At 72.9% G+C, this 57671-nt stretch carries 52 protein-coding genes (2 of these 52 running past the window's edge); 13 read left to right on the top strand and 39 right to left on the bottom strand.

From position 1 onward, the window contains the following. From trpA to hisI, 9 genes are all read right to left on the bottom strand, one after another. A protein-coding gene (trpA, locus tag OYE22_RS26585; RefSeq protein WP_277322751.1) for a tryptophan synthase subunit alpha crosses the window boundary here: on the bottom strand, positions 1 to 62 show its beginning. The gene continues 754 nt to the left of window position 1, outside the view; only the first 62 of its 816 coding nucleotides appear in the window; its start codon is at positions 60 to 62; its stop codon lies off the left edge, out of view. After that, the gene (trpB, locus tag OYE22_RS26580) at positions 59 to 1330 is read right to left on the bottom strand and encodes a tryptophan synthase subunit beta (RefSeq protein WP_277322749.1); all 1272 of its coding nucleotides are present in this window, start codon (positions 1328 to 1330) and stop codon (positions 59 to 61) included. The genes trpA and trpB overlap by 4 nt, the downstream gene beginning before the upstream one ends. Positions 1331 to 1847: 517 nt before the next feature. After that, on the bottom strand, positions 1848 to 2657 hold the full coding sequence (gene trpC / locus OYE22_RS26575) for an indole-3-glycerol phosphate synthase TrpC (protein ID WP_277322748.1): 810 nt from the start codon (positions 2655 to 2657) through the stop codon (positions 1848 to 1850). Between the two features lie 160 nt (positions 2658 to 2817). Continuing rightward, on the bottom strand, positions 2818 to 3315 hold the full coding sequence (locus OYE22_RS26570) for a DUF2752 domain-containing protein (RefSeq protein ID WP_277322747.1): 498 nt from the start codon (positions 3313 to 3315) through the stop codon (positions 2818 to 2820). Between the two features lie 104 nt (positions 3316 to 3419). Next, the gene (locus OYE22_RS26565; protein WP_277322746.1) at positions 3420 to 4172 is read right to left on the bottom strand and encodes a type 1 glutamine amidotransferase; all 753 of its coding nucleotides are present in this window, start codon (positions 4170 to 4172) and stop codon (positions 3420 to 3422) included. Between the two features lie 192 nt (positions 4173 to 4364). After that, a complete protein-coding gene (locus OYE22_RS26560; RefSeq protein ID WP_176161110.1) occupies positions 4365 to 4598 on the bottom strand; it encodes an HGxxPAAW family protein in 234 nt (77 codons plus the stop codon). A 304-nt stretch (positions 4599 to 4902) separates the two neighbouring features. Continuing rightward, a complete protein-coding gene (locus OYE22_RS26555) occupies positions 4903 to 5580 on the bottom strand; it encodes a TIGR02234 family membrane protein (protein ID WP_277322745.1) in 678 nt (225 codons plus the stop codon). Positions 5581 to 5696: 116 nt separating this feature from the next. Next, positions 5697 to 7280, bottom strand: coding sequence for an anthranilate synthase component I (locus OYE22_RS26550; protein ID WP_277322744.1), 1584 nt, complete (start codon positions 7278 to 7280; stop codon positions 5697 to 5699). Between the two features lie 207 nt (positions 7281 to 7487). Next, a complete protein-coding gene (gene hisI / locus OYE22_RS26545; RefSeq protein ID WP_277322743.1) occupies positions 7488 to 7889 on the bottom strand; it encodes a phosphoribosyl-AMP cyclohydrolase in 402 nt (133 codons plus the stop codon). A gap of 531 nt (positions 7890 to 8420) precedes the next feature. On the opposite strand from hisI, the gene OYE22_RS26540 reads away from it, so the two are divergent. Together OYE22_RS26540 and OYE22_RS26535 are read left to right on the top strand one after the other, a co-directional pair. Continuing rightward, positions 8421 to 9161: a hypothetical protein gene (locus OYE22_RS26540; protein ID WP_277322742.1), complete on the top strand. Its 741-nt coding sequence runs from the start codon at positions 8421 to 8423 to the stop codon at positions 9159 to 9161. Positions 9162 to 9300: 139 nt separating this feature from the next. After that, positions 9301 to 9933, top strand: a complete 633-nt coding sequence (locus OYE22_RS26535; RefSeq protein WP_277322741.1) for a TIGR03085 family metal-binding protein — start codon at positions 9301 to 9303, stop codon at positions 9931 to 9933. A gap of 368 nt (positions 9934 to 10301) precedes the next feature. Here the strand turns inward: OYE22_RS26535 and hisF are convergent, their stop codons facing one another. The 8 genes from hisF to hisD form a co-directional block, all read right to left on the bottom strand. Beyond that, positions 10302 to 11072, bottom strand: a complete 771-nt coding sequence (hisF, locus tag OYE22_RS26530; RefSeq protein ID WP_277322740.1) for an imidazole glycerol phosphate synthase subunit HisF — start codon at positions 11070 to 11072, stop codon at positions 10302 to 10304. Further along, entirely contained in the window at positions 11069 to 11572 is a 504-nt protein-coding gene (locus tag OYE22_RS26525; RefSeq protein ID WP_277322739.1) for a RidA family protein, read from the bottom strand. The genes hisF and OYE22_RS26525 overlap by 4 nt, the downstream gene beginning before the upstream one ends. Next, a complete protein-coding gene (gene priA, locus OYE22_RS26520; protein ID WP_277322738.1) occupies positions 11569 to 12294 on the bottom strand; it encodes a bifunctional 1-(5-phosphoribosyl)-5-((5-phosphoribosylamino)methylideneamino)imidazole-4-carboxamide isomerase/phosphoribosylanthranilate isomerase PriA in 726 nt (241 codons plus the stop codon). The genes OYE22_RS26525 and priA overlap by 4 nt, the downstream gene beginning before the upstream one ends. Before the next feature lie 85 nt (positions 12295 to 12379). Beyond that, the gene (hisH, locus tag OYE22_RS26515; RefSeq protein ID WP_277322737.1) at positions 12380 to 13024 is read right to left on the bottom strand and encodes an imidazole glycerol phosphate synthase subunit HisH; all 645 of its coding nucleotides are present in this window, start codon (positions 13022 to 13024) and stop codon (positions 12380 to 12382) included. Beyond that, on the bottom strand, positions 13024 to 13188 hold the full coding sequence (locus tag OYE22_RS26510; protein ID WP_277322736.1) for a hypothetical protein: 165 nt from the start codon (positions 13186 to 13188) through the stop codon (positions 13024 to 13026). The genes hisH and OYE22_RS26510 overlap by 1 nt, the downstream gene beginning before the upstream one ends. Positions 13189 to 13258: 70 nt before the next feature. Beyond that, complete coding sequence (gene hisB / locus OYE22_RS26505) at positions 13259 to 13852, bottom strand: imidazoleglycerol-phosphate dehydratase HisB (RefSeq protein ID WP_277322735.1); 594 nt, start codon at positions 13850 to 13852, stop codon at positions 13259 to 13261. After that, the gene (locus OYE22_RS26500) at positions 13852 to 14994 is read right to left on the bottom strand and encodes a histidinol-phosphate transaminase (protein WP_277322734.1); all 1143 of its coding nucleotides are present in this window, start codon (positions 14992 to 14994) and stop codon (positions 13852 to 13854) included. Before OYE22_RS26500 ends, hisB begins: the two co-directional genes overlap by 1 nt. After that, positions 14991 to 16319: a histidinol dehydrogenase gene (hisD, locus tag OYE22_RS26495; protein WP_277322733.1), complete on the bottom strand. Its 1329-nt coding sequence runs from the start codon at positions 16317 to 16319 to the stop codon at positions 14991 to 14993. The genes OYE22_RS26500 and hisD overlap by 4 nt, the downstream gene beginning before the upstream one ends. A gap of 153 nt (positions 16320 to 16472) precedes the next feature. On the opposite strand from hisD, the gene OYE22_RS26490 reads away from it, so the two are divergent. The 3 genes from OYE22_RS26490 to ybaK all read left to right on the top strand — a co-directional run bounded on the left by OYE22_RS26490 (position 16473) and on the right by ybaK (position 19567). Beyond that, positions 16473 to 18074 carry an oxidoreductase gene (locus tag OYE22_RS26490; protein ID WP_277322732.1) on the top strand — a complete coding sequence of 534 codons (1602 nt, stop codon included), beginning with the start codon at positions 16473 to 16475 and terminating at the stop codon, positions 18072 to 18074. 139 nt (positions 18075 to 18213) lie between these two features. Next, positions 18214 to 18954, top strand: coding sequence for an LON peptidase substrate-binding domain-containing protein (locus OYE22_RS26485; protein WP_277322731.1), 741 nt, complete (start codon positions 18214 to 18216; stop codon positions 18952 to 18954). A 76-nt stretch (positions 18955 to 19030) separates the two neighbouring features. Further along, positions 19031 to 19567, top strand: a complete 537-nt coding sequence (gene ybaK, locus OYE22_RS26480; protein WP_277322730.1) for a Cys-tRNA(Pro) deacylase — start codon at positions 19031 to 19033, stop codon at positions 19565 to 19567. A 254-nt stretch (positions 19568 to 19821) separates the two neighbouring features. Here ybaK and OYE22_RS26475 read toward each other — a convergent pair whose 3' ends face one another. From OYE22_RS26475 to OYE22_RS26460, 4 genes are all read right to left on the bottom strand, one after another. Next, positions 19822 to 20529 (bottom strand): hypothetical protein, encoded by a 708-nt coding sequence (locus OYE22_RS26475; RefSeq protein ID WP_277322729.1) that lies wholly within the window; start codon positions 20527 to 20529, stop codon positions 19822 to 19824. 60 nt (positions 20530 to 20589) lie between these two features. Beyond that, positions 20590 to 21426: an ABC transporter permease gene (locus tag OYE22_RS26470; RefSeq protein ID WP_277324333.1), complete on the bottom strand. Its 837-nt coding sequence runs from the start codon at positions 21424 to 21426 to the stop codon at positions 20590 to 20592. 514 nt (positions 21427 to 21940) lie between these two features. Further along, entirely contained in the window at positions 21941 to 22921 is a 981-nt protein-coding gene (locus tag OYE22_RS26465) for an ABC transporter ATP-binding protein (protein WP_277324332.1), read from the bottom strand. Between the two features lie 201 nt (positions 22922 to 23122). Continuing rightward, entirely contained in the window at positions 23123 to 24427 is a 1305-nt protein-coding gene (locus tag OYE22_RS26460; RefSeq protein ID WP_277322728.1) for an NYN domain-containing protein, read from the bottom strand. Positions 24428 to 24680: 253 nt separating this feature from the next. Here OYE22_RS26460 and OYE22_RS26455 point away from each other — a divergent pair, with 253 nt between their 5' ends. Beyond that, positions 24681 to 24854 carry a hypothetical protein gene (locus OYE22_RS26455; protein ID WP_277322727.1) on the top strand — a complete coding sequence of 58 codons (174 nt, stop codon included), beginning with the start codon at positions 24681 to 24683 and terminating at the stop codon, positions 24852 to 24854. A gap of 411 nt (positions 24855 to 25265) precedes the next feature. Here the strand turns inward: OYE22_RS26455 and dnaE are convergent, their stop codons facing one another. Further along, on the bottom strand, positions 25266 to 28808 hold the full coding sequence (gene dnaE / locus OYE22_RS26450) for a DNA polymerase III subunit alpha (protein WP_277322726.1): 3543 nt from the start codon (positions 28806 to 28808) through the stop codon (positions 25266 to 25268). 191 nt (positions 28809 to 28999) lie between these two features. On the opposite strand from dnaE, the gene OYE22_RS26445 reads away from it, so the two are divergent. From OYE22_RS26445 to OYE22_RS26425, 5 genes are all read left to right on the top strand, one after another. Beyond that, positions 29000 to 30325 carry a DUF2252 domain-containing protein gene (locus OYE22_RS26445; protein ID WP_277322725.1) on the top strand — a complete coding sequence of 442 codons (1326 nt, stop codon included), beginning with the start codon at positions 29000 to 29002 and terminating at the stop codon, positions 30323 to 30325. An 85-nt stretch (positions 30326 to 30410) separates the two neighbouring features. Then, positions 30411 to 31562 (top strand): thioredoxin domain-containing protein, encoded by a 1152-nt coding sequence (locus tag OYE22_RS26440; protein ID WP_277322724.1) that lies wholly within the window; start codon positions 30411 to 30413, stop codon positions 31560 to 31562. Positions 31563 to 31756: 194 nt separating this feature from the next. Further along, the gene (locus OYE22_RS26435) at positions 31757 to 32437 is read left to right on the top strand and encodes a hypothetical protein (RefSeq protein WP_277322723.1); all 681 of its coding nucleotides are present in this window, start codon (positions 31757 to 31759) and stop codon (positions 32435 to 32437) included. A 181-nt stretch (positions 32438 to 32618) separates the two neighbouring features. Further along, positions 32619 to 33467, top strand: a complete 849-nt coding sequence (locus OYE22_RS26430; RefSeq protein ID WP_277322722.1) for a thioredoxin domain-containing protein — start codon at positions 32619 to 32621, stop codon at positions 33465 to 33467. A gap of 165 nt (positions 33468 to 33632) precedes the next feature. Beyond that, positions 33633 to 35246, top strand: a complete 1614-nt coding sequence (locus OYE22_RS26425; RefSeq protein WP_277324331.1) for an alkaline phosphatase D family protein — start codon at positions 33633 to 33635, stop codon at positions 35244 to 35246. Positions 35247 to 35346: 100 nt separating this feature from the next. Here the strand turns inward: OYE22_RS26425 and OYE22_RS26420 are convergent, their stop codons facing one another. Beyond that, positions 35347 to 35940: a dienelactone hydrolase family protein gene (locus OYE22_RS26420; protein WP_277322721.1), complete on the bottom strand. Its 594-nt coding sequence runs from the start codon at positions 35938 to 35940 to the stop codon at positions 35347 to 35349. A gap of 92 nt (positions 35941 to 36032) precedes the next feature. On the opposite strand from OYE22_RS26420, the gene OYE22_RS26415 reads away from it, so the two are divergent. Beyond that, positions 36033 to 37136: a mechanosensitive ion channel domain-containing protein gene (locus OYE22_RS26415; RefSeq protein WP_277322720.1), complete on the top strand. Its 1104-nt coding sequence runs from the start codon at positions 36033 to 36035 to the stop codon at positions 37134 to 37136. Positions 37137 to 37232: 96 nt separating this feature from the next. Here the strand turns inward: OYE22_RS26415 and OYE22_RS26410 are convergent, their stop codons facing one another. From OYE22_RS26410 to OYE22_RS26395, 4 genes are all read right to left on the bottom strand, one after another. Then, positions 37233 to 38843, bottom strand: coding sequence for a Na+/H+ antiporter (locus OYE22_RS26410; protein ID WP_277322719.1), 1611 nt, complete (start codon positions 38841 to 38843; stop codon positions 37233 to 37235). 363 nt (positions 38844 to 39206) lie between these two features. Beyond that, positions 39207 to 40148: an RluA family pseudouridine synthase gene (locus OYE22_RS26405; RefSeq protein WP_277322718.1), complete on the bottom strand. Its 942-nt coding sequence runs from the start codon at positions 40146 to 40148 to the stop codon at positions 39207 to 39209. A gap of 217 nt (positions 40149 to 40365) precedes the next feature. Beyond that, complete coding sequence (gene lspA / locus OYE22_RS26400) at positions 40366 to 40962, bottom strand: signal peptidase II (protein ID WP_277322717.1); 597 nt, start codon at positions 40960 to 40962, stop codon at positions 40366 to 40368. A gap of 81 nt (positions 40963 to 41043) precedes the next feature. Continuing rightward, on the bottom strand, positions 41044 to 42201 hold the full coding sequence (locus OYE22_RS26395) for a TraR/DksA C4-type zinc finger protein (protein ID WP_277322716.1): 1158 nt from the start codon (positions 42199 to 42201) through the stop codon (positions 41044 to 41046). Between the two features lie 618 nt (positions 42202 to 42819). Between OYE22_RS26395 and ileS the strand changes: the two genes are divergently transcribed. Beyond that, positions 42820 to 45975: an isoleucine--tRNA ligase gene (gene ileS, locus OYE22_RS26390; protein ID WP_277322715.1), complete on the top strand. Its 3156-nt coding sequence runs from the start codon at positions 42820 to 42822 to the stop codon at positions 45973 to 45975. A 311-nt stretch (positions 45976 to 46286) separates the two neighbouring features. Here ileS and OYE22_RS26385 read toward each other — a convergent pair whose 3' ends face one another. The 12 genes from OYE22_RS26385 to murF all read right to left on the bottom strand — a co-directional run. Beyond that, positions 46287 to 47408, bottom strand: a complete 1122-nt coding sequence (locus OYE22_RS26385) for a DivIVA domain-containing protein (RefSeq protein ID WP_277322714.1) — start codon at positions 47406 to 47408, stop codon at positions 46287 to 46289. Between the two features lie 49 nt (positions 47409 to 47457). Further along, positions 47458 to 47742 carry a YggT family protein gene (locus OYE22_RS26380; protein WP_176161141.1) on the bottom strand — a complete coding sequence of 95 codons (285 nt, stop codon included), beginning with the start codon at positions 47740 to 47742 and terminating at the stop codon, positions 47458 to 47460. A 65-nt stretch (positions 47743 to 47807) separates the two neighbouring features. After that, a complete protein-coding gene (gene sepF / locus OYE22_RS26375; protein ID WP_277322713.1) occupies positions 47808 to 48419 on the bottom strand; it encodes a cell division protein SepF in 612 nt (203 codons plus the stop codon). Between the two features lie 124 nt (positions 48420 to 48543). Beyond that, positions 48544 to 49263 (bottom strand): YggS family pyridoxal phosphate-dependent enzyme, encoded by a 720-nt coding sequence (locus OYE22_RS26370; protein ID WP_277322712.1) that lies wholly within the window; start codon positions 49261 to 49263, stop codon positions 48544 to 48546. Then, positions 49260 to 50021, bottom strand: coding sequence for a peptidoglycan editing factor PgeF (gene pgeF / locus OYE22_RS26365; protein WP_277322711.1), 762 nt, complete (start codon positions 50019 to 50021; stop codon positions 49260 to 49262). Before pgeF ends, OYE22_RS26370 begins: the two co-directional genes overlap by 4 nt. A gap of 36 nt (positions 50022 to 50057) precedes the next feature. Beyond that, on the bottom strand, positions 50058 to 51329 hold the full coding sequence (gene ftsZ / locus OYE22_RS26360; protein WP_277322710.1) for a cell division protein FtsZ: 1272 nt from the start codon (positions 51327 to 51329) through the stop codon (positions 50058 to 50060). Positions 51330 to 51627: 298 nt separating this feature from the next. Further along, positions 51628 to 52428: an FtsQ-type POTRA domain-containing protein gene (locus OYE22_RS26355; RefSeq protein WP_277322709.1), complete on the bottom strand. Its 801-nt coding sequence runs from the start codon at positions 52426 to 52428 to the stop codon at positions 51628 to 51630. 28 nt (positions 52429 to 52456) lie between these two features. Continuing rightward, on the bottom strand, positions 52457 to 53551 hold the full coding sequence (gene murG, locus OYE22_RS26350; RefSeq protein ID WP_277322708.1) for an undecaprenyldiphospho-muramoylpentapeptide beta-N-acetylglucosaminyltransferase: 1095 nt from the start codon (positions 53549 to 53551) through the stop codon (positions 52457 to 52459). 6 nt (positions 53552 to 53557) lie between these two features. Continuing rightward, positions 53558 to 55045, bottom strand: coding sequence for a putative lipid II flippase FtsW (ftsW, locus tag OYE22_RS26345; RefSeq protein ID WP_277322707.1), 1488 nt, complete (start codon positions 55043 to 55045; stop codon positions 53558 to 53560). Positions 55046 to 55102: 57 nt separating this feature from the next. Beyond that, a complete protein-coding gene (gene murD, locus OYE22_RS26340; RefSeq protein WP_277322706.1) occupies positions 55103 to 56536 on the bottom strand; it encodes a UDP-N-acetylmuramoyl-L-alanine--D-glutamate ligase in 1434 nt (477 codons plus the stop codon). Next, positions 56533 to 57597: a phospho-N-acetylmuramoyl-pentapeptide-transferase gene (mraY, locus tag OYE22_RS26335; protein ID WP_176161149.1), complete on the bottom strand. Its 1065-nt coding sequence runs from the start codon at positions 57595 to 57597 to the stop codon at positions 56533 to 56535. Before mraY ends, murD begins: the two co-directional genes overlap by 4 nt. Continuing rightward, positions 57594 to 57671, bottom strand: partial view of a UDP-N-acetylmuramoyl-tripeptide--D-alanyl-D-alanine ligase gene (gene murF / locus OYE22_RS26330; protein ID WP_277322705.1) — the 3' end only. Its footprint extends 1359 nt past the window's final position; only the last 78 of its 1437 coding nucleotides appear in the window; the start codon falls outside the window, past its right edge — the gene reads right to left on this strand; its stop codon occupies positions 57594 to 57596. The genes mraY and murF overlap by 4 nt, the downstream gene beginning before the upstream one ends.

Here is a 57671-nt window from a genome sequence, read left to right as displayed (position 1 = left end):
GCACGGTTCTCGGCCTTGGCCCGCGCGAGCACGTCGCTCAGCAGGGTGATGTTGCCGCTCACTTGTCCCCCTCGTGCGTGGCCGCGTCGGACCGCTGGCCGGCCTGCTCGTCGTAGAGCCCGAAGTAGCGGGCCGCGGTGTCCATGTCCTTGTCGCCGCGCCCGGAGAGGTTGACCAACAGCAGCCCCTCGGGGCCGAGTTCACGGCCGAGGTCCAGCGCGCCGGCCAGCGCGTGGGCGCTCTCGATGGCGGGGATGATGCCCTCGGTCTGCGACAGCAGCCGCAGCGCCTGCATGGCCGCCTCGTCGGTGGCGGAGCGGTACTCGGCCCGCCCGGCGTCCTTGAGGTAGGCGTGCTCGGGGCCCACGCCCGGGTAGTCGAGCCCGGCGGAGATCGAGTACGGCTCGGTGATCTGCCCGTCGTCGTCCTGCAGGACGTAGGAGCGGGAGCCGTGCAGGATGCCGGGGTCGCCGACGCTCAGCGTGGCGGCGTGCTCGCCGCTGTCGATGCCGTGCCCCGCGGGCTCCACGCCCACCAGGCGCACGCCCTCGTCGGGGAGGAACGCGTGGAAGAGGCCGATCGCGTTGGAGCCGCCGCCGACGCAGGCCACGACGGCGTCCGGTAGCCGCCCGGTGCGCTCCAGGAGCTGGCGCCTGGCCTCGACGCCGATGACCCGGTGGAAGTCGCGGACCAGCGCCGGGAAGGGGTGCGGCCCGGCGACGGTGCCGAACAGGTAGTGCGTGCGGTCCACGTTGGCCACCCAGTCGCGGAACGCCTCGTTGATGGCGTCCTTGAGAGTGCGGCTGCCGGACTTCACCGCGACGACGTCGGCCCCGAGCATCCGCATCCGGGCCACGTTCAGCGCCTGGCGCTCGGTGTCGACCTCGCCCATGTAGATGGTGCACTCAAGGCCGAAGAGGGCACACGCGGTGGCGGTGGCCACGCCGTGCTGGCCGGCGCCGGTCTCGGCGATGACCCGGGTCTTGCCCATGCGCCTGGTGAGCAGCGCCTGCCCCAGCACGTTGTTGATCTTGTGCGAGCCGGTGTGGTTGAGGTCCTCCCGCTTGAGGAAGACCCGCGCCCCACCCGCGTGCTCGGCGAACCGGGGCACCTCGGTCAGGGCGCTGGGCCGCCCCGTGTAGTTGACCATCAGCTCGCCCAGTTCGGCGGCGAAGGCGGGGTCGGCCTTGGCCTTCTCGTACTCGGCGGCGACCTCGTCCACGGCGGCGACCAGCGCCTCGGGGATGAACGTGCCGCCGTACGCGCCGAAGTAGCCGTCGGCGCTGGGGATCTGACCCTCGGGGTCGGGGATGAAGAACTCGGAAGTCATTCGGTGTGCTCCTCGAACGGGGCTGGCACCCCGCGGATGTCACGCCCCGGCCGGCACGGCACGCGGGGCGGCCCGCCCACACCGCGGGATCGCGGGAGGACGGCGCGCCACGCGCCGGGCGGCGGGGCGGTGAGATATGGGGACACGAAACGTCACAGGGGGCCGCACGCCGGCGCTGTGGCGCGCGGGAGGGCGCGTCGGGGCGTACGGCCTGCCGGCGCCACGCCGACCGGTCGCGCCAACCGCGCGACACGGCCCACGGGCCCGCCGCCCGGGGCCGGTGGCCGCCGAGAGGCTGGGCGTGGGTGGTGGGTGCGTGTGGTGGCGGGGCGCGGTGCGGCTCAGCGGCCGGTGCGCGCCCCCGGCCATCGACGGCCGTTGACCTGGCCCGGTTCGCTGCCGATGTGGTAGCGCACCCGACGGCCCCGCACCCGGCGAGCGGGCGCCCGGCAGCCGCGGTGCCAGGGAGGCAACGCGCGGCGGTCGGGCTCGGCGGGGGCGGCGGACACGGCGGGGATCAGCTCCGGCCGTGCCGCAGCGCGGGGTGGGCGCCCGCGGCCACCAGGTCGGCCACGGCGGTCTTCGGGTCGCGGCCGGTGACCAGCGACTCGCCGACGAGCACGGCGTCCGCGCCCTCGTTCGCGTAGGCGATCAGGTCGTGCGGCCCGCGCACGCCCGACTCGGCGATCTTCACGATGTGCGAGGGGATCTCGGGGGCGATCCGGGCGAAGTTGCCCCGGTCCACCTCAAGCGTCTTCAGGTCCCGCGCGTTGACACCGATGATCTTCGCGCCGGCGTCCACGGCCCGCTCGACCTCGTCCTCGTCGTGCACCTCCACGAGCGGGGTGAGCCCGATCGACTGGGCGCGCTCGATCAGCGAGACCAGCGCCTCCTGGTCGAGGGCGGCGACGATCAGCAGGACGACGTCGGCGCCGTACGCCCGCGCCTCCCACAACTGGTACGAGGTGACGATGAAGTCCTTGCGCAGCACGGGGATGTCCACCCGGGCCCGCACGGCCTCCAGGTCGGCCAGCGAGCCGCCGAAGCGCCGCTGCTCGGTCAGCACGCTGATCAGCGCCGCGCCGCCCGCCTCGTAGTCGGCGGCGAGGCCGGCCGGGTCCGCGATGGCGGCGAGCGCGCCCTTGGAGGGGCTGGAGCGCTTCACCTCGCAGATGACCTTGACGCTGTCGCCCTTGAGCGCGGCCACGCCGTCCTTGGCCTGCGGTGCCTTCGCGGCGCGCTCCTTGAGCTCGTCGAGGCTGACTCGCGCCTGCCGTTCGGCGAGGTCGGCACGGACTCCGTCGATGATCTCATCGAGCACACTCACGCGAGCGGCCCCCTTCCGATGGAGCTTGGTGGTCGGCGCCGGTGCGGCGGACGATCGCATCACCAGACATGGGCGATGGTATCTGCCGAGCGAGGGAGGTCGCGCATCCGGTTGACGACAGCGCCACCATCCGGACGCTCCGGCGGGCCCGGGACGGGCGTCAGGGGGCCAACGACGTCCCGAATGGCAGGTTGCGGACGAGAGTGAACGCGAGCACCGCGAGCCCCACCACCCACCCCAGGTACCGCACGCCACGGGGGCCTGCGGCCCCGCGCCCGTCCCCGCCGGGCGCGCGCCGGGCGCCGCGTCCCGGCCCGTCCGTCCGGTGCCGGGCCGCGCGGCGGACGAACCAGCAGGTCCACAGGGTGGCGAAGGCGACGTACCCGGCCACCGCGAGCGCGTTGGCGCCGAGCGCCGCCGCGAAGTCTCCGTGGGCGACGGAGTGGGCGCTGCGCAGGCCGCCGCAGCCCGGGCAGAGCACGCCGGTGTACTGGAGCATCGGGCAGGCGGGGTAGTGCCCCGGCTCGTACGGATCGACCGTGGCCACCCCCGCGAAGGCGGTCACCACGGCCGCCAGCACGGCAAGCGGGGCCAGCAGGCGGCGCGGCGGCGCACCACGGAGGCCGCGCTCGCTGACGGGGCGGAGCTGCTCGGACACGGTTCGAGTCTGTGCCCGGGCGGGCCCGCGCGCAGCCCCACCGACGCCGGCCGGGGCCGTACGGGGGCGTGGCGGTCCGCCGAAGGAGGGGCGCCCCGTCGAGGTCAGCCGGCGGCGCGGGCCTCGAACAGGCCGACCAGGTGCGCCAGGCTCCGCTCGGCCAGCGGGCGCAGGGCCGGCGCCACGGCGCGGGCGTCGCGGCGCAGCCGGTCCAGGGCGTCCGGGCCGAGGGCGGCCGCCGCCTCGACGGCGAAGGAGGGTTCGGCGAGCCAGTCGTCGAGCAGTTCGGGGGTGACCTCCAGGTGGAACTGGAGGCCCCAGGCAACCGGGCCGGCCCGGAACGCCTGGCACGGGGTGCTGTCGGTGCTGGCCAGGGGGCGGGCCTCCGGGCCCGGCTGGATGCGGTCGCCGTGCCAGTGCAGCACCGCGGGCGCCTGCGCCAGCGGGCCGACGACCGGGTCCGCGCGGTCCACGTCGCGCAGCGGAGCCCAGCCGATCTCGCTCTCCCGGCCGAGTTCGGCGCCGGCCCGTACGGGGATGCCCTGGGCGCGGGCCAGGAGCTGGGCGCCCAGGCACACGCCCAGCGTCGGTACGCCGGCGCGCAACGCGTCCACCAGCAGGTCCCGTTCCAGCTTCAGCGCCGGGTGGCTCGCCAGGTCATCGGCGTTCATGGGGCCGCCCATGACGACGAGCCCGGCCAGCTCCGCCACCGGGGGCAGGTCGTCCGCCGCGGCGCCGGGGGTCTCGATCAGGTTCCGTACGTCCACATCGAGGTCGCTCCCGCGCAGGGCGTCGAGGATCAGGCCGGGCTTCTCGACCTCGATGTGCTGGAGGATCAGGACGGTGCGCGCGGGCATGACGGGGTCTCCTGGAAGGCGCCGGAAACGTCGGAAACACTGCGAACACAGCGAACACAGCGAACACTGTGAACGCCGAGATCACCGGGATCGCCGGGAAAGGGGGCGTTCGGAACGGGTCGGGCCCGGGGCGGTGCCCCGGGCCCGTGGGTCGCACGCCGGCGCGCGGGGCGCGCGCGGGTGCGGACCCGGTTAGGACTGCGAGCCGTGCTGCACCACGTGCGGCTGCTTCCGCTTCGGCTGCCCCATGCCGGCGGCCGACATGCCCATGCCCACGATGCCGCCGAGCACGACCACACCGAGCCCCGCCCAGAAGCCCACCGGCTTGGCCATCACGGTGAACGCACCGGAGATGCAGAAGCCGATGAAGGCGATGGTGACGCCGGTCCAGGCGGCCGGGGTGTGTCCGTGACTGGTACCCGCCATGAGTTCTCCTCGTTCGTTGTGTCGCTCCCCCCGACCGCGCCGGGCGACCAGAGGCCGCCTGAGCGGGGTTGACGGGGAGATGCCCCCGGGATCGGGGCATGGGGCTCGTGCGTCCATTGTCGCTGACGCGTTGCCGCGAGATCAGTCTGGGGTGGGCCGAGTGGGAGGCCGGCGTACGGGCCGGGGCCCGCGGCCCCACTCACCCACGCGGCGGCCGGTGCCACGCGGGGTCGCCGGCGCCCGGCGCGACCGAGCGCCGCACCCCCGCCGGGCCGGGTGCGGGCCGGCGTTCGCGGTTACGGGCTCAGCTCTCGCGGCCGGTCGGGTCCTCGCCCCGGTCCAGGGCCTTCCACAGTTCCTCGGGCCGGTCGGGGTCGGGCGCGGGCCGGCCGCGGCGCGGGCGCGGGCGGTCGCCGCCGGCGCGCTCGTACCGGCCCGACATGGCGGGCCAGGCGCGACCGTAGCCCAGCGCGAGGAGGCCGGCGAGGAAGATCAACACGCCGCCGGCGAACGCCGCCCAGGGCCAGGGCGTGTAGGTGACGCCGTGGATGGCGGTGTCGGTGATGCCGGTGGTCTCGGCGGCCTTGGCCTCCAGGGCGGCGGTGTCGTCCAGGGCCAGCAGTGAACCGACGGCGGTGCCGACGCCGCACAGGGCGAGGATGCCGGCGACCGCGTACCGGCCGAGCCCGCGCACCGCGAACACCGCGACCAGGGCCGCGAGGCCGACGATCGCCAGCGCCCCGGGCAGGCCGGTGATGTCCTGCCCGTCGACCGTGCGGCGCAGGTCGCCCTGGGCGAAGGCGGCGTTCCCCTCGGCCCAGGTGCGGCCGGAGGCGAGGAGCACCAGGGCGGCGCCGAGCGCGGCGAACAGCAGCCCGGCGGCGAGGCTGAGCTTGGTGCGCCTGCCCGCGGCGGCACCGCGTCCGGCGCGCGCGGCGACCTCGGCTTGGCTACGGGGCTGGGGTACGGCGGCTGTACTCACGCCTACCACTATCCCTCACCGGGTGGTGCGGCAGGTCGCGCGGGGGGTGGCCGGCCCGTTCACCCCGGCCCGCGCCGCCGTGGCGGCCGCGCGGGCGGCGGGGGTGGCCGGCCCGTTCACGCCCGCCGCAGCCGGCCCGCCGTGCTGACGGCGCGCAGCACGGCCGCCGCCTTGTTGCGACACTCGGCGTTCTCGGCCGCCGGATCGGAGTCGGCGACCACGCCCGCGCCCGCCTGCACGTAGGCCCGGCCGTCGCGGAGCAGGGCCGTGCGGATGGCGATGGCGGTGTCCGAGTCGCCGGCGAAGTCGAGGTAGCCGACGCAGCCGCCGTACAGGCCGCGCCGGGTGGGTTCGAGTTCCTCGATGATCTGCATGGCCCGTGGCTTGGGCGCGCCGGAGAGGGTGCCGGCGGGGAAGCAGGCGGTGAGCACGTCGAAGGCGGTGCGGTCGGGCGCCAGGGTGCCGGTGACGGTGGAGACGATGTGCATGACGTGGCTGTAGCGCTCGATCGACATGAAGTCCACGACCTCCACGCTGCCCGGCTCGCACACCCGGCCCAGGTCGTTGCGCCCGAGGTCGACGAGCATCAGGTGCTCGGCCCGCTCCTTGGGGTCGGCCAGCAGTTCCTCGGCGAGCGCGGCGTCCTCCTGTGGCGTCGCCCCGCGCGGCCGGGTCCCGGCGATCGGGTGCAGCATCGCGTGCCCGTCCTCGACCTTGACCAGCGCCTCCGGGCTGGAGCCCACGACGTCGAAGGCCCCGGTGCCGTTCGCGTCGGGGAAGCGGAAGAGGTACATGTACGGGCTCGGGTTGGTGGCCCGCAGCACCCGGTACACGTCGAGCGCGCTGGCCTGGCAGGGCGTCTCGAACCGCTGCGAGGGCACCACCTGGAACGCCTCGCCGGCGTGGACGCGCTCCTTGATGTCGCGCACCACGTCCATGTACGCCTCGCCGCCCCACAGCGCGGTGAACTCCGGCAGTTCGGCGGCCGGCAGCACGGTGGGGCTGGTGGGCACCGAGCGGGCCAGGTCGGCGGTCATCGCGTCGAGCCGGGCGACCGCGTCGTCGTACGCCTCGTCGACGCCGGTGGCCAGGTCGTTGTGGTTGATCGCGTTGGCGATCAGGAGCACCGTGCCGTCCCAGTGGTCGAGCACGGCGAGGTCCGAGGTGAGCAGCATCGTCAGTTCGGGCAGGCGCAGGTCGTCCCGGCCGGTGTCGCCGATCTTCTCCAGCCGGCGCACGATGTCGTAGCCGAGGTAGCCGACCATGCCGCCGGTGAACGGCGGCAGGTGGGTGAGTCCGCCCAGGTCGCGTGGGGTGTGCAGGGCCTCCACGGTGGCGCGCAGGGCGGCCAGCGGGTCGCCGTCGGTGGGCACGCCTACCGGCGGGGCGCCGAGCCAGTGCGCCTGGCCGTCGCGCTCGGTGAGGGTGGCGGCGCTGCGCACGCCGATGAAGGAGTAGCGGGACCAGGAGCGGCCGTTCTCCGCGGACTCCAGGAGGAAGGTGCCGGGCCGGCCGACCCAGCCCGCCTCGTCGGGGGAGCCCGCCCTGGTGGCCTCGTCGGGGAAGCCCGCCAGCTTGCGGTAGAGGCCGACCGGAGTGTCGCCGTCCGCCAGCAGCCTGCGGCTGACGGGGATGACGCGGCGGTCCGCCGCCAACTTCCGGAAGGTCTCGCGGTCCATGGTGCCCGTCGCGTCCGTCATACCCGCATCGCCCGTCGTGTCGTACGCATCAACTGTCTTGGTGGTCCGCGGCCGGCCCCGGGGTCTCGCCCGGACCGGCCCCGCTCTCGCGTGGGGGGTGAGGCCGCCGCGGGCCTCGCCCTCGGCGCCGTGGCCGGGGCGCTGGTCGGTGCCCGCGTCCCGTTCGGCGTCCGCGCGGGAGGCCGGTGGTCGCTTCGGCAGCGGAGCCTACTGCCCGAGCGGCAGGCCGCCCGCGTCGAAGCAGGTGCGGTCGCCGGTGTGGCAGGCCGCGCCGACCTGGTCCACCTTGACCAGCAGGGTGTCGGCATCGCAGTCCAGGGCCACGGACTTGACGTGCTGGACGTGTCCCGAGGTGTCGCCCTTGACCCAGTACTCCCGCCGGCTACGGCTCCAGTAGGTGCAGCGACCCGTGGTCAACGTGCGGTGGAGGGCCTCGTCGTCCATCCAGCCGAGCATCAACACCTCGCCGGTGTCGTACTGCTGGGCGATGGCGGGCACGAGGCCGTCGGCGCTGCGCTTGAGCCGGCCCGCGATGGCGGGATCGAGGCCGCTGGCACGGTCGGCCGGGGCGCTGCCGCTGGCGCCGGAGGGGGAATCGGGGCTGGACATGGGCCCATTATGCCCAGCGGACGGGGTCCGGGCGGGCGCGTTTCACCGGGCCGGGGGGCGCGCTGGGCCGTGGGGCTCCGGTGGGGTCGCACGGCCGCTCGCATCGTGGACAGCCGCGCGGCCCCGCCCCCCCGGCTCCGCGTGCGCGCCCCCGCGTCACCGCTTCCGCACACCCACGCCCCGGCGCGCACACTTCCCTCTACGAACGACCACGTTTCAGCCACATCAGCCCCGGACGAACCTCCACCGGACGGTCGACTTCCGGCCACCGGTGCCCCAGTTGTCCCCGGCGCTCGCCCCTTACCCGCCGGCCCCGGGGTGAGTTGCCCCGCTGCGTGTCACTCTGGGCCTATCCCGCGCATCGGCTGCCGCCCGGGCCGGCCCGATGGCGATGCGCGGCGGCGCATGCGGCATGCTTTCGCCATGACATTTCCGCCGCCGAACGACCCTCATCAGCCAGGAAACCACGGCGGCTTCGGACCGCCGCAGCAGGGTTTCGGGCCACCCGCCCAGCCCGGAGGCCCGCCGCCCATGGGCGGGCCCCCCATGCCGCCCGGCGGGCAGATGCCGCCCGGTGGGTACGGCGCGTACCCGCCGCCCCCGCCCCCGCCGCCCCGTCGCAACAACACGAAGACCGCGGTCATAGCCGTGGTCTCGGTGCTCGCGGTCGCCGTCGTCGCGGGCATCGTGGTCGCCGCGACCGGCGGTGACGACAGCAAGGACGACAAGGCCAAGGACAAGCCGACCGGCGGGCAGCCCAGCGCCACCGCCCCGCGGGTCCCGAGCGGCATGCCGTCCATCGAGATCCCCAAGCCGTCCGGCTCCCCGGGCCAGGGCGCCCCGGTCGGTGGCGGCACCGACACGCCCAGCGCCGAGCCCTCCACCGACCCGGCGCAGACCCCCAGCGACCTGGTCCCCTACGTCGTGCTCAGCCCGGGCACCTGCTTCGACCACCCGGGGCTCGACACCAGCGTGAAGAAGGTCGAGACGCGCTCGTGCAGCGGTCCGCACGACGGCGAGGTGATCTCCAACGCGACGCTGACGGGCACCTTCAGCACCGAGAAGGAGATCCAGACCAAGGCCCTGTCGCTGTGCGAGAGCGCCGCCAAGAGCCGGATGAAGACCATCCCGGCCACCAAGACGTACTACTACTACGCGCTGTACCCGTCGCAGCCGACGTACAGCATCCGCGGTCAGGACCAGGTCTCCTGCTCCCTGACGCTCAGCTCCACTCCGGACGGCCCCAAGCTGACGGAGAAGCTGCCGAAGTAGCACACCGCGGGCCGGCGGAGGGGCCCGCGCCGCAGTGACAGACGGTGGTACGGCCGCGCCGCCCGCGAGCGACGGCGCGGCCGCGCCACTCGGCCCGTCAGCCGTGGCAGGGCGTGGCCACCGGCCGTAGGCTGGCGGTATGTCTACGTACGCGAAGCGTGAACGACTGCTGCTCGCCGACCTGTTGGAGGCGGCGGGTCCCCAGGCCCCCACTCTGTGCGAGGGCTGGACCACCCGCGACCTGGCGGCCCACCTGGTGGTGCGCGAGCGACGGGGTGACGCCGCGGCGGGCATCGTGCTCAAGCCCCTGGCGGCCCGGCTCGCACGGGTGCAGGACGAGTTCGCGGCGAAGCCGTACGAGGAGTTGCTCCAGCTCATCCGCACCGGCCCGCCCCGGCTCTCGCCGTTCGCCCTCAAGCAGGTGGACGAGGCCGCCAACGTCGTCGAGTTCTACGTGCACGCCGAGGACGTCCGCCGGGCCCAGCCCGACTGGACCCCGCGCTCGCTCGACCCGGTCTTCTCCGACGCCCTGTGGAGCCGCGTCGAACGCTCGGCACGGGCACTGGCCCGCAAGAGTCCGGTCGGCCTCGTCGTGCGCGCCCCCGACGGCCGCACGGTCGTCGCCCACAAGGGCACCCCGGTCGTGACCGTCACCGCCGATCCCGGCGAGGCACTTCTCTTCCTCTACGGCCGCCAGCGGGTGGCCCGCGTGACCACGGAGGGCGACACGGACGCGGTAGCCCGCGCCCGGGAGGCGTCGCTGGGGCTGTGAGTCGGGGGGCGACCCGTACCGCCGCACGCCGCGTGACGCGCTGGCCGCACCGCGCCGGGGCCACGCAGCAGCCGTGCACCGCGACACGTAGGGTCGCCCCCACCCGATACCAGTCCACCCGGACGCGCCATTTCCGCGCTGCCGTACTTGACGGCGTTGGTGACCAGTTCCGAGAGCATGACTTCACAGTCAGGCAGTGGGTATGTCATGCGCTCATGTGCGGCGAGTCCGCGGAACCAGCTCCGGGCCCGCCCGACGGACGCGGGCTCCGAGCGCAGCACTGGTCGAATACGACTTCGACGCCTGACCGCCCACGCGAACGGCCCGACCTCGGGAGGTCGGGCCCGCCCCCGCGCGCCCCCGGCGCGCTACCGCACCGGGTGGCCCGCCTCGCGCAGCGTGGTCTTCACCTCGCCGATGGACAGGTCGCCGAAGTGGAAGACGGAGGCGGCCAGGACCGCGTCCGCGCCGGCCGCGATGGCCGGGGGGAAGTCGGTGAGCTTGCCGGCGCCGCCGCTGGCGATGACGGGGACGCTGACCGCCGCGCGGACGGCCTTGATCATCGCCGTGTCGTAGCCGTCCTTCGTGCCGTCGGCGTCCATCGAGTTCAACAGGATCTCGCCGGCGCCGAGTTCGGCCGCCTGGCGAGCCCAGGCGACGGCGTCCAGGCCGGTGCCGCGGCGTCCGCCGTGGGTGGTGACCTCGTAGCCGGAGTCGGTCTCGGTGCCCTCCGGGCAGCGGCGCGCGTCCACGGACAGGACCAGGACCTGGCGTCCGAACCGCTCGGCGATCTCGCGGACCAGCTCCGGGCGGGCGATCGCGGCGGTGTTGACGCCGACCTTGTCGGCGCCCGCGCGCAGCAGCTTGTCCACGTCGTCGGGGGTGCGGACGCCGCCGCCGACGGTGAGCGGGATGAAGACCTGTTCGGCGGTGCGGCGGACCACGTCGTAGGTGGTCTCGCGGTCGCCGGAGGAGGCCGTGATGTCCAGGAACGTGAGTTCGTCGGCGCCCTGCTCGCCGTAGAGCCTGGCCAGTTCGACCGGGTCGCCCGCGTCCCGCAGGTTCTGGAAGTTGACGCCCTTGACGACGCGGCCGTTGTCCACGTCGAGGCAGGGGATGACTCGGACCGCGAGGGTCATGGGGTTCGTCCTTCGGTGGTGCTGGCTTGCGTGGTACGGGCTCGCGTCGTGCCGGCCGGGCCGTCGGGGCCGGCCGGGGGCGTCGTGGCGGGGCGGAACGCCTCGAGCTCCACCTCGACCAGCACCCGCGAGTCCACGAAGCCGGAGACCACGACCAGGGTGGTGGCCGGGCGCGCGGCGTCGAAGAACTCCTTGTGGGCGCGGCCGACGGCGTCCACGTCGCGGGCGTGGGTGAGGTAGAGGCGGGTGCGCAGGACGGACGTGGCGTCCAGACCGAAGTCGGCCAGCGCGGTCAGCGCGTTGCCCAGGGCCGCCCGGGTCTGCTCGTACGGGTCGCCCTCGCCCTGGAGCACGCCGTCCACCAGCGGCATCGTCCCGGCGACGAGGACCCGGTCCCCGGCCGCCACGGCACGCGCGAAGCCGATCGTCTCTTCCCAGGGGCTGTCGCCCTGGTGCCGTTCGATCGCGCCCTGGTGCCGGGCGGGCTCGGGAGTGGTCATGCGGACACGGCCTCCAACGCCTCTTCCAGGGTGAACGCCTCGGCGTAGAGCGCCTTGCCGACGATGGCCCCCTCGACGCCCTCCGGTACCAGGCTGGCCAGCGCCCGCAGGTCGTCGAGGGAGGAGACGCCGCCGGAGGCGACGACGGGCCGGTCGGTGGCGGCGCACACATCCCGCAGGAGTCCCAGGTTCGGGCCCTGGAGCGTGCCGTCCTTGGCGATGTCGGTGACGACGTAGCGGGCGCAGCCCTCGGCGTCCAGCCGGGTCAGGGTGGTGAACAGGTCGCCACCGTCACGGGTCCAGCCCCGGCCGCGCAGCGTGGTGCCGCGTACGTCGAGGCCGACGGCGATGCGGTCGCCGTGCTCGGCGATGACCTTGGCCACCCACTCCGGGGACTCCAGGGCCGCGGTGCCGAGGTTGACCCGGGTGCAGCCGGTGGCCAGCGCGGCGGCCAGCGAGGCGTCGTCGCGGATGCCGCCGGACAGTTCGACCTTGAGCTCCATGGCCCGGGTGACCTCGGCGATCTGCTCCCGGTTGTCGCCGGTGCCGAACGCCGCGTCGAGGTCGACCAGGTGCAGCCACTCGGCCCCCGCCCGCTGCCAGGTCAGCGCCGCGGCCAGCGGGTCGCCGTAGGAGGTCTCGGAGCCGGACTCCCCGTGCACGAGGCGGACGGCCTGGCCGTCGCGTACGTCGACGGCGGGGAGGAGTTCGAGCTTGCTCATCTGGTGTCAGTCTTTCGGGTCAGGGACGTGCACAGACAAGGTCGAAGACGTCCGTCGGCGGCCCCGACGGGCCGCCGGGCGGCGCCTAGAGGGTGTCGAGCCAGTTGGTCAGCAGGTGTGCTCCGGCGTCGCCGGACTTCTCGGGGTGGAACTGGGTGGCGCGCAGCGGGCCGTTCTCGACGGCCGCGACGAACGGCTCGCCGTGCGTGGCCCAGGTGACCTGGGGCGGGCGCATCGCGGGGTTGGCGACCTCCAGCGACCACTCCCGTACCGCGTAGGAGTGCACGAAGTAGAACCGGGCGTCCGCGTCGAGGCCGGCGAAGAGCGTGGAGTCCTCGGCGGGGGTGACCGTGTTCCAGCCCATGTGCGGTACGACCGGAGCCTCAAGCGGCCCGACCGTACCCGGCCACTCGTCCAGGCCCTCCGTCTCCACGCCGTGCTCGATGCCGCGCTCGAAGAGGATCTGCATGCCGACGCAGATGCCGAGCACGGGCCGGGAGCCGGCGAGCCGGCGGCCGACGATCCAGTCGCCGCGGGCGGCCCGCAGCCCCCGCATGCAGGCGGCGAACGCGCCCACGCCGGGGACCAGCAGGCCGTCGGCCGTCATGGCCCGGTCGTAGTCGCTGGTGATCTCCACGTCGGCCCCGACATGGGCCAGCGCGCGCTCGGCGGAGCGCACGTTGCCGAAGCCGTAGTCGAAGACGACCACCGAGGGCTTGCGTCCACTCATCAGTACAACCCGTCAATCCGCAGGACGCCGGCGACCAGGCACAGCGCGGCGCTGATGCCGAGCAGCACGATCACGCCCTTGGGCATGCCCTGCTTGGCGAAGGAGATGACGCCGCCGAGCAGGAAGAGCCCGACGACGATGAGGACGGTGGAGAGGCCGTTCACAGGTTCCTTCCGGGGGTGGTCGGCGCGGGGCGCGTGGCGGGCGGCGCCGGGTACGGGGCGGCCGTGCGGCTCACAGCGCGCCCTTGGTGGAGGGCAGGATGCCGGCCGCGCGCGGGTCGCGCTCGCTGGCGTACCGCAGCGCCCGGGCCAGCGCCTTGAACTGGCACTCGACGATGTGGTGCGCGTTGCGCCCGTACGGCACGTGGACGTGCAGCGCCACCTGGGCCTGCGCGACGAAGGACTCCAGGATGTGCCGGGTCATCGTCGTGTCGTAGCTGCCGATCATCGGGGCGATGTTCTCGGGCTCGGTGTGCACAAGGTACGGGCGGCCCGACAGGTCCACGGTGACCTGGGCCAGCGACTCGTCGAGGGGGACCGTGCAGTTGCCGAACCGGTAGATGCCGACCTTGTCGCCGAGGGCCTGCCGGAACGCGGCGCCCAGCGCGAGGGCGGTGTCCTCGATCGTGTGGTGGGTGTCGATGTGCAGGTCGCCCTCGGTCCTGACGGTGAGGTCGAAGAGGCCGTGCCGGCCGAGCTGGTCGAGCATGTGGTCGTAGAAGCCGACCCCGGTGGAGATCTCGGTCCGCCCGGTGCCGTCGAGGTCGATCTCGACCAGGACGGAGGTCTCCTTGGTGGCGCGCTCCACGCGTCCTACGCGGGTCATCACTCGTTCTCCTTCAGTACCGCCCGGACCGCGTCCAGGAACGCGTCGTTCTCCGCCGGTGTCCCGGCGCTCACCCGCAGCCAGCCCGGCACGCCGTTGTCGCGCACCAGCACGCCGTGGTCGAGGATCGCCCGCCACATGCCGTGCGAGTCGGCGGCCGGGTCACCCCAGCGGCCGGCGAGGGCCGTGGGGATGCCGAACAGCACGAAGTTGGCGTCCGAGTCCGTGACCGGGCAGCCGATGGCGCGCAGCTCGGTCACCAGCCGGTCCCGCTCGGCCTTGAGCTGCTCGACGTACCCGAGCAGCGTATCGGTGTGGTCGAGGGCGGCCAGCGCGGTGGCCTGGGTGACGGCGGACAGGTGGTAGGGCAGCCGCACCAACTGCACGGCGTCCACCACGGCCGGGTCGGCCGCCAGGTAGCCCAGGCGCAGCCCGGCCGCGCCGAACGCCTTCGACATGGTGCGGCTGAGCACCAGCCGTGGCCGGCCGGCGATCAGCGGCAGCAGCGAGGGCTGGTGGCTGAACTCGCCGTACGCCTCGTCGACGACCACCAGGGCGCCCCGCTCGCGCGCGGCCTGCGCCGCCTCGTACAGGGCGAGCACGGTGTCCGCGGCGACGGCGGTGCCGGTCGGGTTGTTCGGCGAGCAGACGAAGACCACGTGCGGGCGCAGCCGGGCGATCTCGGCGGTGGCCGCTGCCACGTCGATCGTGAAGTCCTCGCGCCTGGGCCCGGAGACCCAGCCGGTGCCGGTGCCGCGCGCGATCAGGGCGTGCATCGAGTACGAGGGGTCGAAGCCGATCGCGGTGCGGCCCGGCCCGCCGAAGGTCTGCAGGAGCTGCTGGAGGATCTCGTTGGAGCCGTTGGCCGCCCACACGCCCGCCGTCTCCACCCGGTGGCCCGCGGTGCGGGTCAGGTAGGCGGCGAGGGCGGTGCGCAGCTCGACCGCGTCCCGGTCGGGGTAGCGGTTGAGGTTCCGGGCGGCCTCGGCGACGCGCCGGGCGATGTCGGCCACCAGCTCGTCGGGCAGCGGGTAGGGGTTCTCGTTGGTGTTCAGCCGCACCGGGACGTCGAGCTGCGGCGCGCCGTAGGGGCTCTTGCCGCGCAGTTCGTCCCGGACGGGCAGGTCGTCGATGCCGCTCACGTGGTGGTCTCCGGTACCTTCCAGCCGAACCTGGCCTTGATCGCCGCGCCGTGTGCCGGCAGGTCCTCGGCCTCGGCGAGGGTCACCACGTGGCGGGCGACGTCGGCGAGCGCGTCCCGCGTGTAGTCCACGATGTGGATGCCGCGCAGGAAGGACTGGACGGACAGGCCCGACGAGTGGCAGGCACAGCCGCCGGTGGGCAGCACGTGGTTGGAGCCGGCGCAGTAGTCGCCAAGCGAGACGGGCGCGTACGGGCCGACGAAGATCGCCCCGGCGTTGCGCACCCGCTCGGCGAGGGCGGCGGCGTCCCGGGTCTGGATCTCCAGGTGCTCGGCGCCGTACGCGTCGACGACCCGCAGCCCCTCCTCGACGCCGTCCACCAGGACGATCGCGGACTGTCGGCCGGCCAGCGCCGGCGCGATCCGGTCCTCGACGTGCTTGCTGGCCGCGACCTGGGTGGCCAGCTCCTTGTCGACCGCGTCGGCCAGCTCGGCGGAGTCGGTGACCAGCACGGCGGCGGCGAGCGGGTCGTGCTCGGCCTGGCTGATCAGGTCGGCGGCGACGTGCTCGGCGTCGGCACTGTCGTCCGCGAGGATCGCGATCTCGGTGGGGCCGGCCTCGGTGTCGATGCCGATCCGGCCGGTGAAGTAGCGCTTGGCGGCGGCGACCCAGATGTTGCCGGGGCCGGTGACCATGTTCGCGGGGGCGCAGGACCGCGTGCCGTGGGCGAACATGGCGACGGCCTGGGCGCCGCCGGCCGCGTACACCTCGCGCACGCCGAGCAGCGCGCAGGCGGCGAGGATCGTCGGGTGCGGCAGGCCGCCGAACCCCGCCTGGGGCGGCGAGGCCAGCGCGATGGAGGCGACGCCGGCCTCCTGCGCCGGGACCGCGTTCATGATCACGGAGGACGGGTAGACGGAGCGGCCACCGGGCGCGTACAGGCCGACCCGCTCGACCGGCACCCACTTCTCGGTGACGCTGCCGCCGGGCACGACCTGCACGCGGTGCGGCGCGCGGCGCTGTTCGCGGTGGACCAGGCGGGCCCGTCGGATGGACTCCTCCAGGGCCGCGCGCACCTTCGGGTCGAGGTCGGCCAGGGCCTGGTCGAGCGCCTCCTCGGGCACCCGGACCCGCTCCAGGCGCACGCCGTCGAAGCGCTCCGCCAGCTCGATCAGCGCCGCGTCGCCGCGATGGAGCACGTCTTCACACAGGGGCCGCACCTTCTCCAGGGCGGCCGACACGTCGAAGTCGGCTCGGGGCAGCAACGCGCGCAGGGCGGCGCCCTCGGGAAGGGCGGCGCCGCGCAGATCGATTCGGGAGATCACGCGGTCAATTGTCTCAGACGTGTCCCGAGCGCCGTCGCGGCGTACCAAACGCTGATACGCGCCCCTAGGTTGGCCCTGACCTGTGGTGTTCAACCGGTCACGGAACGGGCATGGGACCCGTACACACGTACGGGCGCGGAAGGAGCGGCAGCGGTGACGGAACCACACGAGGGAGACCCGCCCGACGGGCTGGGCCTGACTCCCGCCGAGTGGGGCATGTGGCAGGCGTTCCGCACCGGCAGCACCTTCGACCTGCGCTCCCCCAACCAGCACCGCAACGACCCGACCGGCCCGCACGCCTGGGGCCCCGAGCGCAGCGTGCGGGCCCGGGTGCTGGCGTTGCTGCTGCTCGAGCCGCCGCCGGCGCAGCCGGGCCGGGTCGCCGCGCTCAAGCTCAACGGCGCGTACGTCACCGGCACCCTGGAGCTGTCCGGCGGCACCATCGCCCCCTTCGTGGAGCTGCGCAACTGCCGCTTCGAACAGGAGATCCTGCTGCCGGAGAGCCGGTTCACCACGCTGCGGCTCGTCGGCTGCGCCATCCCCCGCATCGAGGCCGCCCGGCTGCACACCGAGGGCGACCTGCACCTGCCGGGCTGCACGGTGGACCGAGGCATCCGGTTGACCGACGCGCAGATAGGCACCGACCTGCTGCTCAACCAGCTCGTGGTGCGCAAGGACCGGTTCGGCCGGTCGATCACCGCGGACGGCCTCAACGTCGCCCAGGACTTCCAGGCCGAACTGATCGAGTCCTACGGCGAGCTGACCATGCGCGGCGCGCAGATCGGGGTCTCGCTCAGCCTGCGCGGCAGCAAGCTGCGCAACCCGTACGGCCGCCGCGCGCTCAACGCCCCGCAGCTCAGCGTGGAGCGCACGCTGTACCTGACGCCCGCGGGGGTCACCGGCTCCCCGTTCTCGACGGGCACCACCCCGCCGTACGGCACGACGCTGCCGCCGGCCGGGGGCCCGCGCACGCAGCGCTTCGAGTGCGAGGGCGGGGTGCGCCTGGACGACGGCCGGTTCGGCGACGCCGTCGACCTCGACCAGGCGCGCTTCACCATGGCCAGCAACCAGGAGCTGTCGATGCGCCGGGTGCAGACGCCCGAGCTGCGGTTCCTGTGCGAGCGGCAGCAGAGCGGGCGGGTCGTGCTGTCCGGCGCGAAGGTGGTCAACCTGGTCGACAAGTCCACGAGCTGGCCGGGGCCCGGTGGCCTGGCGATGGCGGGGTTCGGCTACGAGTCGCTGATCCCGCGTGGCCACTTCCCGCTCCCCCGGCGCCTTGAGTGGGTGGCGGCGGCCACCCCGGAGTACGCGCCGGAGCCGTACGAGATGCTGGCCACCGCCCTGCGGGACAGCGGCGAGGAGGAGTTCGCCCGCGAGGTGCTGCTCGCCAAGCAGCGCCGCCGCCGCGAGACGCTGCCGCTGGCCGGCAAGGCGTGGGGCTACCTCCAGGACTGGATGGTGGCCTACGGCTACCGGCCGGGCCGGGCGGCGGTGTGGATCGCGCTGCTGTGGGCGGTCGGCGCGGTCTTCTTCGCCCGCCACCAGCCCGAGCCGATCAAGGAGGGCGAGGGTCCGGAGTGGAACGCGGCGCTGTACACGCTGGACGTGTTGTTACCGGTGATCGACCTCGGCCAGGCCAACTTCTGGACGCCGAACGGTACGGCGCAGTGGGTGACGGCCGTGCTCGTCCTCCTCGGCTGGGTGCTGGCCACGACGGTCGCGGCCGGCGCCTCGCGCCTGCTGCGCCGCAACTGACCGGCCGCGCACCGGGTTCCCGGCGCCCCGGCGCGCGGCGGTGCGCGCCCCCTGTGACGGGCCCCGCCCGGGGGCGTTCGAGCCCGCCGTGTCACGCCGCGATCGGCACAGCCGGGGCGGGCCATTAGGCTTACCCGTCGTGACTGCCGCCCGCCTGCCGCTCTTCCCGTTGAACACCGTGCTGTTTCCCGGGCTCGTGCTGCCGCTCAACGTCTTCGAGCAGCGCTACCGCGCCCTGATGCGCGACCTCGCGGCCCTGCCGTCGGACGAGCCGCGCAACTTCGCCGTCGTCGCCATCCGCGACGGCCGGGAGGTCGCGCCGACGGCCCCCGGCCTCCCCGACCCGACCGCCGAGCCGGAGCTGGGGGCCGCGGCCGGGTTCGGCGACGACCCGATGCGCGCCCTGCACACGGTGGGCTGTATCGCGGACGCGGCCACCATCCGCGAGCAGGAGGACGGCACCTACGAGGCCGTCGCCACCGGCACCACCCGCTTCAAGCTGCTGTCCGTGGACGCCTCGGGCCCGTATCTGACGGCCGAGGTCGAGCCGTTGGAGGAGAGCGCGGGCGACGGCGCCGGCGCGCTGGCCTCCGGGGTCATCCGGGCGTTCCGCACGTACCAGAAGCGGCTCGCCGGGGCGCGTGAGCGCTCGGTCGCCACCTCCCAGGACCTGCCGGACGAGCCGTCGGTGCTCTCCTACCTGGTGGCCGCCGCCGCGGTGCTCGACGTGCCGGCCAAGCAGCGGCTGCTGCAGGCCCCGGACACGGCCAGCCGGCTGGCGGAGGAGCTGAAACTGCTGCGCGCCGAGGCCGCGGTGATCGGTAAGCTCCCCTCCCTGCCCATGGTCGACCTGACCCGGCGCCCCACCAGCCCCAACTGACCTCCACGCGGACACGGGCCGGCCGAGCGGGCCCGTACGGCGACCGAACGCCCCGACCCAGCGGGAGAGCGCCCTCGTGGGAAAGAAGTCGCAACCCGGTACGAAGGCGGCGAAGGCGAGGAAACAGCCGTCCGGTGGCACCCCGGCCACCGTCGCCCTCACCGACGCCGGCGTCGAGTTCACCCTGCACTCGTACGTACACGACCCGAACGACCCCGCCTACACCTCGTACGGCGAAGAGGCGGCCCGCGCCCTCGGTCTCGCGCCGGAACAGGTCTTCAAGACGCTGGTCGCGGACGTGGACGGCGCGCTGACCGTGGCCGTCGTGCCGGTCTCCGGCTCGCTCGACCTCAAGGCGCTGGCCGCCGCGGTGGGCGGCAAGCGGGCCGCGATGGCCGACCCGGCCGCCGCCGAACGGGCCACCGGGTACGTGCGCGGCGGCATCTCGCCGCTGGGCCAGCGCCGGCGGCTGCGGACGGCCGTCGACGCCTCCGCCGCCGAGCACGCCACGGTGTGCGTGTCGGCGGGCCGACGCGGCCTTGAGGTCGAACTCTCCCCCACCGACCTCGTGGCCCTGACCGACGCGGTGCTGGCCCCGATCGCCCGCGCCTGAGCCCCGGCCGCGCACGCCCCCGGACGGACCCCCTGGACGGCGGCCGGCGCCCGCGCTACGACAGGCGGTACGGGCCGCTGTTCGCGCGCCCCGCACCCGGGAGGTCGCTCATGTCCAAGCGCACCCGCAAGCGCCGCTGGCGGCTACGGAAGACCAAGGCGAACCACGGCCGCCGCCCGGCCTGACCGCACCACGCGCCAGGGACGGCCCCGGCCTGCCGGGACCGCCCCTGGTCGCGTGCGCGCCCCCTGGCGCTAGGAGCCCTCCGTGGCCGGGCCCGCGTCGCGGGGCGGCTGGTGCGGGGCGGCGGGCTGGCCCGTGGCGTACGGCAGGTCGTCGGGCTCGGGGTCGCGGGGGCCGAACAGGCCGGTGAGGACGAGCTGGGTGACCATCGCGGCCACCGGCCAGGCCAACAGCGCCCCCTTGGCGCCCAGCTCCAGCGGGCCGTCGAAGGTCACCCGCTCGCCGGCCTCGCGCGCGCTGGCGGCGATGTCCGTGTCGGGGCCGAGGAAGACCCCGAACCGCCAGCCGAGCCACGAGCCGAGCAGACCGCCGACGGCCAGGGCGAGCACCACCGGCACGCCGGCCGCGCGGCGGAAGCAGAAGACGACCGCCGCCGTCACCACGCCCGCGCCCAGGCCGATCAGCACGAAGGTGCCGTCGGCGCCGATCGCCTCCTCGCTCTCGGAGTTCCTGGGGTAGACCGCGTTGCCGATGAGGACCATCTGCACGCGCGGCGCCAGCCACACCCACAACACCCCGAGCAGCGCCCCGGCGGCGGTGAGGGCACCGGTGATCACGGCCGCGTCCCGCAGCTCGGCGCGCGGGCCGGGTCCCGTGCCGTGCCGCCCGGCGCCGTGCGCGCCGTGGGCGGGGGTCGGGTACGCCGGGTGGGACCCCGCGTCGGAGCCCGACGCGGGGTGTTCAGAGGGTTGGTCCGAGGGTGTCAACGGTGCGGTCACTCCGTCATCGTGCCAGGTGGGTGGGGGGTGTGCGGCGGCAGGCGGCGTGCTGGGCCCGTGTCACCGCACCGCGGCCCTGCGGTAGGCCCAGGTGGCGGCGGCCAGCGAGACCACCCCCACCGCCGCGCACACCCCGAGGTTCACCCCGACGGCCAGCCAGTCGGGGTGCGCGTCGAAGGAACGGGTCAGCGCCTCCACGCCGTAGGTGGAGGGCAGGAGGTCGCGCGCGTACGCCACCAGCGCGGGCATCCGCTCGGCCGGCAGCACGCCCAGCAGCAGGGCCGCTGACATGCCGAGCTGTCCGCAGAGCGTGGCCAGCTCGGGGCGCGGCGCGAGCAGCCCGAGGACCGCGCCGAGCCCGGCGAGCGCGGCGCCGGCCAGCGGGATCACCGCGAGCAGCACCCACAGGTGGGTCATCGGCAGCCCGAACAGCACGCTGCCGGCGACGGCCGTGACGATGGTGCCGGGCACGGTGAAGGAGGCGTACGCGCCGGCCGCGCCGAGCACCACGGCCGCCGGTGGCACCGGCAGCGTCGCGTAGTGGTCGAGGCCGCCGCTGGCGCGCAGCGCTCCGAAGTACTGGGCGAGCAGGTTGAGCGCGACGAAGGCGACGACCAGGACGCTGGCCCCGGAGACCACGGCGCGCGCCTCGCTCCCGCCGTCCACGACTCCGCGCATCAGGATCATGATGCCGATGGACTGGAAGGTGGCCACGAACAGCAGCGGGATGCGCGCCACCCGGGCCCGCGAGAGCTGGGCCCGGTACACGGCGGCGAGCGAGGGCAGCAGCCGCGCCCGCGCCGCGAGCGGGGCCGGCTCCCGGACGCCGGTCGTCTCCTGGGCACTCTGGCCGTCCTGCGCGCCCTCGCTCGGCGCGGCGGCGGCACGGGCGGGCACGGCCGCCGCGGACACGGCACTCACGTTGCGCTGCTCCTCTTCCGTACGTTCCCTGCGTTCCGTACGAGCTGACCTGCCGCGGCGCCACGCGCGACCCCGTGGCCCCGTTCGCTGCGGCGTCCCCCGCAACATGTCATACGACCTGCCTCCCGGTCCGCCGCCCGGCCCCGTTCGTTCCCTGTCCCGCCGTGCCACGCCCCGGCGGGTCGCGCACCGGCGAGGTGTGCACCGGCGAGCCGTACACCGCGGCGTGTGGGCCGCGCTCCCGGTGGCGCGCCCGCGCTACGCCGGCGCGAGCCCGCGCATCCGTCACCGGCGCCCGGCGCGCGGTGGCGGCACACGCCCCGCGGACCGGCGTGCGCACCGGCCCCGGCCGCCTGGCCCACCAGCGTACGAGGCGCCCGCGCGGGCCCGGTAACCGCCCGCGCGTCGCCGTCGTGCCGGGGCCGGCTGACGCCGGCGCGGTCCGGGTGGGCGCGCCGGCCCGCCGGGCGCCGCGCGCCCGGTGCGCGGCTCACGCCTTCACCAGCCCGTCGGGGCCCTCGGCGCGCCCGCCCAGGGCCAGGTACACGTCCTCCAGGCTGGGCGTGGCCAGGGTGAAGTCGTCGAGGGCGGCGAAGGCCGGGCCGCCGGTCACCGCGGCGATCACCGCGCGCGCCTCGTCGGGCGCCAGCCGCAGCGTCCAGCGCCGCCCGGTCGGGCGGGCGGCGTCCTTGAGGGCCGCCACCTCGGGCACGTCCAACGGCGGCTGGTCGCGCCACACCAGGTCGACCCGCACGTCACCGGCGACGAGCGCCTTGAGGCCCGACGGCGTGTCGCAGGCGATGACCCGGCCGTTGTCCATCACCGCGACCCGGTCCAGGACCGTCTCGGCCTCGATGACGTTGTGCGTGACCAGCAGCACGGTGGTGCCGCTCGCGGCCCGCCGACGGTCGATGGCCGCCCAGACGGCGCGCCGCGCGATGGGGTCCATGCCGGTGGTCGGCTCGTCGAGCACCAGCATGGGGCGCTCGCCGACCAGCGCGGCGGCCACGCACGCCAGCCGACGCTGGCCGCCGGAGAGCTTCTTGATGGCCCGGCCCGCGATGGGGGCCAGGCCGAGTTCGTCCAGCACCGCGTCCCGCTCGGCGCGCGCCCGGCGCGCGTCCAGGCCGCGCAGCCGCCCGGTCGTCTCGGCGGCGAGCGCGACGGTCAGGTCGTCCAGGGCGGTCGACTCCTGCCCCAGGTAGCCGACCAGGCGCGAGGCCCGGTCGGGGTGGCGCACCAGGTCGTGGCCGAGGAGGTCGACGCTGCCCTCGTCGGGCCGCAACAGCCCGGTGAGCTGGCGGACCAGGGTGGACTTGCCGGCGCCGTTGGGCCCGAGCAGTCCGAAGATCTCGCCGCGCCGCACGTCCAGGTCGATGCCGTCGCTGGCGCGGATGGCGGGCCCCTGCGGGGCACCGCGTCGGGCCCGGGCGCCGGGGTACGTCTTGACGAGGCCGCGCACCACGCACACCGCGCCGCCGCCCGCCCCCTTGGTCCCGGAGTCGCGCTCCGGCTGCTTCGCGCCCGTCCTCACGAGCTACGAGGGTACGCGCCCCGCCCCCGCCGCCCTGCTCCGGGGCGGCTCCCCCGGCCTCGCGCGACGCCCGCGCGGTGGCCCGAACCGGCCGTGGTCGACTGCCGCGCGGCGGGCTCCGGGCGGACGAACGGGCCGCTAGTCCCGCGCGGGAGCGTGGTCGGCCGCCATCCGGGTGTCGATTTCGCGCCAGAAGCCGGCGCGGATGGCGTACCGGTCGTGCTCGTCGATCTGGTCGTCCTTGTGCGCGAGGAGGCCGAAGCGGGCCGCGTACCGCAGCAACTCGCCGTCGATGCGGTGCGGGATGCGCGGGTACTCCGTGGACAGTTGCTGCACGTGCGCGGGGTCGGACAGGCGCGCGATCCAGCGCCGGGCGAAGACCTGGCCCACCTCGAAGGGGTCGCCGCTGACGGCGGTGATGTCCTCCTCGCGGTCGGCCCAGCGCTGCTCGGCCGTCGTGAGCTGGGCCAGCATGGGCAGCGACGCGGTTTCGGGGGGTTCGCCGGTGGCGGGGGCCGGGCCCCGCTCCACCCAGCCCTTGTCGGACGACCAGCGCAGCGTCGCGGTGGCCACGGCCGCCGGGGCCACGGACGCCTGGGAGGCCGCGACGCCGGGCCGTCCGAGGCCGGCCAGGTCCTTGGGGGTGGGAACGGTCCTGGTGCCGTTGCCCGTCCCGCCCTCGCCGGAGGCCGCCGCTGGCCGCTCCTCGGTCTCCGGCTGGGCGGCCGGCTCCTCGGCGGCGGGCGCGGTGCGCGCGGTGCCGTTGTGCGCGGCCGGGCGGCTCTGCCCCGAGCCTGCGGCGGCCGCGGCGGCGGCCGTCTCGGGCAGCGGCGCGGAGAGGATGGCGGCGATCTCGGGGCGGGGCACGGAGCTGGGCACGCAGGGCCCGGGCAGTTCCTTGGCCCGTACCGCCTGGGTGATCCAGGCCCGGTCCAGGACCCGTCGCTCGTCGGCCTCGGCCACCAGGTCCTCGGACTGGTTGTAGTCGCCGTCGGCGGCCTGGACGGCCCACAGGTGGACCGCGACCCCGTGCTCCTTGGCGGACATCAGCCCGGGCAGCAGGTCGCCGTCCCCGGTGACGAGGACGATGTCGGAGCAGGCCCGGTTGCGCGCGAGTTCGGTGAGCTCCGCGTGCATCGCGGCGTCCACGCCCTTCTGCGCCCAGCGCCCGTCGCTGCGGGTCAGGGCGCCGAGCCGGACGGTGACCCGGGGCATCACGCGCAGCCTGCGGTGCTCGGGCTGGGGGACTCGGTCAGGGGCGCCGTCGAACCAGTAGATGCGCAGCAGCGGCTGTTGCGTGTCGGCCTCGGCGCGGTCGCGCAACCCCTTGATGAGGGCGGTGTGGTCGACGGTGATGCGGGAGCGGGCGGGCTCGCCGGCGAGCAGGCTCGCGGCGGCGCCCAGCAGATACCCGGCGTCCACCAGGACGACGCAGCGGTCCACGTTCCACCCTCTTTCCTCATGGTCGGTGCGCGGCGGCCCGACGCGGCACCGCCCCGGCATTTTGCTTTGGCTTTCCATTGAGTCTGCCCGACCGTACGAGGGTTATCAGCCCGAACTCGATCATCGGCGTGGCGGATACGGAACGGCCCGGCCCATCCCGCCCTTTACGCGGGGTAATTGCCCGACATGCAGCCTCCCAATAGTCGTGCCAGGGTGTTTTCCGGGGGGAAACCCTCGTACTGGAGGCACGACGATGGGCAAGCACAAGCGCGACCGGAATCAGCGGCAGAAGGCCAGCGACGCGGAGCGTGGCCAGCAGGAGGCACAGAAGACCGCCGTCCAGGCACAGAACCAGCACCAGGGTCAGGCCCAGGGCAGCCCGGCCGACGTGGCCCGCAAGCACCAGCGTCGCTTCGGCCACAACTGACGCACCGCTCACCGCTCGCCGACGGCCCGGCCCACGGCCCCGTCGGCGGACGCCCGTCCGGGCACCGCCGCGCGCCGGCCCCTGGGCCCGAAGCGGAACCGTCCCCGCGGCGGCCCCGGCCCCCCCGGGCGTACGAACCCCTGCGGGCGGTCCGAACGTTCAGCCGAAACAGTAGCCACAGCAAACGATGCAGACACAGGGCACACAAGAAGCGCAGTAAGCACAACAGTCCCAAAAGAACTTCGACGGTGCGGAATTCACGCCAGAGAAGCGGTGAACGCACAAAAGGGGCGCGTCCCACATGGGACGCGCCCCTTTATCGTCGCGCTCGCCGCGATTTCCGCCCGCCCTCACCGGCGGCCCGCGCGGCCCCGCCCCGCGCGTGCGCTGCCCGCCCGCCGCGTGCGTCGCCTACGCGCCCAGGCAGGACGGGCCGAGCAGCACCTTCAGGTCGCCGAAGAGCGCCGGATCGGCCGTGACGCGGTGCCGGTCGAGGCGCAGCACGGTGGTCTTGCGGGCGCCCTGGAGCTTGATCCGCACCTCGGTGGAGCCCCGGTGGTGCGTGAGCACCTCGCCGAGCTTCTCCACCAGCGGCGGGGTGACCTTGACGGTGGGGATGGTGATGGTGACCGGCGCGTCCACGGACGCCTCGGACAGATCCGGAACCATCATCTCCATGGCGACCAGCCGGGGCACGTCCTCGCGCTTGTCGAGCCGGCCCTTGACGAAGACGACCGTGTCCTCGACCAGTTGGGTGGAGACGAGCTGGTAGGTGGCGGGGAAGAACATGCAGTCGATCGAGCCCGCCAGGTCCTCGACCGTGGCGATGGCCCAGGCGTTGCCCTGCTTGGTCATCTTGCGCTGGAGGCCGGAGATGATGCCGCCGATGGTGACGATCGCGCCGTCCGCGTGCTCACCGCCGGTGAGCTGGGCGATCGCCGCGTCCGCCTTGTCGTTCAGCACGTGCTCGATGCCGAACAGCGGGTGGTCGGAGACGTAGAGGCCGAGCATCTCCCGCTCCTGGGCGAGGAGGTACGCCTTGTCCCACTCGATGTCGGAGAACTCGACGTCGAGCCCGAAACCCGGGGTGTCGTCGGCGCTGTCGTCGCCCATGCCGCCGAAGAGGTCGAACTGCCCCTCGGCCTCCTTGCGCTTCACCGCGACCACGTTGTCGATCATGGTCTCGTAGTGCGCCATCAGGCCCTTGCGGGTGTGGCCCATCTCGTCGAAGGCGCCGGCCTTGATCAGCGACTCGGTGGTGCGCTTGTTGCAGCAGACCGCCTCGACCTTGTCGAGGTAGTCGGGGAAGGAGGCGAACTTGCCCTTCGCCTTGCGGCTGCGAATGATCGAGTCGACCACGTTCTGACCGACGTTGCGCACGGCGGTCAGGCCGAAGAGGATCACGTCGTCGCCCTGGGCGGCGAAGTTCGCCTCCGACTCGTTGACGTTCGGCGGCAGCACCCGGATGCCCATGCGGCGGCACTCGTTGAGGTAGATCGCCGACTTGTCCTTGTCGTCGCGCACCGAGGTGAGCAGCGCGGACATGTACTCGGCCGGGTAGTTGGCCTTGAGGTAGGCGGTCCAGTAGGTGACCAGGCCGTACGCGGAGGAGTGCGCCTTGTTGAAGGCGTAGCCGGCGAACGGGACCAGCACGTCCCACACCGCCTGGATGGCCTCGTCGGAGTAGTTGCGCTCCCGCATGCCCTTCTGGAAGGGGATGAACTCCTTGTCGAGGACCTCCTGCTTCTTCTTGCCCATGGCCCGGCGCAGCAGGTCGGCCTGGCCGAGCGAGTAGCCGGCGAGCACCTGGGCGGCCTTCTGCACCTGCTCCTGGTACACGATGAGGCCGTAGGTGATGCCGAGGACCTCCTTGAGGGGTTCCTCCAGTTCCGGGTGGATCGGGGTGATCTCCTGCTGGCCGTTCTTGCGCAGGGCGTAGTTGGTGTGCGAGTTCATGCCCATCGGGCCCGGCCGGTACAGGGCCGAGACGGCGGAGATGTCCTCGAAGTTGTCGGGCTTCATCAGGCGCAGCAGGGAGCGCATGGGCCCGCCGTCGAACTGGAAGACGCCGAGCGTGTCGCCTCGGCACAGCAGCTCGTAGGTCTTCGGGTCGTCCAGCGGCAGCGAGAGCAGCTCGATGTCGATGCCCTTGTTGCGCTTGATGAGCTTGACCGCGTCATCCATGATCGTCAGGTTGCGAAGACCCAGGAAGTCCATCTTGAGCAGACCGAGGTCTTCGCAGGTGGGGTAGTCCCACTGGGTGATCGTCACCCCGTCGGTGTGCCGCACCCACACCGGTACGTGGTCGGTGATGGTCTCGCTGGACATGATCACGCCGGCGGCGTGCACGCCCATCTGCCGCACCAGGCCCTCGACGCCCTTCGCGGTGTCGATCACCTTCTTGACGTCCGGCTCGTTCTCGTACATCGCCCGCACCTCGCCCGCCTCGCTGTAGCGGGGGTGCTTGGGGTTGGTGATGCCGTCCAGGTTGATGCCCTTGCCGAGCACGTCGGCCGGCATGGCCTTGGTGATGCGGTCACCCATCGCGTACGGGTAGCCGAGCACACGGGAGGAGTCCTTGATGGCGTTCTTCGCCTTGATCGTGCCGTACGTGCCGATCATCGCGACCTTGTCGGCGCCGTACTTCTCCGTCACGTACCGGATCACCTCGGAGCGCCGACGCTCGTCGAAGTCGATGTCGACATCGGGCATGGACACGCGCTCGGGGTTGAGGAACCGCTCGAAGATCAGCCCGTGTTCCACCGGGTCGAGGTCGGTGATGCCCAGCGCGTACGACACGATCGAACCGGCCGCCGAACCACGGCCGGGGCCCACCGCGATGCCGTTGTTCTTGGCCCACATGATGAAGTCGGCCACCACGAGGAAGTATCCCGGGAACCCCATCTGAATGATGATGTCCATCTCGTACTCGACGAGCTTCTGCCGGTCCTCGGGAACGCCACCGGGATAGCGGCGGGCCATGCCGCGCTTTACTTCCTCCTGGAACCAGGTGACCTCGGTGTAACCCTCGGGCACGTCGAACCGGGGCATCAGGTCGCGCTTTTCGAACCAGCCCGTCGTGTCGATCTGCTCGGCCACCAGAAGGGTGTTGGCACAGCCCTGCTGCCAGGCGTCGGAGGAGTCCACCGCGTACATCTCGTCCGTGGACTTGACGTAATAGCCCGTGCCGTCGAACCGGAAACGGTCCGGGTCCGAGATGTTCTTTCCGGTCTGAATACACAGCAGCGCGTCGTGCGCGGAGGCCTCGTGCGCGTACGTGTAGTGCGAGTCGTTGGTCACCAGCGGCGGGATGCCCAGCTTCTTGCCGATGTCCAGAAGACCGTCGCGGACCCGCTTCTCGATGTCGAGGCCGTGGTCCATCAGCTCCAGGAAATAGCGGTCCTTCCCGAAGATCTCCTGGTATTCGGCCGCCGCCTTCAGCGCCTCGTCGAAGTGGCCGAGCCGCAACCGGGTCTGCACCTCACCGGAGGGGCACCCGGTCGAGGCGATGAGCCCCTCCGCGTGCTCGGCGATCACTTCCTTGTCCATACGGGGCCACTTCGTCAACCACCCCTCCTTGTACGCGTCCGACGAAAGACGGAAGAGGTTGTGCAGACCCGTCTTGCTGGCCGCCCAGATCGTCTTGTGCGTGTAACCACCGGAACCCGAGACGTCATCGCGCTTCTGGTGCGGCTGGCCCCACTGGATACGCCGCTTGTTCCGCCGCGACTCGGGCGCCACGTACGCCTCGATCCCGATAATCGGCGTAATGCCCGCCTTCGTCGCCTGCTGGTAGAAGTCATAGGCGCCGTGCAGGTTTCCGTGGTCGGTCATGGCGATATGCGACATGCCCATCTTGGTGCACGCCTCGAACATGTCCTTGAGCCGCGCCGCACCATCGAGCAGCGAATACTGAGTGTGCACGTGCAGATGCGTGAAGGGCGGCTTGGCCACGGTGGAAGACCTCCGGCGAACAGTGGGTGACGGATGCGGTCCCCTCCTCCCCGCGGGGTGAGCCAGGAGGGAAAGATGGCTCCGAAGTCTACTTCGGGCTACTGACAGCGGGCGGGCACTCGCGGCGGGCGCCGCGCGTTGGACCGGCCGGAACGACTGTTCCACGTGACGCATCCCAGGAGGACCCAGCGATGGCGACCGAGCACGGCAAGGCCGCACAGCGCGGCGAGCAGATCCTCGCCGTCTTCGACACCGCCTTCGGCGAGCTGCTCGCCGCCGACCCGGCGGCCTTCCGGGTCAAGTTCCGGAAGATGGCCGCCTCGGCGTTCGCCTTCTACCGGGGCACGGCCTCCCTGTTCTACGGCGACCTGGAGGCCGACCGCGAGGGCGGGCCCTACCTGGACGAGCGCACCAGCCGGGTGTGGATCCACGGCGACCTGCACGCCGAGAACTTCGGCACCTACATGGATGCCAACGGCCGCCTGGTCTTCAACGTCAACGACTTCGACGAGGCGTACGTGGGTCCCTTCACCTGGGACCTCAAGCGCTTCGCTGCCTCCGTCGCGCTGATCGGCTACACCAAGGCCCTCAGCGACGAGGCGATCTCCTCCCTGGTGCGCACGTACGCGGGCGCCTACCGCGAGCGCGTCGCGGCCCTGGCCGCCGGCGCCAAGGACGAGGAGGTGCCGCCCTTCACGCTGGACACCGCCGACGGGCCGCTGCTCGACGCGCTGCGGGTGGCCCGCTCGCTGACCCGGTTCGGGCTGCTCGACTCGATGACCGAGATCCGCGACTTCGAGCGTCGCTTCGCCCCCGGCGGCGGCTCCATCGAGCTGGACGCGGCGACCCGGTACAAGGTGCTCGCGGCCTTCGACGGCTACCTGGAGACGCTGCCCGAGTCCAGCCTGGACCGGCCCGACTCCTACCGGGTCAAGGACGTGGTGGGCCGCCGCGGGATCGGCATCGGCAGCGCGGGCCTGCCCTCGTACAACATCCTGCTCGAAGGCAACAGCGACGCCCTGGAGAACGACGTCGTGATCTACCTCAAGCAGGCGCAGACCCCGGCCGTCGCCTCGCACGTCACCGACGCGCGGGTGCGCGACTACTTCCAGCACGAGGGGCACCGCACGGTCATCTCGCAGCGCGCGCTCCAGGCGCACGCCGACCCGTGGCTGGGCTGGACCGAGCTGAACGGCGCGGGGCAGCTGGTCGCCGAGGTCTCGCCGTACGCCGTGGACCTGGACTGGTCCGACATCGACGACCTGGACGAGATCACCTCGGTCGTCGCGGACCTGGGCCGGGCCACCGCGACCATGCACGCGGCGGCCGACGACGAGAGCGGCCACTCGCTGGTGCCGTTCTCCACCGAGCGGGCCATCGACGCGGCCATCGCCGCCGACGAGGACGGCTTCGCCGAACTGCTGGTGGACTTCGCGCACTCCTACGGCGCCCGGGCGCGGGCCGACCACCAGATCTTCGTGGACCTGTTCCGCAACGGGGCGATCCCCGGACTGTGACCTCTCCCACTCCGGCGCCGGCCGGGGTGGGGCGGGGTCGCGAACCCTGCCGAACTCCTGTCCGGCCCGGCTAGTGTGACTGGCCATGCAGCCAGGTCAGCAGCGGCCCGAGGGCGAGCAGCCCACCCAGGGCCCGCCCTCCAGCCCGCCGCCCCACGCCCCGTATCCGCCGCAGCCCGGTACGCCCGCCCCGCCGCCCGGCGCCCAGCCCCCGCCGGCGGGCCCGTACGCCCAGCAGGGCCAGCCGGGGGCGGCGGGGTTCCCGCCCCCGGGGCCGCCGGCCGGGCCCGCCGGTGGCGCGTGGGGCGCGCCCGAGCCGCCGCGACCGGCGGCCGGTGACGCGCGGCGGCGCGCGACCCTGACGGTCGTGGCCTCGGTCGCCGCGATCGCGCTGGCGGTCACCGGCGTCCTGGTGCTGGGCGGCAAGGGTGGCGACGGCGGCAAGGGCGACGCCGGCCCCGTCGCCAAGGACGGGTTCATCGGCGGCGGCGACGGACAGGGCGCCGACGGGCCCGAGGGCGCGAACGGCACCACCGGCGGAGCCGACGACACCAGCGGCTCCACGGGCGGCACCGGCGGCTCCGGCGCCACGGGAGGCAGCGGGAGCAGCGGCAACACCGGTGGCTCGCGGCCGGGGGGCGAGCTGGTCAAGCCCGCGCACAGCGCCGGCCAGGACGGCACCACGGTCGTCATCGGCGAGCCGAAGGCCACCGGGACCCTGGAGCTGTACGAGGACCTGCGCTGCCCGCCGTGCGCGCAGTTCGAGCAGAACGTCGGCGCCACGATCATCAAGGACATCAAGGACGGCAAGTACAAGGCCCGGTTCACGATGGCCACCTTCCTCGACCGCAACATGGGCGGCTCCGGCTCGCACAACGCCCTCAGCGCGCTGGGCGCGGCGCTGGACGTGAGCCCGGAGGCGTTCCTGGACTACAAGAAGGCCCTCTACGACGAGCGCAACCGTCCCCCGGAGAGCACGGACTCCTTCGCCTCCGACGCCTACCTGCTCAAGGTCGCCGGCCAGGTCCCCGCGCTCGGCTCGAACTCCGAGTTCCAGAACCACGTGCGCGCCGGCACCTTCGACGCCTGGGCGACCAAGATGTCCGAGGCGTTCGACGCGAGCGGGGTGGCCTCCACACCGACGATCAGGCTCAACGGCCAGAGCCTGAGCGTGGACGGCGCGGGCCCGCCGACGACCGCCGCGGACTTCACCAGGGCGGTGGACGCGCGGCTGTAGCCGCGACCCCGGCATCCCCTCCCGGGCCCGCGCCCTTACCGCGCGTACCGCCTCTTCGACACGGGCGACCGGACAGCCCGCGTACGTGACATGGGTCACATGCGGCTGGCTGAGCGGCGTCGGCGCGGGACCGGACGGGGAGATGCCGAATCTTGACACGCCACTTATCCGCGACCGTGGCACACTCTCCGGCGATGGACATATCGGCGGCACGGTTGCGAGCGGTACGCGCGGCGCTGTTCACAGCGCTGTGCGTGACGCTGTCCGCTGCTTCCCACGTGCTGCTCTCCCGTGCCCCGCTCCCCCTGACGACCGTCGTGCTGCTGTGCGTCGCCGTCTTCGGCATCGCCTACGCGCTGGCGGGCCGGGAGCGCGGTTACGGCTCGATCGCCGCCCTGCTCGTACCGCTCGAACTGGCCGCCGACACCGTCTTCACCGCCGGCCAGCACGCCTGTTACGGGCAGGCGGGCGGGCCGGTGGCCGGGCCGCTGCGCACGATGGGCGTGGACCTGCTGTGCCGGGGCGGCGACGTCGGCTCGCCGCTGGCGCAGATGACCGCCGACGGCAACAGCGCCGCCGTCACGGTCGGGGCGGGCACCGACTCGGCCGCGCCGTGGCTGCTGCTGGCCGCGCACGTGGCGATCGGCCTGGTGGCCGCCGCGTGGCTGCGCCGGGGCGAGGCCGCCCTCGGCCAGTTGTTGCGGGCGCTCGCCGCCTTCGCGTTCCGCCCGCTCCTGGTGGCGTTCGCCGCCACGGCGAACCCGCCGCCGCGCGCGCCGGGCCGCCCCACGCGCCGCGCCCTGCCCGCGCGGAACCTGCCACTCCTCCTGCACTCCGTCGTCAGACGCGGTCCGCCGCTCGCCCTCGCGGCCTGAGCCCAGCGCCCGCGGCGAGCGGCCAGCGCCCTCGCGCGGGCCAGACGCCCAGCGCACCGAAGCCGGCACACGGGACCCGCGGTACGCCGCGCGCCCGCGTACGCCGGCTCCCGCGGTGATCACGAGGTCGCCCGCGGCCGCCCCCTCCCCCCAGCCCCACGACGACGGAGAAGACACAGCCATGAGCAAGCGAAACACCCAGCAGAACAAGCAGGCGGCCCGTGAGCGGCTGCGCGCCGAGCGGGAGAAGCAGGCGAAGAAGGAGAAGACGCGGCGGCAACTGGTCGTCGGCGGCTCCATCGTCGCGGTCCTCGCCGTGGCCGGCGGTATCGGCGTGGCCATCGCCAACATGAACGAGGGCGCCGAGACCAAGGTCAGCAACAAGGAGTGGAAGAGCGAGGCCAAGAAGAAGGCGTTCGCGAAGCCGGCCAACACCGGTGGCGACAAGGGCACCGAGGTCGTCATAGGCAAGAAGGACGCCAAGAACACCCTCACCGTCTACGAGGACATGCGGTGCCCGGTCTGCTCCACCTTCGAGCAGAGCACCGGCGAGACGCTCCTGAAGGACATCGAGGACGGCAAGTACAAGGCCCAGTTCAAGATGGGCACCTTCCTCGACGACGTGCCGCAGATCAGCGGCTCGGGTTCGAAGAACGCGCTGAGCGCGCTCGGCGCCGCCCTGAACGTCAGCCCGGACGCCTTCCTCGAGTACAAGAAGGTCCTCTTCGACGCGAAGAACCACCCCGACGAGCGCGAGGACGAGTACTCCGACGACAAGCGCCTGGTCGAGCTGGCCCAGGAAGTGAAGCCGCTGAAGGACAACAAGAACTTCGAGAAGGCCGTGAAGGACGGCACCTACGACAAGTGGGCGCTGGAGATGTCCAAGGTCTTCGACAAGGCGAAGGACGAGGGGATCACCGGCACCCCCGCCTTCCAGCTCAACGGCAAGAAGCTGACGGTGGGCAAGGACAACCCGCCGATGTCGCCCGAGGAGTTCACCGCCGTGGTCGACCAGAACCTGAAGAAGTAGTCAGCGCGCCGGCGACCTGACAGCGGCGGGCGGGCGAACACTTGGTGTTCGCCCGCCCGCCGCTCTTACGCCACCGGCTACTGGCCAGTATGGTCAACGGCCGTGACCTCCCCAGACGCCATATCCCAGGCAACCGAGACCTCCCCCGCGGGCCGCGCGACCGGCATCTCCCGCCGTACCGCCGTCACGGCCGCCGCGGCCACCGCGGCCCTGCTCCCCCTCGGGCTCCCCACGGCGCACGCCGCCGACACCGGCCCCGCCTTCCTGCACGGCGTCGCCTCGGGCGACCCGCTGCCGGACGGCGTGCTGCTGTGGACCCGCGTGACGCCGAGCCCGGACGCCGTGCCCGGCTCCGGCCGGGGCGCGGCGGTCGAGGTCACCTGGGAGGTCTCCGAGTCCCAGGACTTCGCCGCACTCGCCGCGCGCGGCAGCGTCAGGGCGACGGCCGACAGCGACCACACCGTCAAGGCGGACGTGCGCGGGCTGCGGCCGGCCACCGCGTACTACTACCGGTTCGCGGTCGGCGACGCGCGCTCGCCCGTCGGGCGCACCCGCACCGCCCCGGCGGCGGACGCCTCGGACGGCAACGTGCGGTTCGGCGTGGTCTCGTGCGCCAACTGGGAGGCCGGGTACTTCTCGGCGTACCGGCACCTGGCCGCGCGCCGCGACCTGGACGCCGTGCTGCACCTCGGCGACTACCTGTACGAGTACGGGACCGGGACCTACCCGGAGGCCAAGGACGTGGTGCGCCAGCACTCGCCCCGGCACGAGATCGTCACCCTCGCCGACTACCGGACGCGGCACGGCCACTACCGCACCGACGCCGACCTGCGGGCGGTGCACGCGGCGCACCCGGTCATCGCGATCTGGGACGACCACGAGTTCGCCAACGACGCCTGGTCGGGTGGCGCGGAGAACCACACTCCCGGCGCCGAGGGCGAGTGGGCGCGCCGGGTCGCCGCGGCCAAGCAGGCGTACTTCGAGTGGATGCCGGTGCGGCCGAGCACCGAGGGCACCACCTACCGCCGGCTGCGCTTCGGCTCGCTGGCCGATCTGCACCTGCTCGACCTGCGCTCGTTCCGCTCGGAGCAGGCGAAGACGGGCAGCGGCTCGGTGGACGACCCGGAGCGCACCATCACCGGACGGGCCCAGCTCGACTGGCTCAAGTCCGGCCTTGCGGCCTCGAACGCGCGCTGGAAGCTGGTCGGCACCTCGGTGATGATCTCCCCGTTCGCGTTCGGGTCGCTCCCCGCGCACCTGCTGAAGCCGCTGGTCGAACTCCTCGGCCTGCCCACGGAGGGCATCGCGCCCAGCGTCGACCAGTGGGACGGCTACACCGACGACCGCCGCGAACTCCTGGCCCACCTGCGCGAGCGCGGCATCGACAACACGGTCTTCCTCACCGGCGACATCCACATGGCCTGGGCCAACGACGTGCCGACCAGGGCCGCGACGTACCCGCTCGCGCCCTCGGCCGCGACCGAGTTCGTGGTCACGTCGGTGACCTCGGACAACATCGACGACCTGCTGAACGTCGCGCCACACACGCTCTCGCTGGCCGCGGTCACCGCGATCAAGGCCGCCAACCGGCACGTGAAGTGGCTGGACATGGACTCCCACGGCTACGGCGTGCTCGACGTGACGGAGCAGCGCACGCAGATGGACTACTTCACCATCTCCGACCGCACCGACCCGAACGCCACCGCCTCCTGGGCCCGCTCCTACCGCACCCGGTCCGGCACCCAGCGCGTGGAGCGCGCCGACCAGCCGGTGCGCTAGCGCACACGGCTCGGCGCCCGCCCCCGGCCGTGCGGCGGGGGCGGGCGCCGTGCGGAGTGGGCCCCGAGCGGGGCGGGCACCGAGCGGGCGCGCGGGTGGCTCAGGCGACCTCGTCCAGGAAGGCCAGCGCCACCTTCCAGGTGTTCTCCGCGGCCTCCGCGTCGTAGTCCGGCAGCTCGGGGTCGGTGAACAGGTGCCCCGCGCCCGGGTAGCGGTAGACCTCCACGTCCGCGCCGGCCCGGCCCATGCCCAGGTACCAGGCGCTCAGCCAGTCGTGCGGCTCGAACGGGTCCGGGTCGGCGACGTGGAGCTGCACCGGCAGCCCGTCGGTCGCCGCGTCCTCCGCGATGTCGGACGTGCCGTGCAGCAGGAGCAGGCCGCGCGCCTTGGCGTCGCCCAGCGCCAGGGTCTGCGCGATCGAGCCGCCCAGCGAGAAGCCCGCGTAGACCAGACCTCGGTCGGAGAGCGGGGCCGCCGCGCGCACGGCGCGCACCAGCAGCTCGTCCTTGCCGATCTCGTCCTTGATCGCCCTGCCGTCCTCGACGGATTCGCAGGTTCGGCCCTCGTACAGGTCGGGCACATGCACTTCGTGCCCGGCGGCGCGCAGCCGCTCGGCAGCCGCGTGTACGGCGGGCCGCAACCCGTACGCGGAGTGGAAGAGCACAATCGTCGATGTCGGGGCCACCGCTGTCACATCCTGTCGCTTTTTCGTTCCCACCCCATCGTGCCAGTTACGGTGGCGGGCGGTGACCCGCGAAGAGGACCCGAAGAGGAGCTGAGTAGTCCATGGAGGACGTGCTGCGACCGCTGATCGTCATCGGCGGTTCGGTCGCGCTCACCGTCGTCGTCGGCTGGCTGGTCGACCGGCTGTTGAGCAGGACCGACCAGCGCCATCCGGAGACGCCGCTGTGGGGGCTGCTTCGGCGCTGCCGCGTGCCGTTCCAGGTAGCGCTGTGTACGAGCGTCATCCACGGCTCGTACCGGGAGACGCACCTGCTCAGTGACGAGAACCACTGGGAGGCGGTGGGCTTGGTGCTCACCCTGGTGAGCATCGCCATGGTGGGCTGGCTGATAGTGCGTGTCTCGGCCGCCGTCATCGAGTCCAGCTACGCGCGCTACGCCACGGGGCGGCGCGATCCCGCGCGCGCCCGGCGGGTGCGCACCCAGCTCACGCTGATCCAGCGGGTGGTCACGGCGGTGGTGGGCGTAGTGGCCGCCGCGGTGATGCTGCTCCAGTTCCCGGCGATGCAGGCGTTCGGCACCTCGATGCTGGCCTCGGCCGGTGTGCTCGGCATCGTCGCCGGTATCGCCGCCCAGTCCACCCTGGGCAACCTCTTCGCCGGGCTCCAGATCGCCTTCGGCGACACCGTCCGCATCGGGGACACGGTGGTCGTGGAGGGCGAGTGGGGCACGGTGCACGAGATCACGCTCACCTACCTGGTCGTCCGCACCTGGGACGAGCGCATGATCACGATGCCGGTCTCCTACTTCACCAGCAAGCCCTTCGAGAACTGGTCCCGTGGCGGCGCCCAGATGACCGGCACCGTCTTCTTCCAGCTCGACCACGCGACGCCGGTGGCCCAGATGCGCGAGCGGCTGCGCGAGATCCTCGACGAGTGCGCCGCCTGGGACGGCCGGGCCTGGAACCTCGTCGTCACCGACTCCACGCCGACCACCATGGAGGTACGGGCCCTGGCCACCGCGCGCAACGCCGACGACCTGTGGACGCTGCGCTGCGAGGTCCGCGAGAAGCTGCTGGTCTGGCTGCGCGACGAGCACCCGTACGCGCTGCCGCGCGTCCTCACCGCCCCCGCGCCCGGCCAGGACCCCGCCCACCTGCCGGCGCAGGGTCCCTCCCCCGAGCCGGCCGAGGCCGCGCCGAGGTCCTGACCGGCGCGGGTGGGTGCGGCGCTGGGCCAGGGTCGCGGCGCGGACGGGCGCGGCGCTCGGCCGGGGTCGCGGCGCCGGCGGGCGCGGCGGGCCGGCTCAGCCCTGGTCGGGCGGCGGGGCGCCGCGCAGGCTGCGCATGTCCAACTGGTGCAGCACCCGGTCCGCGATCTCCGGGTCGGCGCCCGGTTCGCTGCGGGCGTTCAGCACCTCGTGCCGGGCGGCCGACAACAGTTCGCCGTTGATGCGCTGGAGCCGCTTGAGCCGCGCCACCCGCTTCTCGTGGCCCTCCCGCCGGTCCTCCTCCAGGATGTCCGGGTAGATCCGCACGCCGAGGTCGTACGCCCGGCGCGCGACCTGCTCCAGGAGTTCGTCGGGCAGGTCCTCCTCCTCCTGGATCTCCTTGAGCCGGCGGCGGGTCGCCTTCAGGACGCGCTCCGCCAGCTCCCGCTCGAACGCCTGCTCCGCCTTGGCGTCCGGGCTCACCCGCAGTCGCCGCACCATCCAGGGCAGGGTCAGGCCCTGGATGACCAGGGTCGCGAGCACGACCGAGAAGGCGATGAAGAGGATCTCGTCCCGGGCCGGGAACGCGTCGCCGCCGTCCACGGTGAACGGGATGGCCAGCGCCAGCGCGACCGAGGCCACCCCGCGCATCCCCGACCACCACATGATCACCGTCTCCCGCCAGCTCATCGGGATGTCCTCGTCGTAGTCCCGGCGCCGGTGCAGCCGCCGGGCCAGCCAGGCCGCGGGCAGCAGCCACAGCAGCCGCACGCCGACCACGACGCCGACGACGGCCGCCCCCGTGCCGAGCATCTCGCCCCAGCGCCCGGACACGGTGCCGAACACGTTGTGCAGCTCAAGGCCGATGAGCCCGAAGGCGACGCCGGTCACCAGGGTGTCCACGACCTCCCAGAAGGTGCGCCCGGCGAGCCGCCCCAGCACGTCGTCGGCGTCCATCGCGTGCTCGGTCAGGAAGAGCGCGGTGGTCAGCACCGCGAGCACGCCGGAGCCGTGGAACTCCTCGGCGAGCACATACGCGGCGAACGGCACCAGGAGCGTCAGCCCGATCTGGAGCGTCGGGTCCTCAAGCCGCCCCATCAGCCGGGCCGTCGCCCAGCCGAGGCCGAGACCGACGGCCACCGCCACCACCGCCGACAGCGCCAGCGTGCCCAGCGCGGCCGGCAGCGAGAAGCCGCCGCTCACCGCGGCGGCCAGGGCCACGTGGTAGAGCACGATGGCCGTGACGTCGTTGAACAGCCCCTCGCCCTCCAGGATGGAGACCATGCGCCGGGGCAGCCCGAGCCGCCCGGCCACCGCGGTGGCCGCGACCGGGTCCGGCGGGGCGACCAGCGCGCCGAGCACGACGGCGCCGGCGAGCGGCAGCCCGGGCACGATGGCGTGCGCGAGCGCGGCCACCGCGGCGGTGGTGACGAAGACCAGCGCCACCGCGAGCAGGAAGATGGCCCGCTTGTTGGCCGCGAACTGCCGCCACGAGGTGCGCTGCACGGCCGCGTACAGCAGCGGCGGCAGCACCAGCGGGAGGATCAGCTCGGGCGGCACCTGCACGTTCGGCACCCACGGCACCAGCGCGAGAGCCACCCCGATCAGGGTCATCAGCACCGGCGGCGGCAGGCTGAGCCGCTCCCCGATGGGGACCATCACCACGGCCCCGAGCAGCAGCAGGAGCAGCAGGGCTAGCTGGTCCACGGGCCGCGCCTCCCGATGACGGTCAGATGATCACGGCCTCCAGCGTGCCATTTCCGTACGCCACCCGCCGCGCTCGCCTCGTGCCCGGGTCACTCGGCGCACCCCGCGCCACGCCCCGGCACGGCGCCGGGGCACGTACGGCGCGCCGCCCGGGACGTGCGCACGGCGTACGCGGGGCGGGCGCACGGGGCGGATCGGGTACGCGCGCGGCAACCGGCCGTGCCGCGCCCGGCGGCTGATCCGGACGCGGCTGCTCGCCCGGCCGGGTGAGCCGCCGCCCCCGACCTGGTCACGGGGCGGATGCTCAAGGGCCAGCGGGGCGCGGCGTACGTCGGGGTGTGCGGTGCCTCGGGGCGTGGTGGGTCAGGCGCTGTCGGCCCGCACCCGGTCCAGGGCGTGCTGGAGGTCGTCGGGGTAGCCGCTCTCGAACTCCACCCAGCGCCCGTCCGCCGGGTGCTCGAACCCCAGCCGCATGGCGTGTAGCCACTGCCGCGTCAGCCCGAGCCGCTTGGCCAGCGTCGGATCGGCGCCGTAGGTGAGGTCGCCGGCGCACGGGTGGCGGTGGGCGGCCATGTGCACCCGGATCTGGTGCGTACGCCCCGTCTCCAGCTTGATGTCCAGCAGGCTGGCGGAGCGGAACGCCTCGATGAGGTCGTAGTGGGTGACGCTGGGCTTGCCCTCGGCGGTGACCGCCCACTTGTAGTCGGCGCTCGGGTGCCGGCCGATCGGCGCGTCGATGGTGCCGCTCATCGGGTCCGGGTGGCCCTGCACCAGCGCGTGGTAGCGCTTGTCGACCGTGCGCTCCCGGAACTGCTGCTTGAGCAGCGTGTAGGCGCGCTCCGACTTGGCGACCACCATCAGCCCCGAGGTGCCCACGTCCAGCCGGTGCACGATGCCCTGGCGCTCGGCGGCACCGGAGGTGGAGATGCGGTAGCCGGCGGCGGCGAGGCCGCCGATGACGGTGGTGCCGGTCCAGCCGGGGCTCGGGTGGGCGGCGACGCCGACCGGCTTGACCACGACGACGATGTCCTCGTCGTCGTGCACGATCTCCATGCCCTCGACGGGCTCGGCGACGATCCGCACGGGCGGCACCGCCCGCGGCATCTCCACCTCGAGCCAGGCGCCGCCGGAGACCCGGTCGGACTTGCCGGCCTCCGAGCCGTCCACCCGCACCTTCCCCGCGGCGGCCAGCTCGGCCGCCTTGGTGCGGGAGAAGCCGAACATACGGGCCAGCGCGGCGTCGACGCGTTCGCCCTCCAGGCCATCGGGTACGGGCAGCGTGCGGATCTCGGGAAGCGTGCTCACCCGACGAGTATGCCGGACGAGCGACACGCCCCCGCACGCCCTCGCCCACGCCGGGACGCGGCCACCGCCTCTGGCGCCCGGCCACCGCTTCTGGCGCCCGGCGGCGCGGGGAGCGCCGATGCCCGGCCGGGCGCCGTGGCCCGGCCGGGCATCGGTGGAGGTCGGTGGGGCCGGTGGCGGCCGGCCAGCCTCACGAGGAGTCAGCCCCCGCGAGGGATCAGTCCCGGTGCACCGTGCCGTCCGGGTCCAGGCCCCGGAAGGAGAGGATCACGATGAGGATGCCGCCGCAGACGATGGCGGAGTCGGCGAGGTTGAAGACCGCGAAGTGCGCGGGCGCGATGAAGTCGACCACCGCGCCCTTGAACCCGCCGGGCGTGCGCAGCAGCCGGTCCGTGAGATTGCCGAGCGCCCCGCCGAGCAGCAGCCCGAGCGCGATCGCCCACGGCACGCTGTACAGCTTGCGGGCGATCCGGGCGATCACCACGATCACGATGGTGGCGATGCAGGTGAAGACGATGGTCATGGCCTCACCGAAGCCGAAGGCGGCGCCGCGGTTGCGTATCACCTCAAGCTGCAACCAGGTGCCGAGGATCTCGATCGCGCCCTCGTGCTCCAGCTCGGAGACCACGATGATCTTGGTCACCAGGTCGAGCAGGTAGGCGAACGCGGCGACCACCAGCAGCACGGGGATCCGCCGCTGGCCCCGCCCACCGTCCGCGCCCGGCTCCGCCGCGGCATCGGCTTGCGCTGCCTTCTCGGCCTCTTCCGACCGCTCCGGCTCTGGCGTTCCGATGGCCTGCTCCGCCTCTGTCACGTAAATCCCTCTACGTCGCTCCCCGCGCGCCACGCCACGCCCGGTAGAGCACGAGGGTACGACACCTCGGGACGAGCGCCGTCAGCGACGTTCCTGCCGCTGCTTGCACTCCACACACAGGGTCGCGCGCGGGAAGGCCTGCATCCTGGCCTTGCCGATCGGCTTGCCGCAGTTCTCGCACAGCCCGTACGTACCGGCCTCGAGCCGCGCGAGGGCGCGCTCGCTCTGCAGCAGCATCTCGCGGGCGTTGCTGTTCAACGCCATCTCGTGCTCGCGCGTGACGTTCTTGGTACCGGTGTCGGCCTGGTCGTCGCCCGCCCCGTCGCCGGAGTCGCGCATCAGACCACTGAGCGCCTCCTCCGACGCCTGGATCTCGGCGCGCAGCCGCTCGGCCTCCTCCTGGAGCGCGGTGCGCGCCTCCCGCGCCTCCTCCGGCGACCAGGGGTCCTCGCCCGGCCGAACGGCCAGCTCACCGGGTTCGGCGGCGGTGGCCGCGCGCGCTCCCGGCAGCGCGGCCACCTCCGTCACGGCCCGCTTGGCGGTCGACGCCCCACCCGGAGTCTCCTTAGCAGCCACGTTCTTGGCTCCCGTCTTCTTCGCGGGCACCGCCTTCTCGGCAGGTGCAGCCTTCTTGGCCGTGCTCTTCAGCGCCGGGGCGGCCACGGTGTTCGCGGCGGGCGCGGCGGTCGTGCCGTGTGGTGCGGTCGTGTCCCCGGGTCCCGACGCGTCGGGACCGGGTGCTTCCTGGTCGTGCGGTGCTGGCGGCGGGGCCGCCGCCTCGCGCGCGGGCTCCCCGGCCGGGGCCGGCGCCGCCTCGGTAGTTGGCTCGGTGGTCGCCTTCGGTGCGACCTTCTTGGCCGCGGTCTTCTTGGCCGCCGCCTTCTTCGCCGCGGCCTTCTTGGCCGTCGTCTTCTTCGCCGCGCTCTTCTTCGCCGTGGCCTTCTTCGGTACGGCCTTCTTCGGGGCGGCCTCCGTTGCCGATGTCGGGTCGTGCGCCGCTTGCTCCGTCGCGCCCCGCTCGGTCGCCGGCCGCCCGGCGGAGTGCTTGGCCTGCTGGGTCACCGACTTCTTCGCCGGCTTCCTCGCCGCCGGCGCGGCTCCCCCAGCGGGTGCCTCCTCCCCTCCCGTCGGGGCCCCGCCCTCCGTGGAGGCAGGGGCGGCGGAGGTGGTGTGCCACACGGAAAGGGCCGCTGGGACCGGGGCCGTGGAGTGCCGCACGGCGGTCTTCTTCGCCACCATGGCCGCAACCCCTTCACATATGGTGACCTTGCGCGCGAATCGTGCCGGAACGATAAAACGACTCCCACCACGCGGCAACAGGGCACGCCGACCTCCGGGGCCCGGGCACCTCCGCCCGAGAAGACGCGATACTCGGCCCGCTACCTGGCAGGCCGGTCTCATCCGTTGTGCCCCGCCGCACGCGCGGTAATCCGGCCTCCGGCCACGTCACCGCCCCCGGCGTCCAGGGCGCCCGGGCCCGTCCGGCGCGTACGCGGGGGTAACCCCCGCCCGGCCCGCGGCGGGCCGCCGGCACGAAAACGCGGTCGGCCGGTCGGCGGACGGGTCGTACACTGTGCGCAGCGAGAGGCGTGGAAGGGGACGAGTAGCGCCGAAGGCGGCCACGAGCGACTCGGGGACGGTGTGAGCCCGAGGGTCAGCGCGGCGTGAAGATCACCCCGGAGTCGTCGGAAGAAAGCTTCCGCGAGGCGGATGCGAGTAGAACCGACAGCGCGACCCCAATGAGGGGGCCGTGAGCACCGCTCACGGCCAAGGAGGGTGGTACCGCGGGAGCAGCCCTGCTCTCGTCCCTCCGACGGACCACGCAGCAGCCGTTCCGCCGGAGGAAGAGACACCCTCATGACGCCACAGTCGTCGCAGACGCCGCAGTACCGCCCGGTGCCCGCGCAGGTCGACCTGCCTGCCCTGGAGCACGCCGTGCTCGACTTCTGGCGCGAGAACAAGATCTTCGCCCGGTCGCTCGAACAGTCCGAGGGCAAGCCGGAGTGGGTGTTCTACGAGGGCCCGCCCACCGCCAACGGCATGCCGGGCGCCCACCACATCGAGGCCCGCGTCTTCAAGGACGTCTTCCCCCGCTTCCGCACCATGCGCGGCTACCACGTCGCCCGCAAGGCCGGCTGGGACTGCCACGGGCTGCCCGTGGAGCTGGCGGTCGAGAAGGAGCTGGGCTTCAACGGCAAGAAGGACATCGAGGCGTACGGCATCGCGGAGTTCAACGCGAAGTGCCGCGAGTCGGTGACCCGCCACACCGACGCCTTCGCCGAGCTGACCACGCGCATGGGGTACTGGACCGACCTCGACAACGCGTACCGCACCATGGACCCGAGCTACGTGGACTCCGTGTGGTGGTCGCTCAAGGAGATCTTCGGCAAGGGACTCCTCGTCCAGGACCATCGCGTCGCCCCGTGGTGCCCGCGCTGCGGCACCGGCCTCTCGGACCACGAGCTGGCCCAGGGGTACGAGACCGTGGTCGACCCGTCGGTCTACGTGCGACTGCCGCTCACCTCGGGGCCGCTCGCCGGGGAGGCCGCGCTGCTGGTCTGGACGACCACGCCGTGGACGCTGGTGTCCAACACCGCCGTCGCCGCGCACCCGGACGTGCGTTACGTCGTCGCGACCGACGGCCAGCGGAAGCTGGTGGTCGCCGAGCCGCTGCTGGCCAAGGCGCTGGGCGAGGGCTGGGAGGCGACCGGCGAGTCCTTCACCGGGCGCGAGATGGAGCGCTGGGCGTACCAGCGCCCGTTCGAGCTGGTCGAGTTGGAGGGCGCCAACTTCGTCGTCTGCGCCGAGTACGTCACCACCGAGGACGGCACCGGCCTGGTCCACCAGGCCCCCGCCTTCGGTGAGGACGACCTCAGGACCTGCCGGGGCTACGGCCTGCCGGTGATCAACCCGGTCCGCCCGGACGGCACCTTCGAGGAGGAGATCGGGCTGGTCGGCGGCCAGTTCTTCAAGAAGGCCGACGAGGCCCTGGTCGCCGACCTCCAGGCGCGCGACCTGCTGTTCAAGCACGTGGCGTACGAGCACAGCTACCCGCACTGCTGGCGCTGCCACACCGCGCTGCTCTACTACGCGCAGCCTTCCTGGTACATCAGGACCACGGCGGTCAAGGACCGTCTCCTGCAGGAGAACGAGCGGACCAACTGGTTCCCCGAGTCGGTCAAGACCGGTCGCTTCGGCGACTGGCTCAACAACAACATCGACTGGGCGCTGTCCCGCAACCGCTACTGGGGCACCCCGCTGCCCATCTGGCGCTGCGAGGAGGGCCACCTCACCTGCGTCGGTTCCCGGGCCGAACTCACCGAGCTGACCGGGACCGACCAGTCGGGCCTCGACCCGCACCGCCCGTACATCGACGCGGTCACCTTCGACTGCCCGCACCAGGGGTGCGCGCTGACGGCGGAGCGCGTGCCGGAGGTCATCGACGCCTGGTACGACTCGGGCTCGATGCCCTTCGCGCAGTGGGGCTACCCGTACCAGAACAAGGAGCTGTTCGAGAAGCGCTACCCGGCGCAGTTCATCTCCGAGGCGATCGACCAGACCCGTGGCTGGTTCTACACGCTGATGGCCGTCGGCACCTTGGTCTTCGACAGGTCCTCGTACGAGAACGTGGTCTGTCTCGGCCACATCCTCGCCGAGGACGGCCGCAAGATGTCCAAGCACCTGGGCAACATCCTGCAGCCCATCCCGCTGATGGACCAGCACGGCGCGGACGCCGTCCGCTGGTTCATGGCCGCCGGCGGCTCCCCGTGGGCCGCACGCCGGGTCGGGCACGGCACGATCCAGGAGGTCGTGCGCAAGACCCTGCTCACCTACTGGAACACCGTCGCCTTCCAGGCCCTGTACGCCCGCACGTCCGGCTGGGCCCCGAGCGCCACCGACCCGGCGCCGGCGGACCGACCGCTGCTCGACCGCTGGGTGCTGAGCGAACTGCACGCGCTGACCGACCAGGTCACCGGGGCCCTGGAGGCGTACGACACGCAGCGCGCGGGCAAGTTGCTGTCCGCGTTCGTGGACGGCCTGTCCAACTGGTACGTGCGCCGCTCCCGGCGCCGCTTCTGGCAGGGCGACGCCGCCGCGCTGCGCACCCTGCACGAGGCGGTGGAGACCGTCACCCGGCTCATGGCCCCGCTCGTCCCGTTCATCACCGAGCGCGTCTGGCAGGACCTGGTGGTCCCGGTCGACCCGGCCGCCCCGGACTCGGTGCACCTGGCGACCTGGCCCGAGGCGGACCCGGCGCTGATCGACCCGCTGCTCTCGGAGCGGATGCTGCTGGTGCGCCGGCTGGTCGAGCTGGGCCGCGCCTCGCGCGCCGAGTCCGGCGTGAAGACCCGGCAGCCGCTGTCGCGGGCCCTGATCGGCGTGGCGGGCTTCGACTCGCTGCCCGACGAACTGCGGGCGCAGATCGCCGAGGAGCTGAACGTCACCTCGCTGGCCTCGCTGTCCGGGATGGGCGGCTCGCTGGTGGACACCACGGCGAAGGCCAACTTCCGCGCGCTCGGCAAGCGGTTCGGCAAGGGCGTGCAGGCGGTGGCCAAGGCCGTCGCCGAGGCCGACGCCGCCGCGCTCTCGCTGGCGCTGCGCGAGGGCACCGCCGCGGTGACCGTGGACGGCGAGCGCGTGGAGCTGGCGCCCGACGAGGTCATCATCACCGAAACCCCGCGCGAGGGCTGGTCGGTGGCCTCCGACGCGGGCGCGACGGTCGCCCTCGACCTGGAGATCACCCCGGAGCTGCGCCGCGCGGGCCTGGCCCGGGACGCGATCCGGCTGATCCAGGAGGCGCGGAAGAACTCCGGGCTCGACGTCGCGGACCGGATCGCGGTGCGCTGGTCGGCATCGCACGAGGAGACCGCCGCGGCCGTCGCCGAGCACACGGCGCTCATCGCCGACGAGGTGCTCGGCACCGACTTCGCCGAGGGCGAGGCCGGCGACGGCTACGGCGAGCCGTTCACGGACGAGTCGCTGGGCCTGACCTTCCGGCTGCGCAAGGCGTAACCCGCCCCCGTCCCCTGACGGCGCCCCGGCCCGCGCACCCCGTGGGCCGGGGCGCCGTCGCGTTCGAGTACCGCCGAGCCGTACGACACCCGCGCCACCCCGCCGCACCCCGGCCACTTCCCCGCGCCGCGGCGCACCTCACCCGCGCAGGGGAACCCCCGCACCACGCGCCGGGTTCAGCAGCACGGGGGAAGCGCGCCCGCGACGGCCGTGCGCCGGCAGCACATACGGGCCGGGCCCCTGGGAAGTCCCAGGGGCCCGGCCCGTATGTGCGCCGACAACTGGCGCCTAGCGGCGCCCGGTCGGGGCGATCAGTTGTCGTCCTCGTCGATCAGGAAGCCCCGCATCGGCGAAGGAGCCTGCTGCATCGGCTGCGGACCCTGCGGCCGCACCGGCGCCATCGGCTGCGTCATCGCCGGGGACATCTGCTGCTGCCCACCGTACGAGGGGCCGCCGCCGTTGCCGCCCATGCTCTGGTTGCCACCCATGCTCTGGTTGCCGCCCATGGTGTGGCCACCGCCACCGCCCATGGAGCTGGCGCCGGCGGCTGCCATCGAACCGCTCATCGAGGGGGACGGCGGCAGCGAGGCGGTCGCCGGGGTACGCGGCGGGGCCAGCGAGTCGTCGGCCTGGTTCTCCAACTGACGGAGCTGGCTCTCCAGGTACGACTTCAGACGGGTGCGGTACTCGCGCTCGAAGCCGCGCAGGTCCTCGACCTTGCGCTCCAGCGTCGCGCGGGCCGACTCCAACGAGCCCATCGCCACGCGGTGCTTCTCCTGCGCGTCCCGCTCCAGCGCGTCGGCCTTGGCACGCGCGTCGCGCTCCAGGCCCTCGGCACGGCTGCGCGCCTCGCCGACGATCTTGTTGGCCTCGGAACGGGCCTCCGCGATCGCCTGGTCAGCGGTCTGCTGCGCCAGCGAGAGCACACGGGCCGCGCTGTCGCCGCCGGGACCCTGGCCGGGCTGCGGAAGCTGCGGGCCGCCGGGGCCCATGGGGCCACCCATCGGACCGTGCTGGCCCATCGGGCCCGGGCCACCCTGGCCCATCGGGCCGGGGCCGTGCGGACCCTGCGGGCCGTGGCCGCCGGGGCCGGCCGGAAGCTGCGGTGCGCCACCGGGCAACTGGGGCGGCCCGCCCATCTGTTGCTGTTGCTGCTGGGGCGGCACCGGCTGCGGACCTGATATGGCGGCGGGCACGGGGGCGCCGGGTCGGTCCTGCTGCTCCTGCTTGCGCATGCCCTGCTGCTGGTTCTGCGCGGCGGCACGCGTCGCGGCGGCGAGCTTGGCCCGGAGGTCCTCGTTCTCGCGCAGCAGTCGGGTCAGTTCCGCTTCGACTTCGTCGAGGAAGGCATCGACCTCGTCCTCGTCATAGCCTTCTCGGAGGCGGACGGTCGTGAACTGCTTGTTCCGCACGTCCTCGGGGCTCAACGGCATCTCTTCTTCACCTCAACGTTGTCGTCGGCAATCGGCAAGACCGTATCGTTCACAGCTGGCTCACGACGGAGATCAGGATGTAAACGATGATCATCAGTACGAAGAAGGACAGATCGAGCGCCACGCCCCCGAGACGCAGCGGCGGGATAAACCGCCGCAGAAGCTTGAGTGGCGGATCGGTGACAGTGTAAGTGGCCTCAAGGACCACCACCATCGCCTTGCCGGGTTGCCATGAGCGGGCGAACTGGAACACGTAGTCCATCACCAGCCGGAAGATCAACACGACCAGGAAAACCAACAGCGCGACGTGGATCACGTCCAGTGCGATGCCCATCCCCGCGCGTCCCTCTCCCCTTGCTCGTACGTAGCCTTGCGGCCGTGATTGCCAGGTATTGCGTCTCAGCTCTGGTTGAAGAACCCGCCCTCTGCAATACGGGCCTTGTCCTCCGCCGTGACATCGACGTTAGCAGGCGACAACAGGAACACCTTCTGCGTCACCCGCTCAATACTTCCGTGCAGACCGAAGACTAGACCGGCCGCGAAGTCGACGAGTCGCTTCGCGTCAGTGTCATCCATCTCAGTCAAATTCATGATCACGGGTGTGCCCTCGCGGAAGTGTTCCCCGATGGTACGGGCCTCGTTGTAGGTGCGAGGGTGCAACGTGGTGATGCGGTAGGGCTCCCGCTCGGACACGACCTTGGGCATGATCACCGGTGCGTTCTTCTCCAGGCTTTGACGTTCGGGTGTGATAGACGCCACGGGGGCGATGCGGGCGGGGCGCCCGGTTTCCGCTACGAGCGGAGCGGGTTCACGCTGCGCCGGCGGGTGGGCGACTCGCACCGGTTCGTCCATTTCCGGTCGCGGTTCGGTCTCCGGCTGGTGCTGCCGCCGCGCACGCTCCGGTTCGGGTTCGGGCTCGAAGTCGTCGTCGGGGTCGAACCCCCGGCCGTCGTACCCATCGTCCTCCACGAGGCCGAGGTAGACCGCCATCTTGCGCATAGCGCCGGCCATTCTCTGCGTCCTCCGCTCTGTGGTGGATCGCTTCCGCCACCAGATGCCTTGAATCCACGCGGCCTGCCCACCTTTTGGCGGGAATGACCATATTTTCTACTGTGGTCCGACTTGCTTGGCGACGTTACCCGAGCCGGGGTCGGACTCCGAGCACCGCAGTGCCGACGCGTAGATGTGTCGCACCAGCGGCCACGGCGTCCTCAAGGTCCGAGCTCATCCCTGCCGAGACCATGGTCGCAGCCGGATGAGCCGCGCGCAGGCTCGATGAGATTTCCCTCAACCGCTCGAAGGCCGCCCGCGGCCTGCCCGCGTACGGTCCGGCGAGCGGAGCGACCGTCATCAGCCCGCGCAGCCGCAGCCCTTCGGACTCGGCCACCGCTTCGGCGAGGTCGGCCACGCCGTCGGGCGCGACGCCGCCCCGCCCCCCGGCGTCCCCCGACTCCGCGTCAAGGGCCACCTGGAGCAGGCAGTCGATCTCGCGACCGGCGCGTACGGCGGCCGTCGACAGCGCGTTGACCAACCGCTGCCGGTCAACGGACTGTACGAGATCAGCGTAACTGGCCACGGAACGAACCTTGTTCGACTGCAATTGCCCCACAAAGTGCCATCGCAGCGGCAGATCCGTGCATTCGGCGGCCTTTGGTGCCGCGTCCTGGTCCCGGTTCTCGGCGACCTCGCGAACCCCGAGTTCCGACAGCAGCCGTACGTCGCTGGCCGGATAGGTCTTGGTCACTACGATGAGGGTGACCTCGGAGCGCTCGCGCCCGGAGGCGGCGCACGCGGCGGCGATGCGCTCCTCGACCCGGGCCAGGTTGTCCGCCAACTCACTTCTGCGGTCGGTCACCGCTTCGCCTCCCCGTCCTGGTCAGCCGCCTCGGACAGCCACACGTAGCTCGCCAGCCGTCCGGTGTCGCGCTCGCGCCGGTAGGAGAAGTGGTCGGTCGACTCCAGCGTGCAGACCTCGGACGAGACCGCCACCTCGACGCCGAGCGCGGCGAGTTGGGCCCGTACGCCACCGGCCACGTCGACCGCCGGCGTGCCCCAGCTCGTGGTGGCCCAGGCCGCGGGGACCACGTCCGCCACCGCGGCGCGCATCGCCGCCGGCACCTCGTAGCAGCGGCCGCAGACCGAGGGGCCGGTGCGGGCGATGATCCGGGCGGGCTCCGCGCCGAGCGCGACCATGGCCTCGACGGTCGCCGGGACGACCCCGGCGACGAGCCCCGGCCGCCCCGCGTGCGCGGCGCCGGCGACGCCGGCCACCGGGTCCGCGAGGAGGACCGGGGTGCAGTCGGCGGTGAGCACCGCGAGGGCCAGCCCCCGACGGGCGGTCACCACCGCGTCGACCTCCGGGATCTCGCGGTCGCCCCACGGCCCGTCGACGACGGCCACCTCGCGGCCGTGCACCTGGCGCATCCACACGACGCGCTCCGCGTCGATGCCGAGCGCCCGCGCCGCGCTGAGGCGGTTGGCCCGTACCGCGGCCGGGTCGTCGCCGACCGCGCCGCCGAGGTTGAGCCGGTCATACGGAGCGGCGCTCACCCCGCCCCACCGGTCGGTGAAGGCGAAGTGCGCGCCGCTCGTCGTCTCGTGCTGGCCTATCACGGTGTGTGGATCACTTCAGTCGTCTCACGCGGCCGGCTACTTCAGGAAGTCCGGCACGTCGAGCTCCTCGGCCGCGCTGTCCTGGTAGGGGCGGGCCGGGGGGACCTGCGGCGAGCTGATGGGCGGGGCCGGGGTCTGGCTCGGGTACCCGCTCGGCGCCTCGGAGACAGGGGCCGGCTCGGGCTCGACCGGCTCGGCCGCCGGCACGCCGCTGTCCCGCGAGGAGACGCTGGTCAGGCCGCCGTACGCGGGGCGCGACTCGGCCGAGGCGGTGGGCCGGCCGGACTGCGCGGCGGTGGCGCTGTCGTCACGGCCGCCGTACGAACCGAGCGCCTTCTCCCGGTTGCCCTTGGCCGGCGGCTGGCCTCCGTCGAAGCCGGCGGCGATCACGGTGACGCGGACCTCGTCGCCGAGCGCGTCGTCGATCACGGCGCCGAAGATGATGTTCGCCTCCGGGTGTGCCGCCTCGCTGACGAGCTGTGCGGCCTCGTTGATCTCGAAGAGACCGAGGTCCGATCCGCCCGAGATGGACAGCAGCACGCCTCGGGCGCCGTCGATGGACGCCTCAAGCAGGGGCGAGGAGATCGCCATCTCGGCGGCGGCGACCGCGCGGTCGTCGCCGCGCGCGGAGCCGATGCCCATGAGGGCCGAGCCCGCCTCCGACATCACGGACTTGACGTCCGCGAAGTCCAGGTTGATCAGGCCGGGGGTTGTGATCAGGTCGGTGATGCCCTGCACGCCGGACAGCAACACCTGGTCGGCGGACTTGAACGCGTCAAGAACGCTGACCTGACGGTCCGAAATGGACAGCAGTCGGTCGTTGGGGATGACGATCAGGGTGTCGACCTCGTCCCGCAGGCCGGCGATCCCGTCCTCCGCCTGGTTCGCGCGACGGCGCCCCTCGAAGGTGAACGGGCGGGTGACCACGCCGATCGTCAGGGCGCCCAGGGAGCGCGCGATGTTGGCGACGACCGGGGCGCCGCCGGTGCCGGTGCCGCCGCCCTCACCCGCGGTGACGAAGACCATGTCGGCCCCCTTGAGGACCTCCTCGATCTCCTCGCGGTGGTCCTCGGCCGCCTTGCGGCCGACATCGGGGTTGGCGCCCGCGCCGAGGCCACGGGTGAGTTCCCGACCGACGTCGAGCTTGACGTCGGCGTCGCTCATCAGCAGGGCCTGTGCATCGGTGTTGATCGCGATGAACTCGACGCCCTTGAGCCCGACCTCGATCATCCGGTTGATGGCATTCACGCCACCGCCGCCGATGCCGACGACCTTGATGACTGCGAGGTAGTTCTGCGGTGCTGCCACGTCGAAGGCCTCTCGCCTCGATTTACGTGTCGCCGCCCCGCTGTTGTCGCGGTGCGTCGACGGATGCCGATGGGGCGGTCCTCATTGCCGACCCAAACCCTAACCCTGAAGTTTAGGGTTATCCGTGTGCCTGTTCCTTGAAGTCTTCGGGACAGGACACTAAGTCGACAAGTGGCGCGCGTTCAACGAACACGCCGAACCTCCCGTTTTTCTTTTCACCCTATGTGATCACCCAGGGGGCTAGCCAGCCAGGGGGCTGGCCTGCCGCGACGGGCGTCAACTCGGCGATAAATCCCGGTCAACTCCCGGCCGCCGCGGGGGCACCCGGCACGCTGACGTCGAAGTGCTCCGCTTCGCGCTCCGCTTTCATCAGCGCGAGCAGCGCGGTGGCCTTCGCCTCACCCTGTTCGGGGCTGCCCCAGCGCACCGAACGGCCGCCCGCCAGCTCAAGGCTGATGGCGTCGTAGGAGCGTACGCGGAGGACCCTGGTCTGGGCGCGGACCTTGGGCGGCAGGCTGGTGACGACCTCGACCGCGGCGCGACGCAACCGTTCTTCACCGAACCTCCGCAGGCTGGGCGAGCGTTCCGCTTCCATTTCCAGTCGGGGAATGCCCTTCGGCGCCTTGGCCACCGTGGCGAATCGCACTCCCTCGGCGTCCATTTCGACGAACTTTCCGGCCTTTTCCAGTACGAGTTCCGGCTGACGCTCGGTCACATTGAGGCTGATTGTGTTCGGCCACGAGCGCTCGACGTGTACGGAGTCGATCCGGGGCAACCTGGCCCGCAGTCGCCTCTCCATCGCGTCGGTGTCCACCGAGACGAGCGGCGAGTCCATCGGCACCGCCGCCACCTCGCGCACCTGGTCGGGGCGCAACACCTCGGTGCCGCGCACCCGCACCTTCTCCACCCGCAGCCAGGAGGAGCCGTACAACAGCCAGGTCCCGCCGCCGCCGACGAGCACGGCGGCGACCAGGAGCAGCACCAGCGTGCGGCGGCCGGGGAGTCGGAGCCCGCCGCGCGCGGGGGGCGGCGGCGGGCCGGACGACGAACGGTTCTCACGGTGCGCGCTGCCGCGCTGGGCGGTCGTCGGTCCGGCCACGCTCCCAAGCCTCCTGCTGTCAGGGCCGCTACCCGGCCCGGCGGGCGGCGATCGCCTCGTACACCATTCCGACGAGGAGTTCGTCGGCGTCCCGGCGGCCGAACTCCGCGGCCGCGCGCGACATCTCGAACAGCCGGTGCGGATCGCCGAGTACGGGCAGCACGTTGTTCTGCACCCACTCCGGCGTCAGCTCGGCGTCGTCGACCAGCAGCCCGCCACCCGCCTTGACCAGCGGCTGGGCGTTCAGCCGCTGTTCGCCGTTGCCGATCGGCAACGGGACGAAGGCGGCCGGCAGCCCGACGGCGGAGAGTTCGGCCACGGTCATGGCGCCCGCGCGGCAGAGCATCATGTCGGCCGCGGCGTACGCCAGGTCCATCCGGTCCACGTACGGTACCGGGATGTAGGGCGGCATTCCGGGCATGTTGTCGACGCGCGGCATTTCGTTCTTCGGGCCGACCGCGTGCAGGATCTGGATTCCGGCGCGCTGGAGGAACGGCGCGACGGACTGCACGACCTCGTTCAGCCGCCTGGCGCCCTGCGAGCCGCCGGAGACCAGCAGGGTCGGCAGGCCCGGGTCGAGGCCGAACGCGGCACGGGCCTCGGGCCTGACCCGGGCCCGGTCCAGCGTGGCGATGGTGCGGCGCAGCGGGATGCCCACGTAGTGCGCGTTGCGCAGCTTGCTGTCCGGGGTGCTGACCGCGACGAACTTGGCGTACCGGGAACCGATCTTGTTGGCCAGACCGGGTCGGGCGTTGGCCTCGTGGACGATGATCGGCACGCCGAGGCGCTTGGCGGCGAGGTAGCCGGGCAGCGCGACGTAGCCGCCGAAGCCCACGACGCAGTCGGCCTTGGTGCGCTCCAGGATCTGCTCGGCGGCCTTGATGGTGCCGCGCAGCCGTCCGGGCACGGTGATCAGCTCGGGCGTGGGCTTACGGGGCAGCGGCACGGCGGGGATGAGCCCGAGCTCGTAGCCCCGCTCGGGCACGAGTCGGGTCTCCAGGCCCTTCTCCGTGCCCAGCGCTGTGATCCCCACGGTCGGGTCCTGCCTACGCAGGGCGTCCGCGAGGGCGAGCGCTGGCTCGATGTGGCCGGCGGTCCCCCCACCGGCGAGTACGACATGCACCGAATTTCACCGCTCTCCGGACGGACGTTTCTTGACGCGCCGTCTCATCGTCTTCCATCTCACCCCAGGCTGCCGCATGGCCAACGCAGCTCGGGCACCGGGTTCCGCACGCGCGAAGGCGATCAGCAGACCGATGGCGAACATGGTCGGGAGCAGGGCTGAACCTCCGTAGGAGAACAGCGGCAGGGGGACACCGGCGATCGGCAGCAGGCCGAGCACCGCACCGATGTTGACCACGGCCTGCGCCGTGATCCAGGTGGTCACACCTCCCGCGGCATACCTCACGAAGGGGTCCTCCGTGCGTCCGGCCACGCGGATACCCGCATAGCCTAGAGCCGCGAAGAGGGCGAGCACTGACAGTGTCCCCGCCAGGCCGAGTTCCTCGCCGGTGATGGCGAAGATGAAGTCCGTGTGCGGCTCGGGGAGTTCACCCCATTTTTCCATACTGGCGCCGAGCCCGGAACCGAACCAGCCGCCGTTGGCCAGCGCGTAGATGCCGTGCACGGCCTGCCAGCACTGGTCGTTCGCGCCCGGGTCGGTGGCGCCGATACAGGCCAGGCGCGACATGCGGTTGGCGCTGGTCTTGATGAGGATCAGCCCGACGACGGCCGCGGCCCCGAGCACGCCGACAAAGAGTCGGGTCGGTGCGCCGGCCAGCCACAGCAGCCCGAACAGGACCGCGGTGAGGATGATCGCGGTCCCCATGTCACCGCCCAGCATGATCAGCCCGAGCAGTACGAAGGCGGCCGGGACCAGGGGCACCAGCAGGTGCTTCCACTGGCCGAGGAGGTTCTTGTCGTGCTTGCGGGCGAGCAGGTCGGCGCCCCAGAGCACGAGCGCGAGCTTGCCGAACTCGCTGGGCTGGAGCTGGAAGGGGCCGCCGACGGAGATCCAGTTCTGGTTGCCGTTGACCGCGACTCCTATTCCGGGCACCTGGACCAGGCACATCAGGAAGACGGAGACGGCGAGCAGCGGGTAGGCCAGCGCCCGGTGCAGCCGGATGGGCAGTCGTACGGCTGCCAACATCAACAGCCCACCGATGACGGCCGCGAGCAACTGCTTGCGGAAGAAGAAGGAGGGGGCGAGCCCCGACTGGAGGGCCTTGATCTGCGAGGCGGAGTAGACCATCACCAGGCCGAGCACGGTGATCAGCACGCTGCCGCCGAGGATCAGGTAGTAGGCGGTCAGCGGCCGGTCCCAGGCGCGGCGGGCCCGCTCGCGCAGCCGCGCCAGCGCCGCCAGCGGGCTGCGTCGCGGGGGACGCGGCCGGGGCGCGCGGCCGGGCGGTCCGCCACCGGGCCCGGGCCGGGCGGTGGCGCGCGGGGGGCGCGCGGTGGCCTTCCCACGGAGCGCGAGGCCCATGCCGAGGCCGCCGCCCGGCGCCGGGCCCGCGCCACCGGCCAGCGCCGGGCGCGCGGCGGCCAGGCCGGGGCGGGGCCATCGGGCCCGCCGGGTGCCGCGGGTGGCGGGGCGCGCGGAGTCGTCGGCCATCATCTCGGTGTCCCCTCCACTGGTGTGCGGCGCCGTGGCCCACGGCACGGGGACCAACGGCTACTCGTGCGCGGCTCGTCCGGAGGCGAGCACGCGCACGGCATCGGCGAACGCTTCGCCGCGCTTGTTGTAGTTGGTGAACATATCCATCGAGGCGCACGCGGGGGCCAGAAGCACCGTGTCGCCCGGTTCCGCGAGTCCGACGGCCGCCTGGACCGCCGCGGACATCGCCCCAGTGTCCGTCCGGTCGAGGTCGACGACCGGGACCTGCGGCGCGTGTCGCGCGAGGGCGTCCCTGATCAGCGCGCGGTCGGCGCCGATCAGGACGACGCCGCGCAGCCGGCTGGCCGACGCGCTGACCAGTTCGTCGAAGGTGGCGCCCTTGGCGAGGCCGCCCGCGATCCACACGATCGGCTCGTACGCGGCCAACGACGCCTGCGCGGCGTGCGTGTTGGTCGCCTTGGAGTCGTCCACGAAGTCGACCCGGTCCACGGTGGCCACGTGCTCGATACGGTGTGCCTCGGGCCGGAAGGCGCGCAGTCCCTCGCGGACGGCGGCCGGGGGCACGCCGTAGGCGCGGGCGAGCGCGGCGGCGGCGAGCGCGTTGGCGATGTTGTGCGGCGCCGGCGAGGCCAGGTCGCTGATCTCGGCCAGTTCCTGGGCCTGGCGCTGCCGGTCCGGTACGAAGGCGCGGTCGACGAGGATGTCGTCCACCAGGCCGAGTTGGGAGGGGCCCGGCGTGCCGAGGGTGAAGCCGATGGCGCGGCAGCCCTCGGCGACGTCGGCGGCCCGGACCAGTTCCTCGGTGGCGGGGTCGGCCACGTTGTACACGCAGGCGACCTGGTTGCCCTCGTAGACGCGGCCCTTGTCGGCGGCGTACGCCTCCATGGAGCCGTGCCAGTCGAGGTGGTCGGGGGCCAGGTTGAGCACCGCGGCGGAGTGGGCGCGCAGCGAGGGTGCCCAGTGCAACTGGTAGCTGGACAGCTCGACGGCGAGTACGTCGTACTCCCGCTCGCCGAGGACGACGTCGAAGAGCGAGACGCCGATGTTGCCGACGGCCGCGGTGCGCAGTCCGGCGGCCTCCAGGATGGCGGTGAGCATCCGTACGGTGGTGGTCTTGCCGTTGGTGCCGGTGACGGCCAGCCAGGGGGCGGCGGGGCGGTCCTGCTCGGCGCGCAGCCGCCAGGCGACCTCCACGTCGCCGACGACCGGGACGCCGGCCTGGGCCGCGGCCTCGAACAGCGGGCTGGTCGGCTTCCACCCGGGGGTGGTGACGACCAGTTCGGTGCCCTCCGGCAGGGTCGCGCCGTCGCCGAGGCGGACGGTGACGCCGAGCGCTTCGAGCTCGGCCGCCTCGGCGCGCTGGCGCTCGCCGTCGCTGCCGTTGACGACGGTCACCAGGGCGCCGAGGCCCCGCAGCGCGCGCGCCGCGGGGACCCCGGAGACGCCGAGGCCGGCGACGGTGATGCGGCGTCCGGCGTACTGGCTCGTCACTTGGCCGCCGCCCAGCCCGCGTAGAAGATGCCGAGGCCGACGATCACGCACATGCCCTGGATGATCCAGAATCTGACCACCACCAGCACTTCGCTCCAACCCTTCAGTTCGAAGTGGTGTTGGAGCGGTGCCATGCGGAACACGCGCTTGCCGGTCATCCGGAAGGAGCCGACCTGGATGACCACGGACATCGTGATCAGCACGAACAGGCCGCCGAGCAGCGCGAGCAGGAGTTCGGTGCGCGAGCAGATCGCCAGGCCGGCGAGGGCGCCGCCGAGGGCGAGCGAACCGGTGTCGCCCATGAAGATCTTGGCCGGCGAGGTGTTCCACCACAGGAAGCCGAAGCAGGCGCCCATCAGCGCGGAGGCGACGATGGCCAGGTCCAGCGGGTCGCGGACCTCGTAACACGCCTGGCCCGCGGTGGGCATGTTGGCGCAGGACTCCTGGTACTGCCAGACGCCGATGAAGGTGTAGGCGCCGAAGACCATCACCGAGGCGCCGGTGGCCAGGCCGTCGAGGCCGTCGGTGAGGTTCACGCCGTTGGACATCGCCAGGATCATGAACAGCGCCCAGATCACGAAGATCACGGGGCCGATCTGCCAGCCGAAGTCCTGGGTGAAGGAGAGCTTGTCGGAGGCCGGGGTCTGGCCGCGGGCGTCCGCGAAGTTGAGCGAGAGGATCGCGAACGCGACGCCGACGATGAGCTGGCCGGCCATCTTCGCCTTGGCGCGCAGGCCCAGGCTCCGCTGCTTGACGATCTTGATGTAGTCGTCGAGGAAGCCGACCAGGCCCATGCCGGCGAAGAGGAAGAGCACGAGCACGCCGGAGAACGTCGGCTCGCTGGAGGTGATCACCTTCGTCAGCGCGTACGCGATGATGGTGGCCAGGATGAAGGCGATGCCACCCATGGTGGGTGTACCGCGCTTGCCGTGGTGGCCACGGGGGCCGTCGTCACGGATGTACTGCCCGTATCCCTTACGGGCGAGGAGCTTGATCAGCAGCGGCGTGCCGACCAAGGTCAGGAAGAGTCCGATCACTCCGGAGAAGAGGATCTGCTTCATCGCCCGGCACCCTCGCCCTCGGCCGTGCCCGGTTCCCCCAACAGCTCCGCCGCGACCTGCTCCAGGCCGACCGA

Source organism: Streptomyces sp. 71268, from assembly GCF_029392895.1.
Taxonomy (GTDB): domain Bacteria; phylum Actinomycetota; class Actinomycetes; order Streptomycetales; family Streptomycetaceae; genus Streptomyces.
Note: the sequence above shows the minus strand (reverse complement) of the source record. Positions and strands in the feature narration are given on the sequence as shown.

Coding starts and splice junctions, on each gene's coding strand:
- priA (WP_277322738.1), bottom strand. CDS start 12,294: ATGAGCAAGCTCGAACTCCTCCCCGCCGTCGACGTACGCGACGGCCAG.
- OYE22_RS26395 (WP_277322716.1), bottom strand. CDS start 42,201: ATGGTGGCGAAGAAGACCGCCGTGCGGCACTCCACGGCCCCGGTCCCA.
- mraY (WP_176161149.1), bottom strand. CDS start 57,597: ATGAAGCAGATCCTCTTCTCCGGAGTGATCGGACTCTTCCTGACCTTG.
- OYE22_RS26560 (WP_176161110.1), bottom strand. CDS start 4,598: ATGGCGGGTACCAGTCACGGACACACCCCGGCCGCCTGGACCGGCGTC.
- OYE22_RS26430 (WP_277322722.1), top strand. CDS start 32,619: ATGAGCAAGCGAAACACCCAGCAGAACAAGCAGGCGGCCCGTGAGCGG.
- ftsW (WP_277322707.1), bottom strand. CDS start 55,045: ATGATGGCCGACGACTCCGCGCGCCCCGCCACCCGCGGCACCCGGCGG.
- OYE22_RS26565 (WP_277322746.1), bottom strand. CDS start 4,172: ATGCCCGCGCGCACCGTCCTGATCCTCCAGCACATCGAGGTCGAGAAG.
- trpB (WP_277322749.1), bottom strand. CDS start 1,330: ATGACTTCCGAGTTCTTCATCCCCGACCCCGAGGGTCAGATCCCCAGC.
- OYE22_RS26415 (WP_277322720.1), top strand. CDS start 36,033: ATGGAGGACGTGCTGCGACCGCTGATCGTCATCGGCGGTTCGGTCGCG.
- OYE22_RS26445 (WP_277322725.1), top strand. CDS start 29,000: ATGGCGACCGAGCACGGCAAGGCCGCACAGCGCGGCGAGCAGATCCTC.
- OYE22_RS26455 (WP_277322727.1), top strand. CDS start 24,681: ATGGGCAAGCACAAGCGCGACCGGAATCAGCGGCAGAAGGCCAGCGAC.
- OYE22_RS26550 (WP_277322744.1), bottom strand. CDS start 7,280: ATGACGGACGCGACGGGCACCATGGACCGCGAGACCTTCCGGAAGTTG.
- OYE22_RS26535 (WP_277322741.1), top strand. CDS start 9,301: ATGTCTACGTACGCGAAGCGTGAACGACTGCTGCTCGCCGACCTGTTG.
- OYE22_RS26525 (WP_277322739.1), bottom strand. CDS start 11,572: ATGACCACTCCCGAGCCCGCCCGGCACCAGGGCGCGATCGAACGGCAC.
- sepF (WP_277322713.1), bottom strand. CDS start 48,419: ATGGCCGGCGCTATGCGCAAGATGGCGGTCTACCTCGGCCTCGTGGAG.
- hisF (WP_277322740.1), bottom strand. CDS start 11,072: ATGACCCTCGCGGTCCGAGTCATCCCCTGCCTCGACGTGGACAACGGC.
- OYE22_RS26435 (WP_277322723.1), top strand. CDS start 31,757: ATGGACATATCGGCGGCACGGTTGCGAGCGGTACGCGCGGCGCTGTTC.
- hisH (WP_277322737.1), bottom strand. CDS start 13,024: ATGAGTGGACGCAAGCCCTCGGTGGTCGTCTTCGACTACGGCTTCGGC.
- ileS (WP_277322715.1), top strand. CDS start 42,820: ATGACGCCACAGTCGTCGCAGACGCCGCAGTACCGCCCGGTGCCCGCG.
- hisB (WP_277322735.1), bottom strand. CDS start 13,852: ATGACCCGCGTAGGACGCGTGGAGCGCGCCACCAAGGAGACCTCCGTC.
- OYE22_RS26440 (WP_277322724.1), top strand. CDS start 30,411: ATGCAGCCAGGTCAGCAGCGGCCCGAGGGCGAGCAGCCCACCCAGGGC.
- hisI (WP_277322743.1), bottom strand. CDS start 7,889: ATGTCCAGCCCCGATTCCCCCTCCGGCGCCAGCGGCAGCGCCCCGGCC.
- OYE22_RS26385 (WP_277322714.1), bottom strand. CDS start 47,408: ATGCCGTTGAGCCCCGAGGACGTGCGGAACAAGCAGTTCACGACCGTC.
- OYE22_RS26380 (WP_176161141.1), bottom strand. CDS start 47,742: ATGGGCATCGCACTGGACGTGATCCACGTCGCGCTGTTGGTTTTCCTG.
- OYE22_RS26540 (WP_277322742.1), top strand. CDS start 8,421: ATGGGCGGGCCCCCCATGCCGCCCGGCGGGCAGATGCCGCCCGGTGGG.